General features: G+C 72.2%; 8 protein-coding genes (1 of these 8 running past the window's edge). 1 reads left to right on the plus strand and 7 read right to left on the minus strand.

The window, feature by feature from the left end; translation table 11 throughout:
• The 5 genes from KEG38_RS47425 to KEG38_RS47445 form a co-directional block, all read right to left on the minus strand.
• Positions 1-5100, minus strand: a 5100-nt coding sequence (locus KEG38_RS47425; RefSeq protein WP_272427514.1) for a condensation domain-containing protein, incomplete at its 3' end; no start/stop codon positions are given.
• Entirely contained in the window at positions 5097-11354 is a 6258-nt protein-coding gene (locus KEG38_RS47430; RefSeq protein ID WP_272427516.1) for a non-ribosomal peptide synthetase/type I polyketide synthase, read from the minus strand. The genes KEG38_RS47425 and KEG38_RS47430, both read right to left, overlap by 4 nt.
• Before the next feature lie 9 nt (positions 11355-11363).
• Positions 11364-15986: a type I polyketide synthase gene (locus KEG38_RS47435; protein ID WP_272427518.1), complete on the minus strand. Its 4623-nt coding sequence runs from the start codon at positions 15984-15986 to the stop codon at positions 11364-11366.
• Positions 15987-16026: 40 nt separating this feature from the next.
• Positions 16027-22470, minus strand: a complete 6444-nt coding sequence (locus KEG38_RS47440; RefSeq protein WP_272427519.1) for a MupA/Atu3671 family FMN-dependent luciferase-like monooxygenase — start codon at positions 22468-22470, stop codon at positions 16027-16029.
• Between the two features lie 45 nt (positions 22471-22515).
• Complete coding sequence (locus tag KEG38_RS47445) at positions 22516-24189, minus strand: acyltransferase domain-containing protein (RefSeq protein ID WP_272427521.1); 1674 nt, start codon at positions 24187-24189, stop codon at positions 22516-22518.
• A gap of 759 nt (positions 24190-24948) precedes the next feature.
• On the opposite strand from KEG38_RS47445, the gene KEG38_RS47450 reads away from it, so the two are divergent.
• Positions 24949-26070 carry an NADP-dependent oxidoreductase gene (locus KEG38_RS47450; protein ID WP_272427522.1) on the plus strand — a complete coding sequence of 374 codons (1122 nt, stop codon included), beginning with the start codon at positions 24949-24951 and terminating at the stop codon, positions 26068-26070.
• A 382-nt stretch (positions 26071-26452) separates the two neighbouring features.
• On the opposite strand, the gene KEG38_RS47455 is transcribed toward KEG38_RS47450, so the two are convergent.
• Both KEG38_RS47455 and KEG38_RS47460 read right to left on the minus strand, forming a co-directional pair.
• Positions 26453-40087, minus strand: a complete 13635-nt coding sequence (locus tag KEG38_RS47455) for a non-ribosomal peptide synthetase (RefSeq protein WP_272427523.1) — start codon at positions 40085-40087, stop codon at positions 26453-26455.
• Positions 40084-57671, minus strand: partial view of a type I polyketide synthase gene (locus KEG38_RS47460; RefSeq protein ID WP_272427524.1) — the 3' portion only. The gene runs 2293 nt beyond the window's last position; 17588 of the gene's 19881 nt are visible here — the last part of the coding sequence; its start codon lies off the right edge, out of view; the stop codon is at positions 40084-40086. The genes KEG38_RS47455 and KEG38_RS47460 overlap by 4 nt, the downstream gene beginning before the upstream one ends.

The raw sequence follows: 57671 nt of genomic DNA on the forward strand, positions 1-57671 counted from the left end.
CACGTCGAAGCGCGAGGTTTCCTTCGCGAGCGCGGGCTGCACGAGCGCCACGCGAAGCCCGGTGTCCCGCGCGATGAAGCCGAGACGCTCGGCGGGGAGCGATGGATCGAGCGGCACGTACGCACCACCGGCCTTCAGAATGGCAAGCAGCGCGATCACGGCCTCGGGGGAACGCTCCGCGAAGACGCCGACAGGGACGTCCGAACCCACCCCGAGGACGCGAAGGTGGCGCGCAAGGCGGTTGGCGCGTCGATTGACCGCGTCGAACACGAGCGCGCCGTCGTCCCACGCCAGCGCGATGGCGTCCGGCGTCTTTGCCACCTGTGCCTCGAAGAGCGCGTGGATACAAGCCTCGCGCGGGTAGGGCACCGTCGTCTCGTTCCAATGCGAAAACAGCCGCTCCTCTCGCTCCGTCAGGATGTCCCAGTCCGAAATACGACCCTCGGGCGCCCTGGCCGCATGCTCCAGCACCAGCCGCAGCCGCTCCAAAAACCCCTCCGCCGTCCTCGCGTCGAACAGGTCGGTGGCGTATTCGAGGAGGCCGAGGATCTGCCCGTCCTGCTCGAACATGGAGAGGGTCAGATCAAAATGCGCCGTGGGAATGTCAACGGATACGGGGGTGATCGAGAATCCGTCGAGGTGCACCGCGTCGAAGGGCGCGTTTTGCAGGACGAACATCACCTGGAAGAGCGGCTGCCGCGAGAGATCACGCGCCGGCGCGAGCTCCTCCACGAGCTTTTCGAAGGGCAGATCCTGGTGCGCGTAAGCGTCGAGCGTGGCCTCCTTGACCTGCGCGAGGAACTCGAGGAAGGTCGGCCCGCGCGAAAAATCCGCGCGGAGGACGAGGGTGTTGACGAAAAAGCCGACGATCCCTTCGAGCTCTCTACGCGTGCGCCCCGCAATCGGGGAGCCGACCGCAAAATCCTCTTGCCCGCTCAGCCGGTGCAAGAGCGCCTGGAAACCGGCGAGCAGCACCATGAACAAGGTGGTGCCCGTCCTCTGCGCGAGCGCGCGGAGCCCATCCGAGATCCGCGCCGGGATCGACACGGGGAGGGTGGCGCCGCGCTGAGAGGCGACAGCGGGCCTCGGCCTGTCCGTCGGCAATTCGAGCGGCGCGACGCCGGCGAGGCGCTCCCTCCAGAAGGCGACCTGCTGATCGAGCACGTCACCCGAGAGCCAGCTCCGCTGCCACAGGGCATAATCGACGTAACGGATCGGGAGCGGGGGCAGCGCAATGGGCTGCCCGCGACGAAATGCCTCGTACAGCTGGACGATTTCCCGGACGAGCACGCCCATGGACCAACCATCGAAGATGATGTGGTGCATGTTCGCGACGAGGATGTGCTCCTCCGGCCCGAGCCGCAGCAAGAGCGCGCGAATGAGGGGGCCCCTGCGCAGATCGAAGGGGTGGAAATGGGCCTGCACGGCAATGCGCCGAGCCTCCGCCTCGGGATCCTCGGCGCGCGATAGGTCCTCGACCACGAGCGGGAATGGCCCGACGGGATGAATGCGCTGGACGGCGCGCCCGTCGACGAAATCGAACGTGGTGCGCAGCGCCTCGTGCCGGCGCGAGACCTCGTCCATGGCGCGCTGAATGGCGTCGATGCTGATCGTGCCCGTGAGCCGCAGCGCCAGGGGCATGTGATACGCCGTGCCCTCCGGATCGAGCTGATACAGAAACCAGAGCCTCTGCTGCGCGAACGAGAGCGGGACGTCCCCGTCGTGCTGGGCGCGCTGGAGCGCGGGCGCCACGAGCTTGCCGCGGCGGAGCTCCACCTCGACGACCTTCGCCAATCCCCCCACGGTGGGCGATTCGAAGAAGGACCGGAGCGGCAGGTTCACGCCGACCGCCGCCCGAATGCGCGAGACGAGCTGTGTGGCGAGGAGCGAATGGCCGCCGAGCGAAAAGAAGCTGTCGTGCAATTCGACGTGCGGGACCTGAAGGACCTCGGCGAACGCGCGCGCGACCATCTGCTCGACAGGCGTACGCTGCGGGGCGTCTTCCGGGCGGAGGGCCGGCAGCGCAGCCCGATCGACCCCGCCCTGCGGGGTTTCGGGATCCAGCAAGACGTACGCCGTCGGGAGCGTGGCGTCCGGCAGGCGCGATGCGAGGAATGCTCGCAAATCCCCGGACGAGGGAGGCGGTGCCGCGGAGGGCACCACATACGCCACGAGCTGGGCGCCTTTCCCGGGTCCGTCCTGGGCCACGACGACGGCCTCGCGCACGCCAGGGTGCTCGGAGAGGGCCCGCTCGATGGCCGGCAGCTCGATGCGCGCGCCGCACCCCTGGCCCCGATCGTCGGAGCGTCCCAGCAATACGATGCGACCGTCCGGCAGCCAGCGCGCCAGCACCCCCGTATGGAACATCCGCGCGCCCGCCTCCTCGCTGAAGGGGTCGGGGACGAAGCACGCAGCCGTGAGAGCGGGGTTCGAAAGGTACCCGCGCGAGACGCCCAGGCCGCCGATATGAAGGTCACCACGCGTCCCCACCGGGGCCGGCTGGCCATACGAATCAAGGATGTAGACCCTGGCCCCAGCGACAGGCCGGCCCGTGGGCACACGCTGGCCCGACGCGAAGATCTCCGATAACTCTCCGGCCATGTTCACGCCGGCCACTTGTGCCAGGCCAAACGTGTTCCAGAGCCGCACCTGGGAGCCCGCGAGCGACCGCCACTGGTTGACGCGATCGACGCGCGCCGCCTCGCCGCCGCCGAGGAGCACCCGACGCAACGAGGGGGGAACGGGGCGCCGCGACTCGACGAGGTGCGCCACCACATCGTGCCAGAACGCCGTCGGCAAAGCGACCGAGGTGATGCGCGACCGTTCACAGGCTTCGAGGAAGCCCGCCGGATCGTGCGTCGCCGCGTCCCGCGCGACGAGGCACCCGCCCGCGAGCATACACAAAACCATCTCGTCGCCGAACCCGCCCGAAGCAAACGAGGCGAGCTGAAGCATACGCTCGTCGTCGCCGAGGCTCAGCCTGTCGCGGAGCGCGACGGCCACGCTCGCGAGGGCGCCGTGGGACACCGCGACCCCCTGGGGCTCGTCGGTCGCACCACGATCGAGACGCACGCAAGCCAGGCTTGCCGGAGACGTTTGGCGGGCCAGACGATCGCTCGGCGCGTCCTCCTCGGTCGCCCTATCGACGAACTCGCACGGCAGGTCGATTGCCGCGCGGGGCTCGACCAGCGCGTGCCGGGTGAGCAGGAGCGAAGCGCCGCATCGGCGCACGATCGCGCGGGCCTCGTCGAGCGGCGCGTCCGGCGCGAGGAGCACGTACGCCCCGCCCGCCGCGAGGACCGCCCAGATCGCGACGACGAGGTCGGCGGCCCTGTCCAGGCGAAGGGCCACGCGCACCTCGGGGCCGACGCCGCGTTGCCGAAGCCGGAAGGCCAATCGGTTTGCGCGAAGCTCGACCTCGCGGTAGGTCAGCCGCTCCGCCCCGTCCTCGACGGCGATCGCCTCCGGGGTCCGATCCACCTGCGCCTCGAGGAGGTCTTTCACCGAGCGCACCTCCAGCTTGCGCTCGGCGGATCGACCGTGCTCGCCGAGGATCCGCGCGCGCTCGTCCGCGGAGAGGAGCGGCAAGGCGGCGATCGTGATTCCCGGATCGACGGTGAAGGCTTCGAGGACTCGCTCGTATTGCCCGAAGAATTTGCGAATCGTCGACGCGTCGAAGAGATCGGTGTCGTACTCCGCCGAGATGTCGATGCCCTCGGACGACCACCGGGCGCTGATCACGAGATCCATCTGGCTCGTGCCGCGCTCGACGTATTCGGGCGCCATCACGAGGCCGGGCATCTTCATCGAGGAAATGGGCAGGTTCTGGTTGATGAGCATCACCTGGAGCAGCGGCGTATGCCCAGCGTTCCGACCCTTCTCGACCGCCTCGAGCACCCGCTCGAACGGCACGTCCTGGTTCGCTTGCGCGCCCAGCGTTCGCTCACGGACCTGCTCGACCAGATCCCGGAAGCGCAGATGCCTGGAGGAGAAATCGGCGCGAATGAGGAGCGTGTTCGGGAAGAGCCCGACGATGTCCTCCAGCTCGGGGCGCGTGCGCCCGGCGCTCTGCGTGCTGACGACAATCTCGTTTTGCCCCGTCCAGCGGTGGAGCAAGGCATGCAAGCCCGCGAAGAGCACCATGAAGAGCGTGGCCCCCTCGCGGCGCCGTACGACGCCGCTCAGCGTCTCGGCGAGCTTCGCGGGATACCGGAACCGGAGCATCGCGCCGCGCCGCGCCGGGACAGCGGGCCTCGGCCTATCGAGGGGCAGATCGAGGGGCTCGACGTTGGCGAGTTGTTCCTTCCAGTACGCGAGCTGGCGATCGAAGACGCTCACCAAAAACCGGCGCTGCCACACCGCGAAATCCGCGTACTGGATCGTCAACGCGGAGAGCGGAGAGGGCCGCCCCTCGCGCAGCGCCTGGTACAGGGTGACGAGCTCACGCGTCAGAATGCGGAACGACCAGCCATCGGAGGCGATCGGGTGCACGTTCACCACGAAGACGTGCTCGAATCCATGCAGGCGGATGAGGGTCGTGCGCAGAAGCGGACCGCGGGAAATGTCGAAGGGCTCGTGTGCGCTCGCCAGCACGAGGCGCCTCATCTCGTCTTCGCGTTGCTCGGTCGGAAGATCGGACAGATCCCTGATGGGCAAGAGCCAGTGCGGGGGCGGGTGGACGATCTGGCAGGGCGTCCCGTCGCGCATCTCGAAGGTGGTGCGCAGCGACTCGTGCCGCCGCACGATCTCCTCGAAGGTCCGCCGGAGCGCGTCGGTGTCGAGGTCGCCCGAGAGACGCAGCGCGAAGGGAATGCTGAACGCGGCGGCATTCGATTCGATCTGATCGACGAGCCAGAAGCGCAATTGCGCGAACGACAGCGGAAGACGGCTGTCCCGCGGCGCGGGCGTGATGGGCGGCAGCTTCGAAGGATCCTCCTCGGCGCGCAGGATCGCCCGCAAGGTCTCCTTGTGACGCTTGAGCTCGGCGAGGAGCTCGGGCGTCAACGCGCCACGCGGCGCGCTGTAACGCAGAGCGTCCCCTTCGAGCCAGAGCTTGACGCCGAGGGAACGCACGTGCTGCAAGAGTTCGGCGTCGGTCACAGCTCCCCCTCCTCGAGGTCGAGCGCTTCGGGTGCCGCGTCCGCGTTCGTCGCGCCGCCCGCCGGCGAGAGCCGCTCGACGCTCCGCGCGAGGGCGGACACCGTCATCGATTGGAGCGCGTCCCGCAGCGGAAGCGAGACGCCGAGCGTATCGCGGATGCGCGAGAGGACGCGCGTCACGAGCGGCGGCTGGCCGCCGAGCGAAAAGAAATCGTCGTCGAGGCCCACGCTGGAGACCCCGAGCACCTCGGCGAAGATGGCAGCGACGGCGCGCTCGACGCGCACCTCGGCCTTGCCCGTCGCGTCGGCATGGGCCGTCCCTTGCGCGTGCGGCGCGGGCAGCGCTCTTCGATCGAGCTTTCCATTCGGCGTGAGCGGGATCGCTTCGAGCGCGACGAACGCGGCGGGAATCATGTACTCCGGCAGCGTGCGGAGCAGGTGCTCGCGGAGCTCCGCGGGCGAAGGTGGCTCCGCGGCGGGAATCCAGTAGGCCACGAGCCGCTTGTCGCCGGGGATGTCCTCCCGCACCACGACGACCGCGTCGCGCACGCCCGGGTGCGTCTCGAGCGTATTCGCGATCTCGCCGAGCTCGATTCGATACCCGCGCACCTTGACCTGCTCGTCGATACGCCCGAGGTATTCGAGGACGCCGCCCGGCGCCCACCGGGCGAGGTCGCCGCTGCGATAGAGGCGAAGACCGGGCTCGCTCGAGAAGGGGTCGGGCACGAAGCGTGTTGCCGTGAGCGCAGGGCGCCCCATGTAGGTGCGCGCGAGGCCGGCGCCGCCGACGTAGATCTCGCCAGCCACGCCCGGCGGCACGAGCTGCCGGTAGCGATCGAGGACGTGCACCTGCCAGCCCGGGATAGGCCTGCCGACGAGCGAGCGCCCGAAGGTCGCGTCCCGCGCGCGCACGCGCTGGAAGGTCACGTGCACCGTGGTCTCGGTGATGCCGTACATGTTGACGAGCATCGGCGCCTCGTCGCCGTGCCGCGCGAACCAGGGCGCGAGGTGCGCGAAATCCAGCGCCTCGCCACCGAAGACCACGTACCGCAGCGCGAGGGGCGCCGCGGCGTTTTCGCTCTCCCAGGCGACGAACTGGCGGAACGCCGACGGTGTCTGGTTGAGCACCGTCACGCGCTCGCGCTGGAGCAGCGCGTGAAAGTCTTCGGGCGAGCGCGCCTCGAGGTGCGGGACGATGACGAGGCGACCGCCGTGCAGCAGCGGCCCCCATATCTCCCAGACCGAAAAATCGAAGGCGTAGGAATGGAACAGGGTCCAGACGTCGTCCGCGCCAAACCGGAAGAGCTCGCCGGCGGCCGCGAAGAGGCTCAGCACATTGCGGTGCGTGACGCCGACGCCCTTGGGTTTTCCCGTGGAGCCGGAGGTGTAGATGACGTACGCGAGGTTGTCCGGGCCCACGCCCTCCCACAAGGGTGCGGTGTCCTCTCCGGCGATCGCGTCCCCTTCCATGTCGAGGCAGAGGACCTCGGCGCGCACGTCCGGCAGCTCTGCGCGCAAGCTCGCCGTCGTGAGCAGGACACGCGCGCGCACGTCCTCCAGGATGAACGCCGTGCGCTCGCGGGGCGATATGGGGTCGATGGGGACGTACGCCCCGCCCGCTTGAAGCACGGCGAGGATGGCGATCATCATCTCGACGGAGCGCTCGACGAAGAGGGCGACGAGGACGTCCGGGCCGACGCCGGAGCGCTGGAGGCGCTGGGCGAGCCTACGGGCGCGCGCGGCGAGGTCCCGGTACGTGAGACGGTGGTCGTCCGCGACGAGGGCGATAGCGTCGGGCATGCGCGCGGCCTGTGCCGCGAAGGCTTCGGGCAGCGAGCGCGCGAGGAGCGGCGGGGCGGTCGTCGTGCTGCACCGGCAGAGCTCCTCGCGTTCCGCGTCCGTCAAGAGGGGCAGGTCGGCGACGCGCACCCGCGGATCCCGGACGATGGCCTCGTACATCGAGCAGAGCCGCGCGGCGAGGCGCTCGACGGTGGGCCGATCGAAGAGGTCGACCGCGTATTCGATGCGGCCCCGGAGCACGCCATTGCTTTCGCCGAGGTAGAGCGAGAGGTCGAGCTTGGACGTGCCGCTCGTGATGGGCCGCGCCGAGACGGAGAGCCCGTCGATGGTGACGTTCTCGAAGGGCTTATTTTGCAGGGCGAAGAAGACCTCGAACAGCGGTGGCCGCGAAAAATCCCTCGCCGGCTTCAGCTCGTCCACGAGCTTTTCGAAGGGAATCTCCTGGTGGGTGATCGCCCCGAGCGTGGTCTCCTTGATCTGCGAAAGCAGCGACAGGAACGTCAGGTCGTCCCGGAAATCGGCGCGCAGGACGAGCATGTTGTAGAATACGCCGACGAGGTGCTCGAAGTCCTCGCGGTTGCGGCACGCGACCGGCGTTCCGAGGGCGACGTCGGTCTGCCCGCTGAGCCGGTGCAGGAGCGAAAAGAAGCCCGCGACCAGCACCATGAAGAGCGTCACGCCCGCTTCCCGCGCGAGGGCCTGGAGCCCCGCGGTCACCGGCGCGGGGAGCTCGATCTCGACCCAATCGCCGCGGAGGCTCGATCTCGGCGGCCTCGGTCGATCGGTCGGCAAATCCAGGGGCGTGAGGCCGCGGAGCTGCTTTTTCCAGTACCGCAGCGCCCGCTCCATGGCCTCGCTCTGCATGTAATCGCGATGCCACGCCGCGTAATCGGCGTACTGGATGGGCAAGGGAGGCAGCTCCGGCGCGCCCGCATTGACGATCGCGTTGTAATGGGCGGCGACCTCTCGCACGACGAGGAGGAGCGTCCACTCGTCGGAGACGATGTGGTGCATGTTGAAGACGAGGACGTGCAGCTCGTCCTCGAGCTTGATCAAGAACATGCGCAAAAGCGGGCCGGTGTGCAGGTTGAACGCCCGCTGCGCCTCCTCGCTCATCAGCCGGTTGGCCTCGGTTTGTCGCGTCGCCACGGGCCAGCTCGAAAGGTCCACGACGGGCAGCGCGAGCGGCCCAGGCGGGTGCAGGCGCAAGACCGGGAGGCCCTCGTGGCTGTCGAAGGTGGTGCGCAGAACGTCGTGGCGACGCACGAGCGATTCGAAGGCGCCACGCATGGCCTCGACGGAAAGCCGCCCGGACAGCTCCAGCGCATACGGCATGTTGTAGGCAGGGCTGTCGGGCTCGAGCTGATCGATGAACCAGATCCGCTGTTGCGCGAAGGAATACGGGCGCGTGGCCGTGGACGCCGCGGGCAACACGGGGCGGTGCGCCTCGCTCCGGGCCTCGGCGAGGCGGGCGGCGAAGCTGCCCACGGTGGGCGCCTCGAAGAGCACACGCACGGGGATGTCGACGCCGAACGTCGCGCGGATCCGAGAGGTGACCTGCGTCGCGAGGAGCGAGTCGCCGCCGAGGTCGAGGAAATCGTCGTCCAGGCCGATGTTGGTGGTGCCGAGGATCTGCTCCCAGATCTGGACGAGCTTGCTCTCGATCTCGCTTTCCGGCGCGACGTACGCGTTCCGGAACCCGACGCGCGTCTCCATCGGCGGGCCGGGCGCCTCGTCGCGCCCTCGGTCCGCGAGCTCTTCGGCGCCAGGGGCGGGGCGCTGCGGGGCGTCCACGGGCGCCGCCATGGCCGTCGCGACGGCGGGCTCGATCCAGAAGCGCTTGCGCTCGAACGGATAGGTCGGCAGAGGGACGCGCAGCCGGCGCTCCTGCCCGCGGTAGCCGGCCCAATCGACCACGACGCCGGCTTGCCACAACCTCCCGAGCGTCACGTGCAACGCCTCTTCCTCGGACCTCTGCTCCTCCTGCGCGAGGGAGGGCTCGATCACGCGCCCCTGCCCCGCGGGGATACGCCGCGCAAGGCGGCTCAGGGTGCGCCCGGGGCCCACTTCGAGCAGCACACGGCGCCCGTCCTCGAGGAGCGTCGTGAGGCCCTCGGCGAAGCCCACGGTGCGGAGCAGGTGCTCTGTCCAGTACACCGGGTCCTGGGCCTGCTCGGGCGTGATCCAGGTGCCCGTCACGCACGAAATGAAGGGCGTCTTGCCAGGTCGAGGACGCGCCGCGCGGACGAGCGCGGACAGCTCGCCGACGATGGGCCGCATCATGGGCGAATGGAAGGCGTGCGAGGTGGCGAGGCGGCGGGCGTCCACGCCGGAGGACGCGAGGCGCTGCTCGATCTCCGTGATCGCGGGGATCGGGCCCGCAATCACACATTGATTCGGGGCATTGACGGCCGCCAGCGCGACGTCGCCGCCAAGGAAGGGCGCAATCGCGTCCTCCGCGAGCGGCACGGCCAGCATCGCGCCCGGCGGCAAACGCTGGACGAGCTTGCCGCGCTGGGCGACCAGCCGCAGCGCGTCGCGCAGATCAAAGACGCCCGCGAGGCAGGCCGCGACGTACTCGCCGACGCTGTGCCCGATCATGCATTGCGGCGTGATCCCCCAGGATCCCCAGAGCTGGGCGAGCGCGTACATGACCGAGAACATCGCGGGCTGGGTCCACGCGGTCTCTTTCAGGCGGTCGGCGGCGCGCGCCTCCTCGCCCTCCGGCGGATAGAGGATCGCGCGCAGATCGGCCTCGAGCAAGGGGCGAAGGATCTCGGCGCAACGGTCGAGCTCGCGCCGGAAGACCAATTCGTGACGGTAGACCTGCGCGAACATCTGGACGGCCTGCGCGCCCTGCCCGGGGAAGAGGAACGCGACGGGCCGCTCCGAGGGTTGTTCCTCCAGCGCGACGTGGATGTCTCGCAAGCGCCGCGTGGCCTCCGCCGCGCTGCCGGCGACGACGAAGCTGCGATGGGGAAACACCCTGCGTCCGACCTGGAGCGTGTGCGCCACGTCGGCGAGGACGAGATCGGGGTTGTCCTCGAGGTGCTGGGCGAGCCGCTCCCTCGCGGCTCGAAGCGCCGTCTCCGTTTTGGCCGAGAGGACGAGGAGCTCGGCCGGGCGGCCGGGCGAACCGGCGAGCCGCGAAGGAGGCTCTTCGAGCACCGCGTGCGCGTTGGTCCCGCCCATTCCGAAGGAGCTCACCCCGGCGCGTAGGGGCGTGGGGCCGCTCCAGGGCGAGAGGGTGGTATTGACGAAGAAGGGGCTACCGTCCCAATCGATGGCAGGATTCGGCGTCGCGCAATGCAGGCTGGCCGGGATCTTCTTGTACCGGAGCGCGCACGCCGTCTTGATCAAGCTCGCCACGCCGGCGGCGGCGTCGAGGTGCCCCACATTGGCCTTGACCGAGCCGATCGCGCAGAACCGGCGCTCGTCGGTGCTCTCGCGGAACGCCTTCGTCAACGCTTGCACCTCGATGGGATCCCCGATCGGCGTCCCCGTGCCGTGCGTCTCGACATACGAGATCGTGTCGGCCGAGACGTCCGCATTCGCGTGCGCCTCGGCGATCACCTGCGCCTGCCCCTCGACCCCAGGGGCGGTGTAGCCGGCCCGCAGCCCGCCGTCGTTGTTGACCGCCGATCCCTTGATCACCGCGTAGATGTGGTCGCCCGCGGCGATCGCGTCCTCGAGCCTCCGGAGCGCGACGACACCCGCCCCGCTCCCGAACACGATGCCCTGCGCCTTCGAATCGAAGGGGCGGCAATGCCCGTCGGGCGAGAGGATGCTCCCCGGGACGAACCGATAGCCGTGCTGCTGGCTCAGGTTGATGGACACGCCTCCCGCGAGCGCGACGTCACACTCCTCGTTGAGGAGGCTCTGGCAGGCGATGTGCACCGCCACGAGCGACGTCGAGCAGGCGCTCTCGACGAGGAAGCTCGGTCCCTTGAGATCAAGCTTGTAGGAGACGCGCGTCGTGAGGAAGCTGTTGCCATTGCTCAGGCTGACCTGGAGCGGATCGAGCGAGGCCAGGACGGCGGGGTTCGACCAGATGTGGAGCAGCAGATAGGTGCTCAGCGCCGCGCCGCCGAAAACGCCGACCAGGAGATCCTTGCGGGGCACGATGTACCCCGCGTCCTCCAGCGCCTCCCACGCGCATTCGAGGAAGATGCGCTGCTGCGGATCGAGCAGCTCCGCCTGGCGCGGCGGATACCCGAAGAAGGCGGCGTCGAAATGCGAGACGTCCTCCACCATCGCCGTCGCCCGGACGTAGCTCGGATCCCGCACGAGCTCCGGAGAGACGCCCCGCGCGAGGAGCTCCTCCTCGGTGAACGTCCTGAAGGACTCCACGCCATTGCATAGGTTTCGCCAGAACGTCGGCACGTCCCGGGCGCCCGGGAAGCGTCCCGCGAGGCCAACAATCGCGATTTCCATACCCGTCCCAGCGACATCCATGGCGTTCTCCTATCGGTCCTCGCGCCTGCGCTGCAATCGTTCCCGGCGCCGCGCCCCCCGGGTTCGGCGGTCCGTGTACGTGGCCTCGCCCCCCTCGTCCTGATGCAGGAGCTGCGCGAGCGCCGCGACCGTCGGGCGCTCGAAAAGCGTCACGACGGGCAGGACGACGCCGAGCGCACGCTTGAGCTCGGCGATGACCTTGAGCCCGATGAGCGAGTTGCCGCCGATGTCGAAGAAGCTGTCGTGGCTGTCGACGCGCTCGACGCCGAGGACGCGCTTCCAGATGTCCGCGATCATGCGCTCGATCTCCTCGATCGGCGCCTCGATGCGCGCCTTGCCCGCCTCGCCGGCCTCAGTCCCGGTCAGCGCCTGGACCAAGCGCCCCGCCTCCTCCAGCACCGCCGAGAGATCCCGCGTCGAGACGACGATCTGCGGCGTCGCACGCGAGAGGACGCGGTCGAAGATGTCGATGCCCTCCTCGGTGCCGATGCCGCTCGCCTGAAGCATCTCCCGGTAGGCAGCGAAATCCTCGGCGCGCGCCGCCGTCGCGGCCTGGCCGATGTCGCGCCAGGCGTCCCAGTTGATGGAGACGACGTGCGTCTGGCCCTCGGCGGCGCATCGCTGCGCGAAGGCGTCGAGGAACGCGTTCGCCGCGCAATGGTCGACCTGACCGAAATCGCCGACGATCGCGGTCCGCGTCGAGCACACGAGGAAGAAGTCGAGCGGCTCACGGACGAGGCCGTGGAGCACGACGGTCCCCCCGACCTTGGGCCGGAAGATGCTCTCGACCGTCTCCAGGCTCTTCGTGCGGAGCAGGCCGCCGGGCGGCAAGCCCGCCGCGTGGATGACGCCGTTCAGCGCCCCGAACCGGGCGCGCGCCTCCGCGAGCACCTCGGCCATCCGGGCAGCGTCGGCCACGTCGCCCTGGAGCGCGAGCACCTCGCCGCCGAGCGCCTCGATGGCCTGGATCTGCGTGATGGCCCTGCGCGCCGGATCGTCCTCCCCATGCGACGCGCACCACGCGGCCCAGGTGTCCCGCGCGGGCAGCGCCGAGCGCCCGACGAGGACGAGCCGCGCCGCGACGGTGCGCGCAAGGTGCTCCGCGAGGGCCAGGCCGATGCCGCCGAGGCCGCCGGTGACGAGGTACACGCCGCGGCTGCGCAGGCGCGGCGTCGCGCTCGCCGGGCGCTCGAGGCGCACGGGCTCGAACGTCTGCTCCCAGCGGTGGGCGCCGCGGTGCGCGACGACGCCGCTCTGGCCCTCGCTCTCGGCCTCGGCGACGAGCTGCGCCAGCGCGCCGGGCCCAAGCGCGTCGGGATAACCGCCGAGGTCGACGCTCTTGCACGTGATGTTGAGGTGCTCCCGCGGCAAGACGCGGCAGATCCCGAGGAGCGTCGCGTGCTCGGGCCGCAGGCGCTCGCTCCCGGTGACGGCCTGGACATCGCTCGACACGACGAGGAGATGGACCGCGTTGCGCGCCGGCAGCTCGCCGAGCGATTGCGCGAGGAAGAGCAAGCTCTGGAACCCGACGTCGTTCGCGTGGGCCGTCGCGTCGTGGGTCCGGCGCGGCTCGAGCAGGCTCAGGGCGTGCAGGACGTGCGTCGGGGCGCGGTCGAGCTCGCGCGCGAGATCCTCGAGCAGCGTCGTGTACGCGCCTCGGCTCCGCGGATCGATCTCGTAGAGCCCCTCGCGAACCCGCCGGTACGCCCCGCCGGGGCGCACGGTGACGACCGTGGCGCCGGTGGCCGCGAGCCGCTCCGAGAGCCCTTCGAGGGGCCCCTCGGGCGGCACGAAGACGAGCCAGCAAGCCTCGCCCGCCCCGGGCGCGGGCGCGGGCCACAACGTCCGTCTCCACGAGGGCAGGTAGAACCAGTCGGCGACGTCCGGCTTCTTGCCGCTCGCCTGCGGGGCGGGCGCCGCGCCGACCTCCGCGGAGCACGGCGCGGCGAGGCGCGCGTCGGCGGGGCGGGGATCCACCCAGAAGCGCCGGCGCTCGAAGGAATACGTGGGCAGCGGGACGCGCCGCCGCGCGCCGCTCGCGTGGAGGCGCTCCCAGGGGACGGCGACGCCCGCGAGCCACAGCCGCGCGAGCGTGGTCATGGCGAACTCGACCTCGGAGCGCTCCTCCTGCGGCAGGCACATCGAGGACAGCACCGCCACTTTGCCCGACGAACCGGTTCCCACCTGCTGCCGCGCGGCCGAGCTCAGCGCACGCCCGGGGCCGACCTCGAGCAGCACCCAGCGCGGGTCGTCGAGCAGCGTGCGGATGCTGTCGGCGAAGCGCACGGTTTGTCGGAGCTGGCGCACCCAGTACTCGACACTCTCGGCCTCCTCGTCGCGGATCCACGTCCCCGTCACGCACGAGATGAAGGGCAGGCGCGGACGGCTCCGCCGGAGCCCCCGCACGAACGCGGCGAACGCCGGCAGAATGGGCTCGACGAGGTGGGAGTGCGCGGCGACCTGGATCGGCAGGCGAACGTACTCGATGTCGCGCTCGTCCAAGGTGCGGACGAAGGCGTCGATCGCGTCCTCTTCTCCGGCGATGACGAAGCTCTCGGGGCCGTTCTTCGCGGCCACCGACAGGCGCGGATCGAGCAGCGGCGTCAGCGACGCCTCGGGCAGATCGACGCTCACCATGGCGCCGGGCCGCACGGCGCCGAGCAGGCGCCCGCGCTCCGCGACGAGCGCGAGCGCGTCCTCCAGCGAGAAGACGCCCGCGAGGCACGCCGCGACGTACTCGCCCATGCTGTGGCCGATCATCGCGGCGGGCTCGACGCCGAGCGACTTCCAGAGCTCGGCCAAGCTGTATTCGATCGCGAAGAGCGCCGGGAGCGCGAGCGAGGGCTGCGTGAGCGCCCCGCCTCCCCTGCCCTCGCGAGCGTGCACGACATCGCGCAGATCGGCGCCGAGCCGCGGCGCGAGGATCGCGGCGCAGCGATCGAACGCCGCGCGGAAGACCGGCTCGTTGCGGTAGAGCTCCGCGCCCATGCCGACGTGCTGCGTGCCGCTCCCGGGAAACATGAACGCCACCACGCGCGGCGTTCCCTCGACGGTCCCGGACAGGATGCGCCGCGGCTCGAAGAGCGCGCGCGCGCCCTCGCCGCCGCGTTCGAGGTCGCAGACGATCGCCCGGCGATGGGCGAACGACCGCCGCCCCACCTGGAGCGTGTACGCCACGTCGGCGAGCGGGACGTCGGGGTGGCTCTCGAGGTGCTGGGCGAGCGCCTGCGTGGCGCGATCGAGCGCCTCCGGGGTCTTCGCCGAAAGCACGAGTGCGTGCCACGGGCGCGAAGGGCCCGAGGACGGGGCCGGCGGGGGCTCCTCCAGGATCACGTGCGCGTTGGTCCCACCGATGCCGATCGAGCTGACCCCCGCCCGGCGGGGCGAGCGCGAAACGGGCCACGGCGCCGGCCGCGCGTTGACGAAGAAGGGGCTTTTGTCGAGCTCGAGGCGCGGGTTCGGGCGGGAGAAGTGGAGCGTCGGCGGGATCTCGCCATGGCGGACCGCGAGCGTGGTCTTGATGAGCCCCGCGACGCCCGCCGCCGCGTCCAGGTGCCCGACGTTCGTCTTCACGGAGCCGAGGGCGCAGAACTGCGTACGGTCGCTCGTCGCCTGAAACGCCTTCGTCAGCGCCGCGACCTCGACCGAGTCCCCGAGCGGCGTCGCCGTGCCGTGGGCCTCGACGTACCCGATGTCCTCGGGGGAGACGCCTGCGATGGCATGCGCGCGCGCGATGACCTCGGCCTGCCCCTCGACGCTCGGCGCGGTGAAGCCGACCTTCGCGGCGCCGTCGTTGTTGATCGCCGAGCCGCGGATGATGGCGGTGATCGTGTCCCCGTCCCGGATCGCGTCGTCGAGGCGCTTCAAGACCACCACGCCCACGCCGCTGCCGAACAACGTGCCATTCGCGCCCTCGTCGAAGGCGCGGCAATGCCCGTCGGGCGAGGCGATGCCGCCGGGCTGGAAGACGTACCCCGCGCGCTGCGGCATGTGGATGGAGACGCCTCCCGCGATCGCCATGTCGCACTGGAAGCCGAGCAGCGCCTGGCAGGCGAGGTGCGTCGCCACGAGCGACGTCGAGCAGCCGCTCTGCACGTCCATGCTCGGCCCGCGCAGATCGAGGTGGTAGGCGACGCGCGTCGCGAGGAAGTCCCGATCGTTCGCCACCATGGCCGGGAACGTGTCCTCGGCGAGGGCGATCTCGGGGTGGGTCATCAGGTTGAAGATCAGGTACGTGCTCACGCTGGTGCCCGCGAAGACGCCCACGGAGCCGAGGTTCGCGCCCCCGTAGCCGGCGTTCTCCAGCGCGGACCACGCGCACTCGAGGAAGACGCGCTGCTGCGGATCGAGTAGCTCGGCGTCGCGCGGCGCGTAGCCGAAGAACGACGCGTCGAAATGCTCGATGCCCTCGAGCACCGGAGCCGCCGGGACGAAGTCCGGGTTCGCGAGGAGCTCCGCCCGCACGCCCCGCGCGCGAAGCTCCTCGCGCGAGAACATCGTGATGGACTCGACCCCGCCGACCAGGTTGCTCCAGAACGTCTCCGCGTCTTTCGCCCCCGGGAAACGGCACGCCATGCCGATGATGGCGACGGCCAGCTCGTCGTCGGCGGACCGCGCCGCTTCCTCACTCATGCTTCCACCTTTCCTCTCGTCGTCGTCGCATGAAGATCCGTCACCCGCGCGCGCGCTTGCGCTGCCGCTTGAGCACCTCGAGCTGCCGGCGCGCGCGATCCTGCGCCGCGTCGACCACGGCCGCGCTCTCCCCTGCCCCCTCGCTCAGGTACGCCGCGAGCGCGCTGACCGTGGGGTGCTCCAGGAGCTTGACGAGCGGCATGCCAGGCCGCAGCGGCTGTAGCTCGTTGTGCACTTGCACCATGAGCAGCGAGTGCCCGCCGAGGTCGAAGAAGTTGTCGTGGACGCCGACCTGATCCACCCGGAGCACGCGTCGCCAGACGTCCGCGATCTGCTGCTCGACGTCGCTCCTCGGCGCCACGAACGCCGCGCTCGCGCGCCGCTCCTCGGAGGGCGCCGGCAGCGCCTTCCGATCCACCTTGCCGTTCGGCGTGCGCGGAATCGCGGGCAGCTCGACGAAGACCGAGGGCACCATGTAGTCCGGCAAGCGTCGCTGCAGCGACGCGCGCAACGACGTCGGGTCGATCCTGCCCTCCGCCGGCACGACGTACGCCACGAGCCGCACGTCGAGCGGGACGTCCTCGCGCACCGCCGCCACCGCCTCGCGTACGCCCGGACAAGTCGCGAGCGACGCCTCCACCTCGCCGAGCTCGATGCGATATCCCCGCAGCTTCACCTGCTGATCGGCCCGCCCGAGGAACTCGAGCGTGCCGTCGGCACGCAAGCGCCCGATGTCTCCGGTCCGGTAGATCCGCGCGCCCGGTTCGTCGCGGAAGGGATCCGGCAGGAAGCGCTCCGCGGTGAGCGCAGGCCGGCCGTGGTAGCCGCGCGCCACGCAGTCGCCGCCGATGTAGATCTCGCCCGGTACGCCGAAGGGCACGGGCTGAAGGGCCCGATCGAGCACGTAGACGCGGTTGTGCGCGAGGGGCGTGCCCAGCGGAACCACACCGCCGCGCTCGTCCTTCACGTCGTGCGTCGCCGACCAGATGGTGGTCTCGGTCGGCCCGTACATGTTCATCCGCCCCGCGGGGACGATCGCGCCGAGCTCCTCGGCGAGCGGACCCGGGAAAGCCTCTCCGCCGACGAGCAGCTTCTGGAGCCCCCCGAGCGCCTCGCGCGCCTCGGCGTCGAGCAGGAGCGCGCGCGCCATCGAGGGCGTGCATTGCAAGTGCGTCACGCCGTACCGCCTGATCTGCTGCGGAACCGTGACCGGCTCGCCCCCTCCACGCCGCGCCTCGCGCTCGCTCAGGCGGCGGAGCTGGTCGAGGTGAGGCAGGCTCTCGAGCACCGCGTCGGTGTCGATGCCGAAATCGACGAGGCACGCGATCTCGTCGACGCCCATCGCGCGGAGCTGTTCGACGAGCTCGAGGCTCCCCCGCGGCGTGCCGAAGAGGCCGCTCGTCTCGAAGTACCGACCGAAGGCGTGCTCGACGATCCGATCGACGTCGTCCTTGCCGAGGGGCCCCGTGTCCACGCTCATGCCGAGAGAGCGCCCGATTCCCTTCATGAGATCGAGCGAGCTGCGGAGGTAGTTCTTGAAGGGCGCCTCCACACGCGCGCGGACGCGTGACAGGTCCGGATCGACGTACGTGTGGAGCATCAACGTGACGTGGCCGCGCCCAGACGCGCCCGACCCGCGGTACGCCTCGCGATAGAGAGCGATCTTCTCCGTGAGCTCCTCGATGCTCTGCCCGAGCAGGTGCGTGAGCACGCTCGCGCCGAGCGCCCCTGCGGCGCGGAACGTCTCGGGGTTGCCCGCCGCCGTCATCCAGATGGGCAGCTCCGCCTGCACCGGCCGGGGCCGGATGCGCACGTCGACGAGCTTGCCGTCGCCGCCGGGCAGCCGCACCACCTCGCCGCGCCAGAGGCGACGGATGACGTCGAGGCCCTCCAGCATCGCCTCCTTGCGCGCCGCATACCGCTCCGGCGCGAAGACGAAATCGTCGGCGTGCCAGCCCGACGCGACCGAGACGCCCACGCGACCACGCGAGAGGTTGTCGACGACGGCCCACTCCTCGGCCACGCGCACCGGATGGTGCAAGGGGATCACGACGCTGCCGGCGCGCAGGCCGACCCGCTCGGTGATCGTCGAGAGCGCCGCGCTCGTGACCGAGGGGTTCGGGTACATGCCGCCGAACGCGTGGAAGTGCCGCTCCGGCGTCCAGACCGCGGAGAAGCCGTTCCTGTCGGCGAATCGGGCCCCGTCGAGCAGCAGGCGGTACCGATCGCGGCCCGGCCCGTCGGCGTCGTCGGCGAAGTAGAACAGGCTGAAATCGATGGGGTTCGCGCGTCCGCGGCGGCGCTCCGCGCGCAGCGTCGACGCCTCGTCGGCCTGGATCACCACCGTGAAGCCCCGGCACAACGTCCAGAGCAGCTCCAGGACCGAGATGTCGAAGCTCACGCTCGTCACCGCCAGCCAGGTGCCCGGGGGCTCCGCGCCCAGCCGCTCGTCCATGGCCGCGAAGAACCGCGTGACCGTCGCGTGCGGGAGCATCACGCCCTTGGGTTTGCCCGTGGAGCCGGACGTGTAGATCACGTACGCAAGCTGCGCCGGGTCGTGCGCAGGCGGCGACGCCTCGGGCGGCGCGGCGTCGTGCTCCAGATCCTCGACGCAAAGCTCGACGCAGCCGGCGGCCGCGAGCATGCCCGTGAGGTGCGCCTGCGTGACGAGCACGCCCACGAAAGCGTCGTGCACCATGTGGCGCAGCCGCTCGAGCGGGTACGACGGATCGAGCGGCACATAGGCCCCGCCCGCGCCGAGGATCCCGAGCATCGCCACGACGACGTCGAGCGAGCGCTCCACGAGCACGCCCACGCGCACGTCGGGCGCCACCCCGAGCTCGCGCAGGCGAGCGGAGAGAGAGCGCGCGCGCCGATCGAGCTCCGCGTACGTGAGCGACGCGCCCTCGAAGACCACGGCCGTCGCGCCAGGCGTGCGCGCCGCCTGCGCCTGGAACTGCGCGTGCACGAGGCCCGCCTCTCCTCGCCAGGCGCCCGCGCGGGTCCCCTTGAGCACCCACTCTCGCTCGGCCTCGGTCAGGATCGGCAGGTCGCGCACGCGCCGCTCCGGCGACGCAACCGCCGCGCGCAAGAGCACCTCGAGGTGCCCGGCGAAGCGTTGGATCGTGTCCTCGCGGAACAGGTCGCTGCGGTACTCGAGCGCGCCGTCGAGCCCGTTCGGCGTCTCCACCATCGCGAGCGAGAGGTCGAACTTCGCCGTCCCCGCGACGGCGCCGTCCGGCGTTCGGAGCGCCGGCTCCCACGACATCCCGGGCACGCGCGCATCCACCGCGGGAAGCTGCTCGAGCATGAAGTTCACCTGGAAGAGCGGGTTCTGATCGGCGCCGCGCGCGGCCTGCGTGGCGGCGACGACGTCCTCGAAGGGCAGCTCCGCGTGCCGCAGCGCCTCCTCGACCCGCGCGCGCGTACGCTGCATCAGCGCCTCGAACGTGGGCTCATCGTCGAGGTCGCAGCGGATGGTCAGCGTGTTGGCCAAAAACCCCACGAGGCTCCGCGTCGCGGCGCGCTCGCGCTGCGCGGACACCGTGCCCACCCCGAAATCCGTCTGCCCGGTGTACCGATGGAGCAACGCGGCGTAGGCGGCGAGGAGCGTGACGTAGAGCGTGCATCCATGCCTTCGCCCGAGCGCGCGCAGCCCCTCGACGAGGGGACGTGGCAGCGTGAAATGCGTCGTCGCGCCTGCGAGCTTGGGCTCGCGCGGGCGCGGCTGGTCGGTGGGCAGCTCCAGCCTGGGCAACGCCCGGAGCCGCTCGGCCCAGAACTCCCGCTGCGCGGCCAGCGTGCTCCGACGCGCGATCTGCCATCGCGCGTAGTCGGCATACTGCACGCGCACGGGCGGCAGCGACGCGTCCGCCCCGGTGAGCCGCGCCTGGTAGAGCGCCGAGAGCTCACGCGCGAGGATGCTGATGGACCAGCCGTCCGTGATGATGTGGTGCTGCGTCAGGAGCAGCTCGTGCTCGTCCTCGGCGACCCGCACGAGCGAGGCGCGCAAGAGCGGCCCCTGCTGCAAGTCGAAGAGGGTCCGTCCCTCCGCGAGCGCGTGCTGGTCACGCGCCGCGTCGCGCGTCGCGGCCGGCTCGCCCGCGAGATCCACATGGGCGAGCGTGAGCTTTGCCGCGGGCAGCACCACCTGGCACGGCTGCCCCTCCACCTCGCGGATCACGGTGCGCAGGATCGCGTGGCGCTCCACGAGCGCGTCGAGCGCGCCTTCGAGCGCCGTCGCCACGAGCGGCCCGCGCATGCGCAGCCCGAACTGCACGTTGTAGAGCGGCACCCCAGGCATCAGCCGTTCGAGGAACCAGAGCCGGAACTGGCCAGGCGAGAGCGGCGAAGGCTCCTCCGGCGAAGAGGGGCCCTGCGCGGGAATGTCGTCGTCCGTCGGCGCCGCCAGCGTCGACCCGTTTCGCCACGCGCCGAGCAGCTCGCTCGCCGCGTCGTGGATCGTCGCGCTCTGCCACAGGAACGTCGCGGGCAGCCGAACGCCGAGCGCGACCTCGAGCTCCTCCTGGAGCTCCAGACCGGCGAGCGAGTCGAGGCCGAGCGACGCGAGCGGCACGGCCACGTCGAGCGCCCCGGCGTCGCTCCCGGTGCGACGGGCGACGGCGGCGCGGAGCGCGCGCTCGAGGAGGGCGCCGCGCGTGTCCTCGGGCGCGCGCGCGAGCGCCTCTCGCACGTCCTCCATCGCGGGAGCGTCCTCGGGCGCCTCGGGCGCGTCCGAGCGCCCGAGGACCTCCAGCGCCCCGGCGAGCAACGCTTGCTTGCACGCGCGGCGCTGGATCTTGCCGCTCGACGTCTTGAGGATGCTGCGCGGCGCGAGCAAGGCGATGAGGTGCAGGTGCGCGGCGTGCTCGTCCGCCACGGCGCGCCGGATCGCCTCCATCACGCTCTCCATCGACCCCCCGACGCGCGCCGGCTCGACCTCGACGACGAGCGCGAGCCGCTCCTCCCCGCCGACCTCCAGGCCGAACGCGGCGACGCAGCCGGGGCGCACGGCCGCGTGCGTTTGCTCGGCCGTGAGCTCCACGTCCTGCGGATACACGTTCCGGCCGCGCAGGATGATCAGGTCCTTCTGACGCCCGGTCACGAACAGCTCGTCCTCCGCGAGGAAGCCGAGGTCGCCCGTGCGCAGGAACGGGCCTTCGCCGGACGCGAGGCGCGCGTCGAACGTGGCCGCCGTCTCCTCGTCGCGCCCCCAGTACCCGCGCGCGACGCTCGGGCCCTCGAGCCAAATCTCCCCGACGCCGCCATCCGCGCGAGGCTCGCGCGTGTGCGGATCGACGATGACGGCACGCATGCCCTCGCCGAGCCATCCGGAGGAGACCAGCGCGCGCGCCTCCGGGTGCGCCGACGCGACCTCGACCACGCGGCCCTGGGCGAGCGCCGCGGCGTCGAGCGTCCGTGTGCGGGCGCCCTCGCTGGGGCGCGCGCCCGCGACGAAGAGCGTCGCCTCGGCCAGGCCATAACAAGGGTAAAAAGCCTCCGGCCGGAAACCGCAGGGCGCGAAGCGCTCGACGAAGCGCCGCAGCGTGTCGGCTTGCAGGGGCTCGGCACCGTTGAACGCGACCTTCCACGAGCGCAGATCGAGACGCTTCAGCACCTCGTCCGGGACTTTGCGCGCGCAGAGCTCGTAGGCGAAGTTCGGGCCGCCGCTCGTGCTGGCCCCGTACCGCGAGATGGCCTCGAGCCACCGCTGGGGCCGCTGTAGGAACGCGATCGGCGACATCAGGATGCACGGAATCCCGTGGAACAGGGGCTGGAGCACGTTGCCGATGAGGCCCATGTCGTGGAAGAGCGGGAGCCACCCGACGACCGCCGTGCTCTGCGCGTCGTGACCGAAGCCGCGCTGGATGAGCCGCTCGTTGTGCAGCACGTTCGCGTGCGTCAGCACGACGCCCTTCGGCGCGCCGGTGGAGCCCGACGTGTACTGGAGAATCGCGATCGTCTCGGCGCAGATCGCGACCGGGTGGAAGGCGTCCGCGCTGTTCGGCGGCAGCGCGTCGACCGCGATCCATACGAGCTCCGCGAGCTCCGGTACCTGCGGGAGCAGCATCTCCGCCATCGCCTTGATCGGGGCGGTTGTCAGGACGACCTGCGCCCTGCTGTCCCTGGCGATGGCGCGGAGGCGCGGCAGGGTGCGATCGAGGCGGCCCGGATCGGGCGGGTACGTCGGCACGGCCGCGGTGCCCGCGTAGAGGCATCCCATCAACGCGGCGACGAAATCGAGCGAGGGAGGGAACAGGAGGAGCGCTCTTCCGCCCTGGATCCCAGCTCCCTGGAGCGCGGCGGCGACGGCGCGGGCGGCGTGGTCGAGCCGGCCGTACGACCACGTCTCCACGGGTCCGTCGACGTCGCCTGTGGCGAGGAAGTGGTAGAGGACATCCTCCGCGCGCGTGAAGGCCCGCGCGCGGAGGATATCGATGACGGTCGTGTACGAATCGAGGGGAGAGAGGGCGTCGCTCTGCATGAATGGCCTACCCATCAGCGTTCGTGGGGTTTCACCGCGCGGGATTCAGGGCTCCTCGCTCCCCCCACGCTCGATCAGGGCGTCGATGGTCAGCGCCATCTCGCGCAACGTGGGCGCCTGGTAGACGGCCGTGAGCGGGAGATCGACGCGAAACGTCTTGACGATGCGGGTGCGCAGCCGCGTCGCCACGAGGGAGTTTCCTCCGAGCTCGAAGAAATGGTCGTTCGGCCCGATCTCGTCCGCCGAGAGGAGCTTCGCCCATAACGCCGCGAGCTCCCGCTCGGTCTGGGCCGCGCGATCGGCGCCGCTCTCCGCGGGACGCGCGCTCGCCGCCGGCGCCGGCGCCGCCTCGGGCTCCAGGCGGAGCGGCAGCGGCGGGAGGCGCTCGCGATCGAGGACCACGCCCGCGACCCAGAGCCGGCCGAGGGCCCGAAAGAGGACAGCCCTATCGGCCTGCGCGTCATACACGTGCCGCATCGATTGCAGCACGACCCGCTCCGGCGCGGCGCCGCTCCTCGGGTAGGCAAGGGCGAGGCTGCTCAGGGTTTGCCCGGGTCCTGCCTCCACGTACAGGTTCTGCGGGTCCTGCATGAGCGCGGCGAGGCCTTCCGCGAACCGCACGGGCCGGCACATGTGCGCGGCGAAATAGCCGGGATCCGTCGCCTCTGCCGCGGTGATGGGCGCGCCGGTGACGTTCGAGATGTACGGGATCCTCGGCGGCGCGAGCGTGTAATGCGCGAGGAGCTTCGTCATCGGCTCGATCATCGGCGTCATCATCGTCGAATGAAACGCGTGCGTCGTCTGCACGCGCCGCACAGGCGTCTCCTCCGCGGCGATCCGCTTTTCGAGCGCGTCGATCGCCTCGGGAGGGCCCGCGACGACGGTGAGCTCGGGGCCGTTGATCGCGGACAGGGACAGGTGTTCCCCGAGCATGGGGACGACGGCCTCGTGCGGGAGCGCCACGGCGAGCATGGCGCCGCGGGGCAACCCGTCGATGAGCGCGGCCCTGCGCGCGACGAGGGTGAGCGAATCCTCGAAGGAGAGGACGCCCGCGAGGCACGCCGCGACGTACTCGCCGACGCTGTAGCCGATCATCGCGCCGACGCGGAGTCCGAGGCTCTGCCACGCCCGCGCGAGCGCGTATTCGATCACGAAAAGCGCGGGCTGCGCGAGGCGCGTCTCGGAGAGCCGCTCATCGGCCGGGGTGCGCTTCTGCTTGCTTCGCCCGAGCATGCTCCGCAGATCGATGCCCCCCTTCGGCGCCTTACCCGTCCCCTCGGGCGGGCTCGCGGCGGCCGGGGTGACGCCCTCGGGATAGAGCACGGTGCGTAGATCGAGCCCGAGCTCGGGCTGGAGGATGTCCGCGGCGTGATCGACGACCTCGCGGAACGCGGGCTCCGATTGATAGAGCCCGAGGCCCATGTTCACGTAATGGTCGCCGAGCCCTGGAAACATCAGCACGGCCGTCCGCTCGCTCGCCGGGGAGCCGCGCAAGGCGCGATCGGCGCCGAGCGCGGCCAAGCCGTCCTCGGCTCCCTGGAAGAGGAGCGCGAACCTGTGCGGCCCGAACTCCGGATCGACCGGATGGAGGCCGACCCCCGCGCGCACGTCGTCGGGCGACGTGGACGCGAGATAGCTGCGAAATGCGCGGATGGAAACGTCGAGCGCAGAAGCGCTCCCGGCTGAAAGCAGTGCGAGCGTCCAAGGGCACGGATGCATACGAATTATCCATGGAGGCACGGATCAAGCCGGATCCGATGCTTCAATGACGAGACTCCCCTCGAAGCGGTGACGAACGCCTGACCTCGTGAAATGCAGCGTCGAAAGCTCACCATCCCCACCGGCCGCGCCGCCCACGCCTCGCCGGTGCGGCGTACGCTTCACCAGCATGGGCGTGCATCCATACCCCCTACACCCCGCCCCCTGTTGCACTTATAGAGCGCGGGAGTGCTCATAAGCTTCATGCATAGTGAGGTCGGTTAGCATGATTCCTTCGTCGTGGTCAAGGGAAAACGTGTACACAGTCCAGGCTGGGCCATCCACGTTTGCGATTGCGTGCGACAGCTTTGACCCTCAACGAGTCGACCTGTTACGCCGACGATTGCATGTATGCATCGACCACGCGCCTGCAAGAATTACCGAGACGTGCACTCACGCGCGTGCTCGCATCGCCCCGGTGTGATTGAACCCAGGAAACCGCGCATCATTGCGCTCGAGCCACGCGGCCTTCAACGGGCCATACGCCATGATTTGTAATCACACTTCATCAGATCAAACATCCACCATCAGGTCAGGCATCCAACGTGATGATTTTCAACTTACACATCCCAGGTATACGTGCTGTGAAACACTGTAGTTCACTCACAACGGAAACTTGATGCGTACTTTGCGTCACAAAAATTCGTTTTTCGTGTGCGAGGGACCTTGGGTGTTATCGGGGGGGTGGACACACAGGCCGGGGTGGCGTAACCGAGCGCCATGACGACACGAACCACGATCCTCTCGCGTTCGAAGGAGGTCCACGCGTCTCCTGCGTCTCCTCGAAAGCGAGCGTTCCTCACCCTGTTCGCCGCGCTGGTCATGATGTGTACGGCCTGTCAATCGAAGGCGCCAAGCGAGGCCTCGTCGCCGAGCGCGCAGCCCCCGAGCACGCCACCTCCGCAGACAATGAAGGCCGTGCGGCTCCACGCATTCACGGGCCTCGACGATCTGCGCTACGAGGATGCCCCGCGCCCCCGACCCGGGCCCGGCGAGATCTTGATCCGCGTCCACGCCGCCGCCGTGAATCCGGTCGACATCGCCTTCGCCGCTGGACGCATGCAGGAGCGGGTTCCCTCCACGTTGCCCCTGATCCTCGGCTGGGACGTGTCCGGCGTCGTCGAGGAAATCGGCGAGGGGGCCACGCGCTTCCAGCGCGGCGACGCCGTCTTCGCGTACCTCCCCGGGGGCCGTGACGGCGCCTTCGCGGAGTACGTCGCCGCGCGCGAGGCAGACGTCTTGCCCAAGCCCAAGACGGTGGATCACGTCCACGCGGCCGCAATTCCGCTGACCGGCGTGACGGCATGGAAGTCGCTCGTCGACACGGCGAATCTGAGCGCAGGACAAACGGTGCTCATTCACGGCGGCTCCGGCGGCGTGGGCACGATGGCCGTCCAGATCGCCAAGGCGAGGGGCGCGCGCGTCATCGCGACGGCCTCCGCGAAGAACCTCGAACATCTCCGATCGATCGGCGCCGACCAGGTGATCGATTATCAGGCGACGAAGTTCGAGGACGTGGTGAAAGACGTGGACGTGGTGCTCGACACCGTCGGGAAAGACACCCAGGAGCGCTCCTACAAGGTGCTGAAGAAGGGCGGGCTCCTTGTCGTGATCGTCGGCAAGCCCTCGCCGGAGAAGGCCCAGGAGTTCGGCGTGCGCGCGGTTCGGGTCAGCGCCGGGACAAACGCCGCGCAGCTCGCGGAGGTCGCGCGCCTCGTGGACGAAGGCCGCATCCGCCCCGTGGTCAGCGAGATCTTCCCATTGCAGGACACGCGCCGCGCCCTCGAGCAGATCAAGACCGGGCACACGCGCGGCAAGGCCGTGATTCGCGTCGTGGATTGATCCTGTCGAGGTGGACGGCGTGAGCCTCCGCCCGGCGACGACGACTTCGCCCGGCATTCTTCCGCGTCATCGTCGTATTCAGCGAGGTCGTGCCGATGCCCCACGACCGCTTCGGGGTTCTGCACGCCAAGGCGATCGAGTCCTGCAATGGCGTCATCGCCCTGGGCGCGGCCGGCGCGTTCATTTGCTGCCCACCGCTCTCACGGGCAGCGTCGGACCCATGCCAACTGCGCGTTTTGCGTATGGCGGCGTAAACTTTGCAAAGCTCCAGGAGACCCCTGTCGCCGTCGATCTCGACGGTCTGGTCGTCGCGGATCGCGTCCCACTGCACCGGGAACGGTGCAGGAAAGGACGCGATCTCGTGATCGAGCGCAAAGCCGCGTTACGACGGCGACGAGGCCGAGCTCGGCCAAGCATCGTCGCCCAGCAGCGCGAGCAATGCGCGGAGCGTTGGCGCAGGTGTGCTGATCATTCCGCGGAGCAGCTGCTCGAGGCCCGCGGCCAGCCGGCCGATGCTCTCGGAGTCAAAGCGGGCGAGGTCGTACTGGATGTAGATGTCGAGCCCCGGGCCCGGCATGCCAACCACCGCCAGCGCATAGTGGGTAGGCCCGCCGCCTGCAAATCCCAACTTCACCGTGAGCCCGCCACTGCCGGGGATGCGGAGATCGAGAGGGTAATTCTCGAACACCACCATGGTGCGAAAGAGCGGGCTCTCGGCAGGGACCGCGGCGGCTCGCTGGAGCTCGGCCAGGGAGAGGTGCTGGTGCTCGCGCGCCTCCACCTGCTCCGCCTGCAACCGGCGCAGCCACGTCCAGACGTCCTGGCGCTCGTCGATACGGGCGCGCGTCGGCAAGACGTTGATGAAGAGCCCGACCATGTCCTCGATCCCGGGAACACCGACCTCACGCCCCGAGCTCGTCGTGCCAAACAGCACGTCCTTTCGACCGGAGCTCCGGCCTAGCAGCAACGCCCACGCCCCATCGAGCATGGTGTGCAGCGTGATGCGCTCGGCATCCGCCGCGGCTCGCAGCCGGGCCGTCGTGCCTTCATCCAGCTGGATCTGGTGCACGCAAACGCCGCGTGCACCGGCCGGCTGGCTCCGCTCCATGACCAGCGGGGTCGGCGCCTCCACACCGTGCAACGCTCGGTGCCAGAACGTCCTCGAGCGCTCCAGGTCCTGTCGCTCGAGGAACCGGAGATAGCTGTCGTACGATCCCGCCACGCGTGTCCCGGCTCCGGCGACTCCCGGGGGCCGGCCTCCCCGCGCGTCCTGGTAGGCCTCGAACAGGTCACGCAGGATTACGCCGAGGCTCCACCCGTCCGTCAACACGTGGTGGGAGTCGTAAATCAGCTCGTAGCGCTCGTCGGCGGTCCGGATCAGCGTCAGCCGCATGATCGGAGCGGCGTCGAGCGGCAGCCCGCGGGCGACGAGCTCGTCGCCGAGTGCGGCGAGCCTCGCCTCTCGATCCGGCACCCCGCGCCAGTCGCGCTCGTCCCAGGGCACCGGCACGTCTCGCAGCACCACCTGGACCGGCGCCGCCAGGCCGTCCCACAAGAAACAGCTGCGCAGCAAGGGGTGCCGCCGGACGACCTGCTCCCAGGCCGACCGGAGCGCGGCGACGTCCAGCGCTCCCTCGAACGTGAGCGCCGCCTGCGTCATGTACATCCTCGACCATCCGGCGTTCAGCGTCTCGAACAGGATCTCCCGCTGCAGCGACGTGAGCGGATAGATCGCCTCGAGCTTCGAGCGCCCGGTCTCGCCGAGTCGGTCAAGCACCACGCGCAGCTCCTGGGGCAGAAGCCCGGCGAACGGGAAGTCGCTGGGCGTGAAGCCGCCGGCGCCGAGCGCCGCGCCGTGGCGGATCAGGCGCCCGAGCTCCTCGACGAGCTCGCTCGCGAGCCGCTCCACGGTCGCGGTCTCGTGAAGATCGCGGCTGTAGCCGAAGACGACCGCGAGGCGATCCCCGGCCACCACGGCGTTCACCTCGAGGACGTGGCTTCGCGTCCCACCCCCGGCCTCCCGCGGGCCCGCGCTCTCCCACGTGAGGCGAAGCCCGCCGGCGGCGTCGCGCTCGCCACCGAGGTGTCCCAGGTAGTTGAAGTTGATCTGCGGCGCCGGCCAAGGCAGCGCCGCTCCCTCGTCGTTCAGGTGGCGCAGGAGGCCATAACCGATGCCTCGCCGCGGCACCGCCCGGAGCTGCTCCTTGACCGCCACGAGCGCGGCGGCCAGGTCATCGCCGTCGGGTAGGCGGAGGCGCACCGGGAACAGCGACGTGAACCAGCCGACGGTACGGGACAGATCCACGTCGTCGAACAGCTCCTCGCGCCCGTGCCCCTCGAGATCGACCCAGACGTCGAGCGAGCCGGTCCAGCGCGCCACGGTCCGCGCGAGGGCCGTCAAGAGGACGTCCTGCACGCCGAGGTTGTACGGCCTCAGCGCGTCCGCGATCAGGGTGCGGGTCTCCTCCGGCGAGAGGGACACGACGATCTCCGCGGCCGACTCCCTGCGGTTCTGGCCGGTCGGCCGATCGACGGGGAGCGCGGTCGGCGGCGCGAGCGCCAAGATCGCGCGCTCCTCCTCGAAAGCCGCGGTGCGGGCGTACGCGGTCACGCGCTCCGCCCAGCGCTTGAACGACGTCGTCTTGGCCGGCAGCCGCACGGCCTGTCCCGCGGCGAGCTGCTGATAGGCCGTGGACAGATCCGGGATCAACACCCGCCACGAGACGGCGTCGACGACCAGGTGATGAATGACCCAGAGCAGCCGGCCCGACCGATCCGTCCCGGTCCCCGACGAGCCCAACGTGAATAGCGCGGCCCGCATCACGGGGCCGGCCGAGAGGTCGAGGCTGCCTTGCAGGCGCGCCGCGACCTGGTCCAGCGCCGCGCGCTGCGCGCCGGCCGCAAGCGACGAGAGATCCACCACCTCGAGTGCGACCTCGCCCTGCGAGGCAAGCCCCTCCTGGAGCCAGGACGATCCGCTGCGCACGAACCGCATGCGCAGCGCGTCGTGGTGCGATTGCACGTGCTCGAGGGCCTGCCGCAAGAGGTCGGAGTCCACGTCGGCAGGCGTCTCGAGGAGGAATGCCTGGTTGAAGTGGTTCGGCGCCGAGCGATCCTGCGCGAAGAACCAGCGCTGGATCGCGGTCAGCGGCACCGGGCCGGAGACCGCGCCCTGGTCCGCCGAGGCGGCCTGTGTCCCCACCGCCGCGGCGAGCTGCGCGATGGTCTGGTGCTCGAAGACCTGGGCGGCGCGGAGCGCGATCCCGAGCTCCTGCGCTTGCGAGATGACCTGGATGCTGCGGATCGAGTCCCCGCCCAGCTCGAAGAAGTTGTCGTGGATCCCGATCCGCTCGAGCCCGAGGACCTTGCACCAGACCTGGGCGAGCTTCCGCTCCGCCTCGGTCCGCGGCTCGGCCGGCTCCTCCTGCGCGCCCGGCGAGCGCTCCGGCGGCGGCAGCGCCCGCACGTCCACCTTGCCGTTGAGGGTGAGCGGTAGCGCCGGCAGCACGACGAGCGCCGCGGGCACCATGTACGGCGGCAGCACCTCGCGCAGCTCTCGGAGGAGCTCCGCGGCCAGCTCTCGATGCCGGTGGCCCAGCGCAGGATCGTCCGGCGGCGTCGGGTGGACCGGGGTCACGTAGGCCACGAGGCGAGGCGAGGCGCCCTCGGCCTCGCGCACGATCACGACGGCGTCGCGCACCTGCGAGGACGCGCGCAGCGCGCTCTCCACCGCCCCGAGCTCGATCCGGTGGCCGCGGATCTTCACCTGATGGTCCACGCGGCCGACGAACTCGAGCACCGGCGGCCGGTCATCGCCCCCGCGCAGGCGCACGAGGTCCCCGGTGCGGTAGAGCCGCCCGGTGCCGAACGGGCTCTCGATGAACTTGCGCGCCGTCAACTCGGGCCGCTTGAAGTAGCCACGCGCCACGCCCACGCCGCCCAGCCACAGCTCGCCGACCACGCCGGGCGGCGCGAGCTGGCCGAAGCGATCCACGACGTACGTCGTCAGGTTGGGGAGCGGCCTGCCGATCGACGGCGTGGCCCCGTCGGCCACGCAGCGCGTGGCGGTGGCCAGGATCGTCGCCTCGGTGGGACCGTACACGTTGATGAACCGGCGCCGGCGCCCCCAGCGCGCGACGAGCTCGGCCGTACAGCGCTCGCCTCCGACGAGGAGCGTCTGCAGCGCGGGCAGCTCGGCGTCCGGCAGCGCCGCGAGCACCGAGGGGACCAGCACGATATGCGTGATGGCCTCGCGCGCCATCAGCTCGACGAGGCCGCCCAGATGATCGCCCTCGCGGGGCGCGAGGTAGACCGCGCTGCCGGAGCAGAGCGCCGTAAATAGGTGACCGAGCGCACCGTCGAAGTTGAGCGAGAGCGCGTGCGCGTGACGCGCGCCGGGCCCGGTCTCCATGATCCGGATGAACGCCTCGATGGCGTTGACGAGCCCGCGGTGCTCGATCAGGACGCCGTTGGGCCGCCCGGTCGAGCCTGACGTGTACAAGAGGTAGGCGAGGCTCGTCGGCGTCGCGCGACGCCGCGGCCGGTAGCCGGGCTCGCCGGCGAGCTCGCGATCGATCTCGATCAATTGGGCGGGCGTCTCGGGCAGCGCGGCGCGCAGGGACGCATCGGTGAGCACCACGGGCGCGCCGGCGTCCTCGAGCAGGAACGCGAGGTGTGATCGCGGGTGCTCGGGGTCGAGGACCACGAAGGCCGCGCCGGCCTTGAGGACGCCGAGCAGGCAGGCGATCAGATCGGCCCCGCGCCGCAGGTACACGCCCACCCGCACCTCGGGCCCGACGCCGGCTTTGATCAGGCGGTGGGCAATCCGGTTGGCGCGCAGATCGAGTTCCCGGTAGCTGACGGCAGCGCCGTGGGGCCCCGCGGCCGGGTCGCACAGATCGACGAGGGCAGGCGCATCGGGGGTGCGGTCGACGTGCGCCTCGAACAGCTCGTGAATACACGCCTCGCTCGAGAACGGGGCATCGGTCCGGTTCCACTCGACCAGCAGCTTTTGGCGCTCGTCGTCGGTGAGCATCGGAAGCTCAGCGACCGAGCAGCCGGGGTCGGCGACGGCGGCCTCGAGCAGGCGCTCCAGGTGCCGGGCCAGTCGGTCGATGGTACCGGCGTCGAACAGGTCGGCGCTGTAGTGGAGATCGAGCGTGAGCTCGCCTTTGCCCTCGATCACCTCGAGGAGCAGATCGAGCTCGCTCGACGCCTGGCGCGCGTGGACGACCGAGAATCGCGCCCCGCCGGCCAGGACGGGCGCACCTGTCATGAGGTCGCCGCCCTCGGCGGGAAGCGCCTGTCCCTGGAACACGAACGCTGCCTGGAACACGGGGGCGTGGCTGGGATCACGGCTCGTGAGCAGATCCTTCACCAGCCAGGGGAACGGGTAGTCCTGCCGGTCCATCGCGGCCAGCACTCGATCGCGGGTCGCGTGCGCCAGGGACAGGAAGTCCGGCGGATCGCTCGCGTCGAGCCGCGAGCGGATGACGAGCTGGTTGACCATGTACCCGAAGGTGCCGGTGAGCTCGGCCCGGTCGCGCCGGGTCACGCCGAAGCCCACGCAGAGGTCCTCCTGGCCGGTGTAGCGGTGGAGCAAGACCTCGTAGGCCGCGAGCAGGATCGTGGCGAGGATCGTGCGCTGGCTCTGCGCGAGCCTGCGCAGCTCGTCGGTCAGCGCCGCCCCCAGGACGTGCCGCCGGGTCTCGACGAGGAACGGCCGACCCGCGGTGCGCGCACGATCGGTCGGGAGATCGAGGACCAGCGGCGCGCCCGCGAGCTCGTCGAGCCAGACGTGGCGCAGCTCGTCGGCGCGCTGCGCGAGCAGATCGCGCTGCCACCTCACGAACTGCTCGTAGGTGTGCTCGACCTTCGGCAGCGGGTCCGGCCCGCCGTCCGCGGCGTACAGCTGGACCAGCTCGCGCAGCATCACGGCCACGGACCACGCGTCGATGGCGATGTGGTGCATGCACAGCAGCAGCACGGACTCGCGCGGCCCCATCCGGTAGAGACACGCCCGGAACGCACCTTCCACGGCGAGGTCGAACGGGCGCTGCTGCACCGCGGCGGCGGCGCGCAGCACCTCGGCCACGCCCTGCCCCTCCGCGTCGATCTCGACGAGCGGGACGGCGCGATCCGCGTGGACGCGCGCGCGCGGGACGCCGTCCACCTCCGGATACGAGGTGCGCAGCGGGGCGTGCCGGTCGACGAGCGCCTGCAGCGCTCGGCGGAGCACCGGGGCATGCTCGGACTCCGACTCGATGCGCAGGGCGACGGCCACGTTGTAGCCGGCGTGGTCGGGCGCGCTGTGCTGGATGAACCAGAGCCCCTCTTGCTCGGCGGACAGCCGGTCCGCCCAGGGGTCGCCGGCCGGGGACGCCGGCGCGGCGCCGTCGTCGTGCAGGCTCGTCGGGTCCAGGTACTGCACCAGCGCCGCGATCGTCGAGCGGTTGAAGAGCTCGACGAGCGGGAACTTGAGGCCGAGCTCGTCGCGCAGCCGGCGATGGATCTGGACCATGCCGATCGAGCTTACGCCCAGATCGAAGAGCGATCGATCGAGCTCGACCGTGGCCACCCCCAACCGCTCGGCGACGATCGCGGCGATCCGCGCGGCGAGCTCGTCGCGATTGCGGGGCGGTGCCGCGGCGCGCGGCGCCTCGCCGGTCAACGCGATCTCGCTCGACTGCTCGGCGCGCGCCTGCTCCGCGGTGATCCCGCCGACCAGGAGCGCATGGACGATCTCCTGACCGGGCTCGAGCAGGGATCCGAGCGGCCCGCGCGACACGCGGCCGACAGGACACATCCCGACGCCGAGCCCGGCCGCGCGCTCCATCCAGCGCTGGCCGAGGCGACCCGCCTGATGCCGCGTCTCCGGGCCGGGCGCTCCGATCAGGAGCAGCGCCGCCGGCGCCCCCGCCGCGATCGCCTCGTTGAGAGGGAAGTCCTCGTCGGCCAGCGCCTGCGTGCCGAGCCGCTCCCAGGTCGCCGGCGCCGCGCCCGGCCGGTAGATGCCGCGCGGCAGCTCGGCGAGGTCGTGACGGACGACCAGCCAGGTGCCGAGCGGGGGCGCCTCGCTCGGCCGACACGGCTCGGCGAGCCCGAGCCGGCACAGCGGGGTCAGCCCCGGCGGCGCGACGGTCGCGGCGAGCGTGTCCGCGAGCGCGACCCCGAGCGCCGCGGCGCGCTCGATCAACAGCTCGGCCAGGTACCCGCCGTCGAGGCACGCGAGCGCCTCCGCGAGTTCGCCGTACCGCGCCTCGATGCGCCCTCGCTCGACCGCGAGGTGCACGGCGAACGGCGCCTCCGCGGCGAGTGATCCGAGCGCCACGAGGCAATGCCGCGCCCGATCGTAGCCGTAGCGCCCGCGCGCGAGCCCCGCGATCCCGTCAGGGACGTCGACGATCGCGTGGACGGCGTAGAGGCTGCCCGCCGAGGCGTAGCGATACTTCGGAAACGGATCGCGGTCGGACGCCACCGGCGCGAGCACCGCGAGGAGCCCACCGACGAGCTCGCGATCGAGCGCGCCCGCGGCGCCGGAGCGCTGGGGCGCCGTCGTCGCGATCTGGTGGAGGGCGTCGGCGCGCGGCGCCTCGCCCTCGAACGTGCGGTAGCTCTTGCGCGGCCACGGCGACGCCAGCGTCGCGGGCGGGAGGTCGAGCACCCCGCTCGCCGCGTCGAACGCGAATCCTGCCTCGAGCTTGTGCCGGGCGTGCCCCTGGCCAGGAGCCTGCGCCTTGGTGCCGGGCTCGACCTTCGCCTCGCCGAGGTCGAGCGCGGCCAGCGCCGCGCGATCCACCTTGCCGTTCGACGTCAGCGGCAGCGCGGACAGGACCTGCAACTGCGCGGGCACCATGTAGCCCGGCAGCCGCTCGGCGAGCCAACGCTGCACCGCCTCGGGGACCAGCCGCTGCTCGTCGCCCGGCTCCACGTACGCGACCAGCCGCCGCGCGTGGCGATCTCCCCGCGCATCCACGAGCGCGCGCCGAATCTGCGGATGCTGCAGCAGGTGATGCTCGATCTCGCCGAGCTCGATCCGGTAGCCGCCGATCTTCACCTGGTGGTCCTGCCGGCCGAGGAACTCGATCGTGCCCTCCGGCTGCCAGCGCCCCAGATCCCCCGTCCGGTACAGCCGCTCGCCCGTCATCGGGTGCGTCACGAACCGCTCCGCCGTCTGCACCGGATCCCCGTAGTAGCCACGCGCCAGCCCAATGCCGCCGATGTAGAGCTCACCGGCCACCCCGACCGGCCGCGGATGCAGCCGCTCGTCCAGCACGTGGAACGTCTGGTTCCGCATCGGCCGGCCGTACGGGATGCTCACCCAGCTCGGATCGACCTGATCGATCGGATACCAGATCGACCAGATCGACGCCTCGGTCGCGCCGCCCAGGCTCACCACCCGGCAGCCGGGCGCGCGCGCGCGCACGCGATCGGGCAGCGTCACCGGAATCCAGTCCCCCGAGAGCAGCGCGAGCCGCAGCGTCCCCGGCAGCGCCTCGGCGTGCTCCACCAGCATCTCGAGGAGCGCGGGCACCGAGTTCCAGATCGTCACGCCCTCGTCCCGCAGCCACGAGAGCCACCGCTCGGGATCGCGCAGCGTCCCGGGCTCGGGCAACACCAGCGTGCCCCCCGCCCCGAGCACCCCGAACACGTCCCACACCGACAGATCGAACGACATCGACGACAGCCCGAACACCCGATCCGCGGGCCCCACGGCGTACTGCTCGTTGACGTCCAGGATCGTGTTGAGCGCGCTCCGGTGCTCGATCGCGACCCCCTTCGGCCGCCCGGTCGATCCGGACGTGAAGATCACGTACGCCAGATCGGACGGCGCGCGCAGCGGCGAAAGCGGGCCGGCGTCGTGCGCCATCCACGGCTCCTCCTCGCCGATCGTGATCACCGTGATCCCCGCCGGCCACACCGCACCGGCGTGCCGCCGCTGCGTCAGCACGATGCGCACCCCGCCCTGCGCAAGCAGCTCGTCCCGCCGCGCCTCCGGCAGCTCCGCCGCGATCGGCAGGTACGCACCGCCGCCGTGCAGCACGCCGAGCGCGCCCACGACCTGCTCCCAGCCCTTGTCCATCACGATCGCGACCAGCTCGTCGCGCGCCACCTCGTGCGCGCGAAGCTCCCGGCCGAGCCGCCGCCCGAGGCTCACAAGCTCGCGATACGTGAGCCGGCGCTCGGCGTCGACCACCGCGAGTGCGTCCGGACAGCGCCCGGCCTGCGCCTCGATCAAGTCGTGGAGCAGCCCGTCCCCGGTCGCGCCGGCCGTCGCGTTGATCGCGGCGAAGCGCTCGCGCTCGCGCCGCGGGGTCGCCAAAAGGTCCGGCGCCGTCCACGCCTCGTCGCGCTCGGCCAGCGCGCGGATCAGATCGAGGTACGCGTCGATCATCACGTCGATCATCCCGGCGGGGAACAGGCCGGCGACGACGTCCCAGTTGATCTGCAGCTCGCCGCGCAGCTCGAACACCTGATGATCGAACCAGACCTGCGGCGTCTGGGCGATCCCGTACGGCTCGGAGGCGAGCTCGACGCCCGACATGACCTCATCGCCGAGCAGCTCGCCGACCCCCAGGCCGCTGGTGAACACGACTGGAAACCGCGCGGCCTTCGCACCCCGCTGGCGCGCGAGCTCGCGCATCACGTCCACGCCGCTGACCAGCGCGTGGTCCATGCTCTCGAGCAACCGGTGCTGCTGCCGGCGCGCCCGCTCGAGGAAGCTCGTGCCGCCGGTGAGGTCGACCTCGACGAGCAGCACCGACGTGAAGTCGCCCACAATTTGGCCGATCTCGGCGTGCACCGGCGGCCGGTTGAAGTACGTGAGGTTGACCGTGAAGTGCGGCGACCGGCTGTACGCCCCGAGCACCTCACTGAACGCGGCGAGCAGGACGTTCGACGGGGTCAGCCCGTGCCGCGTCGTGCGTGCCTCGAGCGCGCTCCACGTCGCGGCATCGAGCCTTCGCGCGTGGTGCTCGAAGCGCGGCACGCCGATCGCCTCGGGGGGCACCGCGAGCGGCAGCTCCGGCCCGGGCGGCAGCGTGCCCGCCCGGTCGCGCCAGTACGCCCAGTCGCGCTCGCCGCGCTCGCTGCTCCGGGCCTCCGCAGACCACCGGACACAGTCCCGGAACGTGAGCGCGAGGGGTGCGAGCTCGGTGGCCTCGTCGCTGTAACAGCGCACCACCTCCTGCAAGATCACCTGGATGCTGTGCATGTCGGCGATCAACGCATCCAGGCCGATGAACAGCCGGACCACCCCCTCGCCGAGGCGCGCCGCGCAGAGCTCGAACAGCGGCCAGCGATCCGCCGGCATCACGCGGTGCGACATCGCCTCGCGCAGCTCGAGGAGCCGCGCCTCGCTCGGCGGCTCGACGAGCTCGATCGTGAACCGCGGCACCTCGGCGAGCACAACCTGCCGGCCATCGGCGTCGATCACCGCGCGCAGCATGTCGTGGCGCGAGATCACCTTGTCGAGCGCGCGCTCGAGGCGCGCCACGTCGAGCCCGCGCAGATCGAGCTCGGCGTACGCGTGAGCCGCGACCCCGCCGAGCTCGTAGAACGAACCGCGGCCTACCCAGTACGCGAGCTGGAGCGGCGTGAGCTCGAACGGCTGATAGCGGGCGTCAGGATCGAGCTCGAGCGGCGGCAACCCCGCGATCTCGCCGGTGGCGGCCGGGAGTGGTGCGAGGTGGCTGGCGAGCGCGGCGATCGTCGGGTGCTCGAACAGCTCGACGATCGTGAGCTCGCGCCCGAGCGCCTGCTGCAACCGCGCGCGGACCCGGGTCAGGAGCAGCGAGTGTCCGCCTGCGTCGAAGAAGTTGTCGGTGAGGCCCACCGACGGGACCCCGAGGACGTCCTGCCAGATCTCGCGGATCGTCCGCTCCAGCTCGGACTCCTCCGCGGCCGGCGGCTCCGCCGCCTCGTCACGATCCACGGTCGGGGCCGGCAGGCGGAGCCGGTCCACCTTGCCGTTGGGCGACATCGGCAGCGCGGGAAGGACGACGAACGCCGACGGCACCATGAAGTCCGGCAGCGTGGCCTTCAGGTGGTCCCGCAGCGCGCGCTGCGAAGGGTTGGGCTCGCCGAGCACCACGTACGCCACGAGGCGCCGGTCGCCCGCGATGTCCTGCGGCACCACCACGCACGAGCGCACGTCCGGGTGGGCCGAGAGCGCGGCCTCGATCTCGCCGAGCTCGATCCGGTGGCCCCGGATCTTCACCTGGTGATCGGCGCGCCCGAGGAACTCGAGGGCGCCGTCAGGCCGGAAGCGGACGAGATCGCCGGTGCGGTAGAGCCGCTCGCCAGGCGAGAACGGATCGGGGACAAACCGTTCCGCCGTCAGCCCCGGGCGCCCGAGGTACCCGCGCGCGAGCCCGGCGCCGCCGATGAACAGCTCCCCCGTCACCCCCACCGGCACGGGCGCGCCGCGAGGATCGAGCACGTGGAGCCGCGTGTTGGCGATCGCCGGGCCGATCAGCACCGGTCCGTCCGTCGCGTCGAGCTTCTGCGTGCACGAGAAGATCGTCGTCTCGGTGGGCCCGTAGATGTTCCACACCGCCCCGGCACGCGCGACGAGGCGATCGCAGAGCTCCCGCGACACGGCCTCTCCACCGGCCACGAGCCGGAAGGAGGGACGGCCTTTCCAGCCCGCGTCGACCAGCATCTGCCAGGTCGCGGGCGTGGCCTGCATGAGCGTGATCGTCGACGATTCGTCGAGCCGGCGGGCGAGCGCGGCGCCGTCGAGCGCGAGCTCGCGAGGCGCGATCTCCAGCCGCGCGCCCGCCATGAGCGGCAGGAAGATGTCCAGCCCTGCGAAGTCGAACGAGATGTTGTTCACGGCGAGCAGGTGATCGGACGCCGCGATCCCGTGCCGCGCGGCCGTGGCGTGGAGCACGTTGACCATGGCCCGGTGGAGCAGCGCGACGCCCTTGGGCCTGCCGGTCGAGCCCGAGGTGTAGATGACGTTGGAGAGGTGATCCGCGGTCGCCAGCGGTGACGGCGCCGTCACCGGCCACGCCGCGATCGCGGCCGCGTCGACGTCGATCCGCACCACGCGCGCCGCGCACGCCGGCGCGGGGCGGGAGCTTCGCGCCTCGGTGAGCAACACCGAAACCCGGGCGTCGTCGATCATGAACGCCAGGCGATCGGCCGGGTACCTGGGGTCGAGCGGCACGTAAGCGCCGCCCGCCTTGAGGATCCCGAGCACGCCCACCACCATCTCCGCGGATCGCTCCACGCACAGCCCGACCAGGACCTCCGGCCCGACCCCCAGCGACCGGAGGTGGTGCGCCAGTTGGTTCGCGCGCTCGTCCAGCGCTCGATAGGTGAGCGCTCGGTCCTCGAAGACCACCGCCACGGCGTCGGGCGTCCGCGCGACCTGGGCCTCGAACAGCTCGTGGACGCAGCGATCGCGCGGGACCTCCATCGCCGTCTCGTTCCACGTCGAAAGCTCGCGCCGCTCCGCGGCGGTGAGCAGCGGCAGCTCCGAGATCCGCCGGCCGGGGTCGGCCGCGAGGCCCTCGGCCAGCACGCAGAGGTGCCCGGCCATGCGCTCGATCGCCCAGGCGTCGAAGAGATCGGTCGCGTACTCGATCGTCGCGGCGATCTGCTCGCTCTCCTCCCGCATCGTGAGGCCGAGCTCGAACTTGGCCGTGCCCTCGATGCCGCCGTCGGGCCGCTGCAGCTCCACGGTCCACGACATCCCCGGGACGGCGAGCTCCGGCAGCGGCGTGTTCTCGAACACGAAGCTGGCCCGGAACAGCGGCGTGAGATCGCGGCCGCGCTCGGCGCCGACAGCGTTCACGATCCGGTCGAAGGGCACGGCCTGGTGCTCGAGCGCGGCCCCGACGATGCCGCGCAGCCGGCGCAGCAAGGTCACGCCATCCGGATCGCCCGACAGATCGCACCGCAGCACGAGCGTGTTCGCGAAGAAGCCGAAGAGCTCGCGCAGCTCCGGCCGCTCGCGCGCCGCCGCGACCGTGCCGATCCCGAAGTCCACCTGCTGCGAGTAGCGGTGCAGCAGCGACGCCCACGCCGCGAGCAGCACCGCGTACAGCGTGCAGGACTCGCGGCGGGCCAGCTCCTTGAGGGCCGCGATCAGCTCCGCCGGGAGCGTGAACGTGTACGCGTCGCCGGCGTGGCTCGGGCCTCGCGCCGCCGTCCGCGACGTCGGGAGCTCGAGCCGCGGCAGCCCCGCGAGGGTCTGCTTCCACCACGCCGTGGACCGCTGGAGGGCCTCGCCCTGGAGCGCCTCCTCTTGCCACCGGCAGAAGTCCGTGTAGCGAACCGGCAGCGCGGGGAGGCGGGCGGGCCGCTCCGCGCGAATGCTCGCGTAGAGCTCGGCCAGATCGCGGAGCAGGACGCCGACCGACCACCCATCGGTGATGATGTGGTGCAGATCGAGGAAGAGGACGTGGTCCTCGTCGCCGAGCGCGACCAGGGTCGTTCGCACGAGCGGCCCGCGGGCGAGATCGAACGGAATCGCGGCGCGCTCGGCCGCGCACCGCGAGAGCTCCGCCTCTCGATCGCCCGCGGGGACGGCGCGCAGATCGATGACCGGCAGCTCCCAGGCGCGAGGGCCGGCGTGCGGGCCGCTGACGAGGCTCGGCCGCCCGTCCAGCTCGGGGAACGTGGCCCTCAGCATCGCGTGTCGCTCCGCGACCGCGGAAAGGCTCGCCTTGAGCGCGACGCGAGCGAGCGCGCCCTTCATGCGCAGCTCGACGTGAACGTTGTAGAGCGCGCTCCCGGGCACCAGCCGATCGAGGAACCAGAGCCGCGCCTGACCGGCCGAGACGGGGGCCGGCTCCGTCTCCGGCGCCGATGCGCGAGGGATCGGCGCTCTGGCGGGGACGTCGCCGCCTCGCAGGAAGGAGATGATCTCCATCTTGCGATCGGCGATCGCCTGCCGGAGCTCCGGCGTCAGCGCCCCCTTGGGCGCCTTGAACACCAGGTTCTCGCCGTCGACACGCAGCGCCACGCCACGGGCTTCGGCGGTGAGCAGGATCTCCTTGACGTTCACAGTATTCCCTCTTCTTGTTCGTCGTCGTCTGCCGCCGAGCTCGGCGTGCCCGGAGGTGATGCGGGCGACTGCAACTGCACCGCGACCCGGAGGCGCTCTTCGAGGAGGTGCTCCCCGATCGCCGAGGCCGTGGGATATCGCCACAGCAAGGTGGCGGAGAGCTGGATGCCGAACCGCGCCTCCAGGCGATGGCGCAGCTCGAGGCCCATCAACGAGTCCATCCCGAGGCTGGTGAGCGGCTCGTCCAGGTCGAGCCGTTCCTCCGGGATGCGCAGCACCTGCGAGACCTGCGCGCGGAGCACCGCCTGCACCAGCGCGGTCCGCTCGGCGGGTCCGGCCATCGTCAGTCGATCGAGCAGCGCGCGCTCCTCCGCGTGCGCCTCGGCGCCCTCCCGGCCGGTGGACCGGAGCCGCGACCAGAGCCGCGATGAGGCCACCGCCGGGTGGAGGTCTGCCCACCGCGACACGTCGAGCGGGACGACGCCGATCTGCGCATGGTCGCTCTCGAGCAGGCGGGCCAGCACCGCGAGGCCCTCGTCGAGGGTCAGGTTCCGGACCCCGCCGGCGGCCAGCCGCTCGCCGCGGTTCGCCTGCGCCGCCGCCAGGCCCGCCTCGGAGAACGCGCCCCAGTCGATGCTGAGCGCCGGGAGCCCGAGCGCCCGCCGGTGGTGCGAAAGCGCGTCGAGGAACGTGTTGGCCGCGGCGTAGTTGCCCTGCCCCGGCGTGCCCAGGAGCCCGGCGGCCGATGCGTACATCACGAAGAAGGACAGCGAAAGCTCGCGCGTCAGCGCGTGCAGGTGCAAGGCGCCCCGGACCTTGGACGCCATCACCGTGCGAAACCGCGCGGGCGTCTGCTGCAGGAGCAGCCCGTCGTCGAGGACGCCCGCGGCGTGGACGACGCCGCGGAGCGGCAGTCCGGACGCGTCGATCTCGCGCAGCACCCGCTCGAGCGCCGCCCGATCGGCGACGTCCGCGCGGGCCACCGTCACGCGCGCGCCCTTCGCCTCGAGCGCCGCCACGGCGGCCTGCTGCGCCGGGGTCGTCGCCCCGGATCGCCCCACCAGCACCAGGTGGCCGGCGCCCTGCTCCGCCAGCCATCCGGCGACGGAGAGCCCCAGCCCGCCCAGGCCGCCGGTCACCAGGTAGCTACCGTCTCGGCGGACGCGCGCGCCTGCCGGCAGGTCCTGCACGCGCCGTCGCTCGAGCGATCGGCGCGAAAGCCGCGCCACGTGGCGCTCGCCGCCGCGCCACGCCACCTCGTCCTCGGCGTCGTCGGCCAGGAGCTCCGCTAGCACGGCGTCGATCTCCCCCGCGGGGCGGTCCGGATCGAGGTCGACCCGGGCACAACGCAAGCGCGTGTGCTCCGCCGCGATGACGCGGCCCAGCCCCAGCGCCATCGCCTGCGCGGCTGCCACCCGATGCCGGGAGCCGCCGCCGAGCGGCTGCGCACCTCGGGTCACGAGCCACAGGCGCGGCAGGTCTCGATCGGCAGCCGCGGCCAGCGCCTTCACCGTGGCGAGCACGCTATCGCAGCCGCACGCAAGCGCCGTCTCGATCGCGTCGGTGTCGAGCTCGCCGCCCGCCTCGAGGTTGCCCAGGTGCACCACCCCCGTGGGGAGCTGCCCGCCGAACGCCGCCCCGAAAAGCGCGCGCGCACCCGCGGCGTCCTCGGGGATCGCCGCGTGCACGGCCAGGTGTCCCGCGGCCTCGAGCGCCGCGCGCGCCCTTTCGCCGAGCTCGCCTCCGCCGAGCAGGAGCCACCGGCCCGCCGCGCGTGCGGGCGCGGGCACCGCGGCGCGCTCCCAGTCGAGCTCGAGGAACCCTTCGTCCTCGGCCTCGCGCGGGCGGCGCTCCTCGGCGAGCCGCTGACTGATGAGGCCAGAGATCTCCGCGACCACGACCCCCGCGCTATCCGCGATCCGGAGGTCGAGGCTCCGCCGGCCTTCGGACACCACGCGACTCCTCGCATGACACCACAGCTCCCCCGTCGGCCGGCGCCACAGCCGCAGCGCGCCCACCTCGACCGGCACCCACGGCGCCCGCTCGCCGTCCCGCGGGCTGCCCACCTGCAGACAGGCATCCAGCAGCGCCGGGTGCAGCCGGTAGGCCGCCGGCGACCCGGCTGCCTCGGGGAGCAGGACGCGCCCGAGCGCTTCGTCCTCCCCACGCCAGAGCTCCACGAGCCCCTGGAACGCCGGACCGTACTGCACCCCCCGCGCGGCGAGCTCCGCGTAGAAGGTCGCGATCGGTGCGTCGACCTCAAGTCGAGCGCGCAGCGCCTCCAGGTCGAGCCTCGCCGGCGCCTCGGCGCGCGGGGTCCGGTTGAGCGCGCCTCGGCAGTGCACCTGCCACGAGCCGCGCTCCGCGCCCGGCACTTGGCTCGCGATCTGGAACCGCAGGCCGGCGGGCTCGCCGGTCGTCACCATCTGCACCGTCACCGCCGCGTCGTCCGAGAACGCCAGGGCGTGCGACAGCGCCACGCCGGCGAGCTCGCAGGGACCTTGGCCGACGACCTCCGCGCAGAGCGCCATCTCCAGGAACGCCGCGCCCGGGAACACGGCCACGCCATGGATCCGGTGATCGTGGAGCCACGGCAAACGCCGGGCGCTCAGGGTCGTCTCCCAGAGGCTGGTCCCTGGCTGGATCGAGAGCGTCTGACGCTCGCCCAGGAGCGGGTGGCCGCCCGCGTGGCCACGACCGCCGCGGCTCGCCTCGGAGCCGGCTTCCGCCTCGATCCAGTGCCGCTCTCGTTGCCACGCGTAGGTCGGCAACGGCACGCGCCGGTGACCGGCGTCGAACAGCCGATCCCAGGCCACGACGTGACCTCGCGCCCACAGCGCGCCCAGCGCCTCGAGCATCGCCGCGCGCTCGTCCTGGCCGCGGCGCAACGAGCCCACCGCCAGGCCCTGCCGCGCCGTCGCGTGGAGCAGCTCCTCGATCGCCGGCACCAGAATGGGATGCGGGCTCACCTCCACGAACAGCCCGTGGCCGTCCGCGAGCAGGGCCTGCACGACCTCGATGAACCGCACCGGCAGCCGCAAGTTGTCGGCCCAGTAGGAGGCCAGGAGCTCCTGTCCCTCCACCGCCGCCCCGGTCACCGTCGAACGCATCGGCACCGTCGAACGGCGCGGCGTGAGACCGGACAGGTCCGCGACCAACTCCTCGCGCAGCCCGTCCACCTGCGGGCTGTGGCTGGCCACGTCCACCTTCACGCGCCGGCAGAACACGCCCCGTGCCTCCAGCGCCGCCATCACCTCGCCCAGCGCACCCGGATCGCCTGCCACCACCGTCGAGCGTGGGCCGTTGCTCGCCGCCACGCTCAGCCGATCCTGGTATCCCGAAAGCGCCGCCTCGGCCTCGGCCGCGGGCAGCTCCACGACCGCCATCTCTCCCCGCCCGCTGATCCGCCGGAGCAGCCGGCTGCGCCGGCAGATGACCGCCGCGGCGTCCTCGAGCGACAGCGCGCCCGCCACGTGCGCGGCCGCGACCTCGCCCATGCTGTGGCCGATCACCACCGCCGGTTCGATGCCGCGCGACCGCCACAACGCGGCGAGCCCCACCTGGATCGCGAACAGGAGCGGCTGCACCACGTCGATCTGGCTCAGCTTCGAGCCCGCCTCGTCGGCGCCGAGCTCCGCAAGCACCGACCACCCCGCCTCGGCCCGGATCGCCCGATCGCACGCCATTAGCGCGTCGCGGAAGACCGGCTCCTCGGTCAGGAGCATCCGGCCCATGCCGATCCACTGCGCGCCCTGACCCGGGAACACGAACACCACGCGGCCCGGCCCGCCGGCGCCGAGGCGCCCGCGCGAGACGCCCGCCGGCGACGCGCCTCGCGCCACCGCGGACAACGACTCCGCGAGCGCCTCGCGCGCGGTCGCCACCACCGCGAGCCGATGCGGCAGCTCGCTGCGCGTGGTCGCCAGGCTGAACGCCACGTCGCCGAGCTGTAGCTCGGGATGCGCCCCGAGGTGTGCCGAAAGCCGTCCCGCCTGTGCTTCCAGCGCCGCCATGCTCCGGGCCGACAGCACCAAAAGCTCCGGCTGAGCCTTCGCTTTCGTCGGCGCCGCCGTCACGGCCGGCACCTCCGCGAGCACCACGTGCGCGTTGGTCCCGCTGATCCCGAACGAGCTCACGCCGGCCACACGGCGCCGGTCGCTGCGCCGAAAGGGCACCGCCTCGGTCGGGATCGCGAAGGGCGTGCCCTCGAACGAGATGCTCGGGTTCAGCGTCCGGAAGTGCAGGTTCTTCGGGATCACCTCGTGCTCGAGCGAGAGCACCACCTTCATCAGCCCGGCGACTCCCGCGGCGGCCTCGAGGTGCCCGAGGTTCGTCTTCACCGCGCCGAGCACGCACGGCGAGCCATCGGCCCGCGGCCCGCCGATCACCTCGCGGAGCGCGGCCGCCTCGATCGGATCGCCCAGCGGCGTCCCCGTGCCGTGCATCTCCACGTAGCCCACCTCGTCGGACGACACACGCGCGCGCGAAAGCGCCGTGCGGAGCAGCGCCTGCTGCGAGAGCACGTTGGGGGCGGTCAGACCGGCCGATCGCCCGTCCTGGTTCACCGCCCAGCCCTCGATCACGGCGCGGATGTGGTCGCCGTCGCGCCGTGCGTCCGACAGCCGCTTGAGCACCAAAAGCCCGCAGCCCTCGCCGCGGACGAAGCCGTTCGCCCGCGAGTCCAGCGTCTTGCAGCGACCATCCGGGGACAGGGCCTGGGTCCCCGCCACCAACGCCATCGTGTAGGGCGACAGCAGGAGCGTGACCCCACCCGCGATCGCCACATCGCAGTCCCCCGCGCGCAGCCCCTGGCACGCCAGCGCGATCGAGACCAGCGACGAGGAGCACGCCGTGTCCACGGAGATGCTCGGCCCCTGCAACCCGAGCGTGTACGAGATCCGGCCGCTCGCGGTGCTCAGCTGGTTGCCGAGGGCGGTGTACGCGTCGACGTCGGAGGTGCCCCGCAGGATCAACCGGTGCTGGTAGTCGAGCGAGTTGAAGCCGACGTAGACGCCCGTCGCGGTGCCCGAGAGCGCCTCCGGCCGCTGTCCGGCGTCCTCCAGCGCTTCCCACGCGATCTCGAGCAAGAGACGCTGCTGCGGATCGAGGCTCTCGGCCTCGCGCGGCGAGATGCCGAAGAACGCCGCGTCGAAGCCATCGACCCGATCGAGCAGCGCCGCGGATCGCGCCGCGGGTTTGTCGCCGGGGAGCGCCTCGGCCGGCCACCGATCGGCCGGGATCTCGCGAATCGCGTCGACGCCACGCACCAGCAGATCCCAGTAGGCGTCCGGACTGTCACCGCCCCCCGGAAACCGGCAGGCCATCCCCACGATCGCCAGCGGCTCGTGCTGGCCGCGCTCCACCACATCACCGTCCGGTGCGGGGAGCGGGGCGACCGAGGGTGCCTCGGCCGCCGGGAGGTCCAGACACGAGAGCAGGTGCTGGGCCAGCGGCGCCACCGCCGGAAACGTGAAGAACAGCGTCGGCTGGAGCCGGAGCCCCAGGCTCTTCTCGAGACGGTTGCGCATCTCGAGGCTCATCAGCGAGTCCAGGCCCAGGCTCTGGAACGGCGTGCCGCGATCGATGCGCGCCGGCGGAACGCGCAGGACCTGACCGAGCTGCTCGGTCACGTGGGCCGCGATCCGCTCCACGCGGTCCGCCGGCGGCGCCTTCGCCAGCACCTCGCGGAGCCCGGAGGGCGCGGGCCCCGCGGGGCGAGCCAGCTCGAGCGGCAGCTCGGAGAGGTAACGCGTACCCGCTGCCTGCGGCGTCGCCTCGAGCCACCGGCGCAGCGAGAGCCGGAACAGCGCCACCTCGGCGCGCGGGTGCGCGAGCACGCGGCCGAACAGCTCGGTGCCCTCCGCCGCCGTGAGGGCCCCGATGCCCCGAGCCGAGAGCCGGAGCCCGCGGCCGTCCTCGACCGCCACGCCCAGCTCCGCGAACAGGCCCCACTGGATGCTCGTCGCCGGCAACCCCTCTGCGGCGCGTGCATGAGCCAGCGCGTCGAGGAAGGCATTACACGCCGCATAGGCCGCCAACCCCGGCACGCCCAGGACCGACGCCATGGACGAGTACATCACGAAGAAGTCGAGCGGCATCTCCCGCGTCGCTTCGTGCAGGTTCCACGCGCCGAGGATCTTCGGCCTCGCGGTGGCCAGGAGCTCCACGTCCGCAAGCTCCAGCACCGTGCGGTCTGCCACCACCGCCGCGGCGTGCACCACGCCGCGCAGCGGCGGTAGATCACGCGAGATCTCACCGACGATCCGATCGACGTCGGCCCGGCGCGAGATGTCACCCTGGACCGCGAGCACCTTCGCGCCGAGCTCCTCCATCGCGCCGATCGACGCACGCGCGGCCTCCCCCGGCGCGCTCCGGCCCAAAAGCACCAGGGAACGCGCGCCCTGCTCGACCATCCAGCGCGCCAGCACGAGGCCGAGCCCACCCAGCCCGCCCGCGATGAGGTACGTCCGATCCGCCGCGATCTTCGCCGGCAGCACGCCCGCTCGCGCCGGCGTGCCCAGGCTCGTCCGCACGAGACGCGCTACGAACCGGCCCTCCGCGCGCAGCGCGATCTGCTCCTCACCGTCGCCCGCGAGGAGCTCGCGCGCAAGGAGTTCTGCCTCGCCGGACAGCGGCACCGCCGGCAGATCGATGCACGTCCACTCGAGCTCCGGGTGCTCCATCGCCGCCGCGCGCGAAAGCCCCCACAGCGGCGCCTGGGCCGCCGAGACCGGACCGGTCCCCACCGCCTGCGCCGCGCGCGTCACCAGGACGAGCCGCGGCGGGTTCCGGAACGCGCGCCGCACGATCGCCTGCGCCAGCACCACCGCTGCGTGCGTTCCGCGGCGAAGATCCGCCTCGAGCGTCGCGGGCGTCGTCTCTGCCCGGGGCGCGGAATCGAGGCTCCCGCAGTGGACCACGCCGCGACAGGCGCCCGCGAGCAGCCGGGAGAGCTCCACCGGCTCGGCCGCGTCGATCTCGATGCACGCCTCGCCCCGTGCGCGCAGCGCCTTCGCCAGCTCCGCGCCGGTGTCGTGCGCGTCGCGGAGGATGATCCACGGCGTTTGCTCACGAGGCCGCGCCTGCGCAGGAGCCCGGGCCGGCAGCTCGCGGTGACGCCAGGCCACGCCGTGGACGAAGTCGTCGAACGGATCGGTCGCGGTCGTACGCGGCGCGAGCTGCGCGTCGCTGAGCTCGAGGAGAACGCCGCCGTCGTCGTCGAGGACCGCGAGCTTCAGGTCTCGCGCGTCGCCGCGGACGTGCACCCAGACCTGCGTCGGCGGGCGCGCGTGCATCCGCACGCGGCCAAACCCGATCGGCACGAGCGTGCGCTCCGCCGAACGCGCGCACACCAGCGCCATCATCACCTGGAAGCAACCATCGAGCAGCGCCGGATGAGCCTGATAGTCGGCCGCCTCGCCCAAGAGCTCCGGCGGCATGCGCACGAGGCCAATCGCCTCGCCGTCTCCCACCCAGATCCGCTCCACACTGCGAAGCCGGGGTCCGTACGCCACGCCAAGCTGCTCGAAACGCGCATAGTGCTCGGCCGCGTCCACTACGCCCGCGCAGCGCGCCTGGATCTCCGTCGGCGTCGTCTCGCACGGCTGCCGCGTCCGCGGCGCGACGTGGAGCTCCGCGACCGCGTGGCGCGTCCACGCCTCCGCTCCCTCCGCGCGACACGCGATCGCCACCGTGGCGCGTCCCGCCTCCCGCGCGATCGCCACCTGGAGCGCGCCGCAGGGCAGCGCCAGCATCCGCTCGAAGCGCACGCCGACGAGCTCGAATCCGTCCACACCGTACAGCGCGGCGCCCGCTGCGAGCGCCATCTCGAGGTACACCCCGCCCGGCAAGATCGCCTCGCCGCCGAGCCGGTGCTCGACGAGCCACGGCGCAGCGTCGAGGATCGCCGGCTGCTCCCAGAGCCGCTCCTCGGGGTGCAGCGAGGATGCGAACGGTACGCCCAGGAGCGGGTGCTCCCCGGCAGCGCGGGAGCTCCGCGGCGCCGCCCGGAGCGGCCGGACCTCCGGCCAGTATCGCTGGCGCTGGAACGCGTACGTCGGCAGGTCGACCCGCCGGAGGCGCGGTTGCCTCCCGGGCTCGCCGCTCGCCATGTCGCCGAGCAGCTCGAAGCACGCGCGGAGGTCGACGCGCTGACCGTGGGCGTGCAGCGCGCCGAGCGACATCAGCATGCGTGCGAGATCGCCGTCGTCGCGCCGCAGCGAGCCGACGACCGCGCCCGCCGCGGCGGCTCCTCCCTCGAGCGTCTCGGTCAGCGCGGGCGCGAGCACCGGGTGCGGGCTGACCTCGACGAAACAGCGGTGCTCGTCCGCGATCGCTCGCTGCACGGCGTCCGCAAACCGGACGGTCTGGCGGAGGTTCTGGTACCAGTACGCGGAATCCAGCTCGCCGCCCGCCACCGGCCCGCCCGTCACCGTCGAGTAGAGCGGGATCGCCGCCGCGCGCGGCGTGATGCCCGAAAGCGCAGTGACGAGCTCCTCCTCCACCGCCTCCACCTGCGCGCTGTGCGACGCGTAGTCCACGCGCACCTTGCGCGCGTAGATCTGCGCGCCCGCGAGCCGGTCGAGCAGGGTCTCAATCGCCTCGGGCTCGCCCGCGACCACCACCGCGCGCGGGCTGCTCACCGCTGCGATCGCCACTCGCGCGCCGAACGGGGCGAGGTACGGGGCGAGCGCGGCGGCGCTGAGCTCCACCGCCGCCATCGCGCCCCGGCCGGCGAGCCGGGTCAGCGCGCGGCTGCGCAGGGCGACCACCGCGGCAGCGTCCTCGAGCGACAGCGCACCGGCCACGTACGCCGCGGCGATCTCGCCCTGGCTGTGCCCGATCACCGCATCCGGCGCGACGCCCATCGCGCGCCACAGCGCCGCGAGCCCGATCATCACCGCGAACAGCGCGGGCTGCACCACATCGACCCGCTCGAGGCTCGGCGCGCCCGGCTCGCCGCGGAGCACCGCCAGCAAGGACCAATCCACGTGCGGCGAAAGCGCGCGCTCGCACGCCGCGATCTGATCGCGGAACACCGGCACCGTGTCGAGCAGCGCGCGCGCCATGCCCGGCCACTGCGAGCCCTGCCCCGGGAACACGAACACGACCTTGCCGCCACCGGTGGACGAGCCCACCACCGCGTGCGGCGTCGGCTCTCCCCGCGCGACGGACGTCAGCGCGTCGAGCAGCCCGGCCCGATCGCGGGCGACCAGCGCCGCACGATGCTCGAGCTGCGCGCGGGTGGTGGCCAGCGAGTACGCGACATCGAGCAGCGGGAGCCCGGGATGCGCCTCGAGGTGCTCGCGCAATCGCGCGGCCTGGGCAGCCAGCGCGGCCTCGCTCCGGGCCGACAGCAGCGCCGGCACCGCGGGCGAAGCTCCGCCCGCCCCCTCCGGCGGCTCCTCGAAAGGCGGCGCCTGCTCCAGGATCACGTGCGCGTTGGTGCCGCTGACCCCGAACGCCGACACGCCGGCCCGCCGCGGTCGCCCTTCCACGACCCAGGGCACCGGCTCGTTCAAGAGCCGCACCGCCCCCATTGACCAGTCGACGTGCGGCGATGGCTCCGCCGCGTGCAGCGTCCGCGGCATCACCCCGTGCTGCATCGCCAGCACCATCTTGATGACCCCGCCCACGCCCGCCGCCGCCTGGGTATGGCCCAGGTTGGACTTCAGGCTCCCGAGCCACAGCGGACGATCTTCGGATCGATCTCGCCCGTAGGTCGAAAGCAGCGCGTGCGCCTCGATCGGATCGCCCAGCCTCGTGCCCGTGCCGTGCGCCTCCACGACGTCGACGTCGTCGGGGCGGAGCCGCGCGTCCGCGAGCGCCTCGCGGATCAACCGCTCCTGGGCCGGCCCGCTCGGCGCCGTCAGCCCCTGGCTCCTGCCGTCCTGGTTGACCGCCGAGCCGCGCAGCACCGCGAGCACCGGATGGCCGTGGCGCCGCGCGTCCGACAGCCGCTCGAGCACCAGCATGCCGGCGCCCTCGCCCCAGCCCGTCCCATCCGCCGCCGCCGAGAACGCCTTGCACCGGCCATCCGGCGAAAGCCCGCGCTGGCGGCTGAACGTGATGAACATGCCCGGGGTCGCCATCACCGTGACCCCACCCGCCAGCGCGAGCGTGCACTCGCCCCGGCGCAGCGACTGAACAGCGAGGTGGATCGCCACCAGCGACGAGCTACACGCCGTGTCCACGGTGAGGCTGGGACCGTGCAGCCCCAGCGCGTACGCGATCCGCCCCGACGCCACGCTCGGCAGGCTGCCAAGGCCGGCGTAGGCCTCGAGATCGCCCGGGGCCTCGCGCAGCAGCGTCGCGTAGTCGCTGTAGACCACCCCCACGAACACGCCGGTCTGGGAGCCGTGCAGCGTCGTCGGGGCAAGGCCCGCGCGCTCCACGGCCTCCCACGTCGTCTCGAGCAGCAGCCGGTGCTGCGGATCGACCGCCAGCGCCTCGCGCGGGCTGATCCCGAAGAGCTCGGCATCGAACTGATCGGCATCGTGGAGGAAGCCTCCCTCGCGCGTGTAGGTCTTGCCCACGGCCTCCGGATCGGGATCGTAGAGCGTCGCCACGTCCCAGCCGCGGTTGTCCGGAAAACCGGAGATGGTGTCGCGCCCCTCGGCCAGGAGCTGCCACAGGTCCTCGGGCATGCGCACGCCGCCGGAGAACCGACAGCCCATCGCCACAATCGCGATCGGCTCGTCGGCGCCGGCCCTCGGATCAGGCGCAGGCGCGGGCGCGGCCTCGGGCTGTCCCCCGAACAACTGGTGGGCGAGGAAGCGCGCGAGCGCTCCGGGCGTCGGGTGATCGAACAGCAGGGTGGTGTGCAGCCGGGCGGCCGTCGCGTCAGCCAGGCGGCCGCGGAGCTCGACCGCCATCAACGAGTCGAGCCCCAGCTCTCGCAACGGCCGCTCGGCCGGCACGGTGCTGGGATCTCCCAGGCCGAGCACGCCTGCGACCTCCACGCGTACCCGCTCGAGCAGGGCGCGCTCGCGGTCCTCGGCCGACAGCGCGCCGAGACGGTGCTGGAGCGAGGGGGCCGCCGCGGCGTGCGCGACCACCGGACGCGCGGCAGGGCCCCCGGCCAGGCCACGGAGCACCGGGGACCTGGCGTGGGCGTACGAGCGCAGCGCGGCGGCATCGAACCGCGCCGGGACGAGCGCAGCGTCGGGTCGCGCGAGGGCGGCGTCGAACAACGCGAGTCCGTCGTCCGGCGACAGCGGGCGCAGGCCGCCGCGCTCGATCCGCTCGAGATCGACATCGGTGAGGCGCGCGTCCATCCCGGCGCCGGTCTGCCAGAGCCCCCAGGCGAGCGCGAGCGCGGGGAGCCCCTGGGTGCGGCGATGGTGGGCCAGCGCGTCGAGAAACGCGTTGGCCGCGGCGTAGCTGGCCTGGCCGGCGCCGCCGACCACCCCCGAGACGGAGGAGAACAGGACGAACGCGGACAGCTCCAGCGCCCGCGTCAACTCGTGCAGGTGCACGGCGGCGTCGAGCTTGGCGCCGAGGACGGCGCGCAGCCGCTCCGGCGTGAGCGCACCGAGGTCGTTGCTGTCGATCACGCCCGCGGCATGAATGACCGCGGTCAGCGGATGCTCGCGCGGGATCCCGGCCAGCAGCGCCTCGAGCGCGGCCCGGTCGGCGGCATCACACGCGGCGATGGTGACGCGTGCCCCGGCGGCCTCGAGCTCGCGGCCGAGCGCGTCGGCGCCGGGAGCCGCGGGGCCCTGCCGCGACACGAGCACGAGGTGCGCCACGCCGTGGGCGCGGACGAGGTGGCGGGCGAGCAACCCGCCGAGGGCCCCGGTGCCGCCGGTGATCAGCACCGTGCCCCCCGGCGCGAGCGGCCGCGGCACGGTGAGCGCTCGCTCGACCCGCGCCGGCGCGAGCCGAGGGACCAGACATGTCCCCCGGCGCAGCGCGAGCTGGGTCTCCGCCGCGTCTCCTCCGGTGAACCGCACCTCGCGCGAGGCCTCGGTGTCGTCGCTGTCGACCAGCAAGATGGATCGATCGAGGTGCTCGCTCTGCGCGGACCGGACCAGTCCCCACAGCGGTGCGTGGACGAGGTCGGGCACGTCCTCGCCGGAGCGCGCGGCAACCGCCCCGCGGGTCAGCACGACGAGGCGCGACGAGGCCAACCGCTCGTCGGCGAGCCACGCCTGGAGCTGCGCGAGCAGCCGCGCGGTGGCCTCGTGAGCCCCGGCGATCACGTCGGCTGGCGCCGCGGCGGCGCCGCGCGAGCACCACGGCACCACGACCGCATCAGGAGCCGAGGCGCCGCGATCGAGCGCGGCGATCAGCGCGGCGAGATCGGGGTGGCGCTCGAGCGCAACACCGGCGGGCCCTAGCTCGAGCCCCTCGGGTGCACCGACGAGCGTCCAGCGCTCGGATCGCTGCGGCGCGGGAGCGATCGACAGCTCGGTCCACTCGAGCCGCAGCAGCGCGTCCTCCGCGCGGCTGGCTCTCGGCGCATCGAGCCAGTGCCGCTGGCGCTGGAACGCGTACGTCGGCAGCTCGACCCGCCGCGGGCGGATCGCAACTTCGCGTCGATCGAAGTACGCGCTCCAGTCGACGCGGTGGCCGCGCGTGTGCAGCGCGCCGACCGCCGCCGCGACGGTCACGTCCTCCGGCTGATCCTTGCGCAGGATCGCCACGACGCCCGCCCGCTCGCCCTCGTGCGTCACAGGCTCCACCGCGTCCTGCGCCAGCGCGGACAGCACGGCGTGCGGCCCGAGCTCGAGGAAGGTGTGGACGCCCTCGCCGTGCAGCGCGCGGATCCCGTCGGCGAACCGCACCGCCTGCCGGACGTGGTCGACCCAGTACCCCGGCGAGCTCAGCTCCGCGTCCGTCGCCATCCGCCCCGTCACGTTCGACGCGATCGGGATCTGCGCAGGCCGGTACGTGAGCCCCTCCGCGACCCGCCGGAAGGCCTCCAGCATCCCGTCCATGTGGTGCGAGTGGAACGCGTGGCTCACCCGCAGCCGCGTCGTCTTCCGCCCCTGCGCCTCGAACCGCGCGGCCACCTCCCCCACCGCCGCCGCGTCCCCGCTCACCACCGTCGACGTCGGCCCGTTGATCGCCGCGATCTCCGCGCCCGCCGCCCGCCGCGCCGCCAGCAGCGCCCGCACCTCTTGCTCGGACGCCTGCACGGTCACCATCGCCCCGCCACCCGGCAGCCCCTGCATGAGCCGCGCGCGCGCGCCCACCAGCGCGCACGCGTCCGGCAGCGACAGCACCCCGGCGACGTGCGCCGCCACGAGCTCCCCGATCGAGTGCCCGAGCAAGAGGTCGACCTTACCGCCCCACGACGCGAGCAGCCGGAACAGCGCGACCTCCAGCGCGAACAGCGCCCGCTGCGCGTACAAGGTCTCGTCGAGCAGCGCCGCGGCCTCGCTCCCCTCGGCGGCGAACATCACCTCGCGCAGCGGCCGCCCTCCCTCGGCAACCGCGGCGTCGAGGTACGCGCACGCCGCGTCGAGGGTCTCCCGGAACACCGGGTACGCGTCGTACAGCCCGCGGCCCATCCCCGGCCGCTGGCTGCCCTGTCCGGTGAACAGCACCGCCAGCTTGCCATCGCCGGTCCGCGAACCCACCACCGCGCGTGGCGTGGGCAACCCCTGCGCAAAGGACGCGAGGGCACCGAGCAGCTCGGCGCGCTCGCGGGCGACGAGCGCCACGTGATGCGCGAGCTGCGAGCGCGTGGTGACCAGCGAGTACGCGACATCCACCAGCGCGAGCTCGGGACGCGCGACGAGGTGCTCACGCAGCCGCGCGGCCTGGGCGCGCACCGCGGCCTCGCTCTTGGCCGACAGCACCACCGGCACCGGCGGCACCACGGCCGGCGCGGCTCGTTCGACCTCGACCGAGGCGTCCCGCGGCGCCTCCTCCAAAATCACGTGCGCGTTGGTCCCCGAGATGCCGAACGACGACACGCCCGCGCGGCGCGCCCGCCCCGCGGCATCCCGGGGCCACGGTCGCCGCTGATCGACGACCGCCACCGGCAGCGCGTCCCAGTCGATGCGCGGATTGCGCGGCGAAGTGTGCAGCGTCGCCGGCAGCGCCTCGTGGCGCAGCGAGGCGATCACCTTCGCCACGCCCACAAGCCCGGCCGCCCACTCGAGGTGGCCGACGTTGGTCTTCACCGCCCCGAGCAGCAGCGGCCGGTCCGCCGGGCGCTCCCGCCCGTACACCGCGCCGAGCGCGTGGACCTCGATCGGATCGCCGAGCGCCGTCCCCGTGCCGTGGCACTCGACGAAGTCGACGTCGGCCGGCGCGAGCCCCGCGTCGTCGAGCGCCGCGCGCACGACCTTCTGCTGCGACGTCCCGTTGGGCACCGTGAGCCCGCTCGACGCGCCGTCGTGGTTGATCGCGCTGCCGCGGATCAGCGCCAGGACCTCGCGCCCCGCCGCGCGCGCATCCGACAGCCGCTCGAGCGCGAGCACGACCACGCCCTCGCCGCGCCCGTAGCCGTCGGCCTGCGCCGAGAACGTCTTGGACCGGCCGTCCGGCGAAAGCGCCCGCGCGCGACACATCCGCACGAAGCCGTCGGCCGAGGCCAGCACGTTCACGCCCGCCGCCAGCGCGAGCCTGCACTCGCCGTGGCGCAGCGCCTGACATGCCAGGTGGAGCGCCACCAGCGACGACGAACACGCCGTGTCGACCGACAGCGCCGGGCCTTGCACCCCGAGCGTGAACGAAAGCCGCCCCGCCGCCAGCGACGGGCTCGTCCCCAGCATCGCGTGCGCCTCGGTGGACGGCGCACCGTGCAGCGACAGGTAATCCCCCGGCCCGACCCCGACGTAGATCCCCGTCTGCGAGTCCCGCAGCGTCGCCGGCACGATGCCCGCCTGCTCGAGCGCCTGCCAGGCCGTCTCGAGCAGCAGCCGATGCTGCGGATCGATGTGGTTGGCCTCGAACGGGCTGATCCCGAAGAACGCCGCGTCGAACAGGTCGATCCGATCGAGCAGCGCGGCCTCGCGGACGTAGCTCTTCCCGGGCGCCGCCGGATCGGGATCGTAGACCGCGCCGGCGTCCCAGCGGCTCGCCGGGATCGGACCGACCGCGTCGATCTCGCCCTCGAGCAGGCGCCACAGGCCGTCGGCGTCGTCGGCGCCGCCCGGCAGCCGGAGCGCGAGGCCGACGATCGCGATCGGCTCGTCGCTCGACGCAAGCGCCCGCGGGATCACGCGCGCTTCGTCCGTCGGGTCCCCGGACGCCCCGAGCGCCGATGCGAGCGCCGCGCGGAGGAACGCCGCGAGGTGGTGGGGCGTCGGATGATCGAACGCGACGCTGGAGGAGAGCGCGACGCCCGTGGCGTGCTCCAGCCGGAGCCGGAGCTGGGTCACCGTCCACGAATCGAGGCCCTGATCGAAGAACCCCGTGTGCGAATCGATCGACGACGTGTCGGAGTGGCCGAGCACGGCGGCGGTCTCGGCGCGCACGATCGCAAGCAGGTGGCGCAGTCGATCCGGATCGGACAGTGCGCGCAGCCGGCCGAGCAGCGCCGGGTCCCCGGCCTCCGACCACGACGAGGGCACCGGCGCGGGCTCGGTGGGCGCGGCCTCGGCGCGAGGCCTCCCCGGCGCCGCGCGCCAGAACCGCTGTCGCTGAAACGCGTACGTCGGCAGCTCGACCCGCCGCGGCCGCCGCGGCTGGTAGTACGCGCTCCAGTCGACCGGCTGCCCGAGACAGTGCAGCTCGCCAAGCGAGCAGAGGAAGCGCGAAAGATCGCCGTCGTCGCGCCGGAGCGAGCCGACGACAGCAGCCGGCACGCCGGCGTGCTCGAGCGTCTCGCCGAGCGCGAGCCCGAGCACCGGGTGCGGGCTCACCTCGACGAACGAGCGATGTCCGTCAGCGGCGAGGCGCTCGATCGCGTCCGCAAACCGGACGGTCTGCCGGAGGTTGGAATACCAGTACCCGGCGTCGAGCTCGTCGCCCGCAAGCGGTGTGCCGGTGACGGTGGAGTAGAGCGGGATCCGGGCGGCGCGCGGCACGATGCCGGCGAGTCCCGCCACGAGCTCCGCCCGGACGGCCTCGACCTGCGCGCCGTGCGAGGCGTAGTCGACGCGGACCTTCCGCGCGAACACCCCCGCCGCCGACAGCGCGCCGAGCAACGTGTCCACGGCGTTCGCGTCCCCCGAGACCACCGTGGCGCGCGGACTGTTGATCGCGGCGATGGCCAGGCGATCGCCGAACGGCGCCGCGTGAGGCGCGAGGGCGTCAGCGCCGAGCTCGACGGCGGCCATCGCGCCGTGGCCGGCAAGCCGGGTGAGCGCGCGGCTGCGCAGGGCGATCACCGCGGCGGCATCTTCGAGCGACAGCGCACCCGCGACGCAGGCCGCGGCAATCTCGCCCTGGCTATGGCCGACGACCGCGTCGGGCTCGATGCCCATCGAGCGCCACAGCGCGGCGAGCGAGACCATGACGGCGAACAACGCCGGCTGCACGACATCGACGCGGTCGAGCGCGGGCGCGGCCGCGAAAGCGCCGTCGCCACGCAACACGTCGAGCAGCGACCAGTCGACATGGCGCGCCAACGCGCGCTCGCAGGCGAGGAGCTGCTCGCGAAACACCGGCGCGCTGTCGAGGAGCGCCCGCCCCATGCCCTGCCACTGCGAGCCCTGGCCGGGAAAGACGAACACCACCTTGCCGCCGCCGGTGCGCCGGCCGACGACCGCGTGTGGCGCGGGCCGTCCCGCGGCGAGCGCATCGAGCGCATCGAGCAGCTCCCGCCGATCATGCGCCACGATCGCGGCGCGGTGCTCGAGGCACGAGCGGGTGGTGGCGAGCGAGAAGGCAACGTCGACCAGCGCAAGCTCGGGGCGACCAACCAGGTGCTCGCGCAGCCGCTCGGCCTGACCGCGCAGCGCGGTCGCGCTCCGGGCCGACAGCACCACCGGCACTGGCTCGGCCGGCGCCTCCTCGCCGGAGGCCCGCGTCGCCCCGAGCACGAACAACCTCGCGCGGGCCTCGGCGAGCGACCGCCGCTCGTCGTCCCCCCCGCGGGTGGCGTCCATCGGGCGGCGGAGCGCCGCCAGCACCTCCGCCGGCGCACCACGTGCCGCGACGCTCTCGGCGAGCGCGAACGCGAGCACCGGGTGCGGCCCGAGCTCGACGAACACACCGTGATCCTCCGCGAGCAGCTCGATGACCGCGCCGAGCTGCACCGGACGGCGCAGGTTACCGGACCAGTACCCCCCGCCCAGATCGGCGCCGTCGACCCGGCCGCCCGTGACCGTGGACCACATCGGGATCCGCGGCCGCCGCGGCTTTAGATCCTGCAGCGACGCCTCGAGCTCCTCGAGGAGCGGCGCGGTCATCCGCGGGCTGTGGCCCGCCACGTCGACGCGGATCACGTGGCTCGCGGTGCCGCGCGCACGCCACGCCTCCACGAGCGCGTGCACGGGCTCCGCTGCGCCGGAGATCACCGCCTGGCGCCGGCTGTTCACCGCCGCGAGCTCGACCTGGCCGGCGTACGGCGCGAGCATCGCCGCCACCTCGGCCGCCGGCAGCTCGACCACCGCCATCGCGCCCGGCCCCGCCGCCCCGGCCTGCACGCGGCTGTAGTGATGGATGACCCGCGCGGCGTCCG

It is taken from the genome of Polyangium jinanense, assembly GCF_028435265.1.
Taxonomy (GTDB): Bacteria; Myxococcota_A; Polyangia; order Polyangiales; family Polyangiaceae; genus Polyangium; species Polyangium jinanense.

Coding starts and splice junctions, on each gene's coding strand:
- KEG38_RS47430 (WP_272427516.1), bottom strand. CDS start 11,354: ATGGATGTCGCTGGGACGGGTATGGAAATCGCGATTGTTGGCCTCGCG.
- KEG38_RS47435 (WP_272427518.1), bottom strand. CDS start 15,986: ATGAGTGAGGAAGCGGCGCGGTCCGCCGACGACGAGCTGGCCGTCGCC.
- KEG38_RS47440 (WP_272427519.1), bottom strand. CDS start 22,470: ATGCAGAGCGACGCCCTCTCTCCCCTCGATTCGTACACGACCGTCATC.
- KEG38_RS47445 (WP_272427521.1), bottom strand. CDS start 24,189: ATGCATCCGTGCCCTTGGACGCTCGCACTGCTTTCAGCCGGGAGCGCT.
- KEG38_RS47450 (WP_272427522.1), top strand. CDS start 24,949: ATGACGACACGAACCACGATCCTCTCGCGTTCGAAGGAGGTCCACGCG.